Source organism: Tumebacillus lacus, assembly GCF_026410385.1.
Classification (GTDB): Bacteria; Bacillota; Bacilli; order Tumebacillales; family Tumebacillaceae; genus Tumebacillus; species Tumebacillus lacus.
In genome coordinates, this window is sequence record NZ_JAPMLT010000007.1 from 171,698 (window position 1) to 228,954 (window position 57,257).

Annotated in this window: 51 protein-coding genes (1 of these 51 cut by a window edge); 42 read left to right on the top strand and 9 right to left on the bottom strand. The window is 58.6% G+C overall.

What is annotated here, in order from left to right:
* A protein-coding gene (locus tag OS242_RS13295) for a hypothetical protein (RefSeq protein ID WP_267152164.1) crosses the window boundary here: on the bottom strand, nt 1-508 show its 5' portion. The gene continues 350 nt to the left of window position 1, outside the view; only the first 508 of its 858 coding nucleotides appear in the window; it begins with the start codon at nt 506-508; its stop codon lies beyond the left edge, outside the window.
* A gap of 170 nt (nt 509-678) precedes the next feature.
* Here OS242_RS13295 and OS242_RS13300 point away from each other — a divergent pair, with 170 nt between their 5' ends.
* The 3 genes from OS242_RS13300 (at nt 679) to OS242_RS13310 (ending at nt 6,956) form a co-directional block, all read left to right on the top strand.
* Nucleotides 679-3,489, top strand: coding sequence for a hypothetical protein (locus OS242_RS13300; protein WP_267152165.1), 2,811 nt, complete (start codon nt 679-681; stop codon nt 3,487-3,489).
* A gap of 135 nt (nt 3,490-3,624) precedes the next feature.
* On the top strand, nt 3,625-4,497 hold the full coding sequence (locus OS242_RS13305; protein ID WP_267152166.1) for an N-acetylmuramoyl-L-alanine amidase family protein: 873 nt from the start codon (nt 3,625-3,627) through the stop codon (nt 4,495-4,497).
* 119 nt (nt 4,498-4,616) lie between these two features.
* On the top strand, nt 4,617-6,956 hold the full coding sequence (locus OS242_RS13310; RefSeq protein WP_267152167.1) for a hypothetical protein: 2,340 nt from the start codon (nt 4,617-4,619) through the stop codon (nt 6,954-6,956).
* Between the two features lie 97 nt (nt 6,957-7,053).
* On the opposite strand, the gene OS242_RS13315 is transcribed toward OS242_RS13310, so the two are convergent.
* Nucleotides 7,054-7,425: a hypothetical protein gene (locus OS242_RS13315; protein ID WP_267152168.1), complete on the bottom strand. Its 372-nt coding sequence runs from the start codon at nt 7,423-7,425 to the stop codon at nt 7,054-7,056.
* 129 nt (nt 7,426-7,554) lie between these two features.
* Between OS242_RS13315 and OS242_RS13320 the strand changes: the two genes are divergently transcribed.
* Entirely contained in the window at nt 7,555-8,763 is a 1,209-nt protein-coding gene (locus tag OS242_RS13320) for a multidrug effflux MFS transporter (RefSeq protein ID WP_267152169.1), read from the top strand.
* Between the two features lie 125 nt (nt 8,764-8,888).
* Entirely contained in the window at nt 8,889-9,566 is a 678-nt protein-coding gene (locus tag OS242_RS13325; protein WP_267152170.1) for an MgtC/SapB family protein, read from the top strand.
* Nucleotides 9,567-9,615: 49 nt separating this feature from the next.
* Here OS242_RS13325 and OS242_RS13330 read toward each other — a convergent pair whose 3' ends face one another.
* The gene (locus OS242_RS13330) at nt 9,616-11,529 is read right to left on the bottom strand and encodes a lamin tail domain-containing protein (protein WP_267152171.1); all 1,914 of its coding nucleotides are present in this window, start codon (nt 11,527-11,529) and stop codon (nt 9,616-9,618) included.
* A gap of 250 nt (nt 11,530-11,779) precedes the next feature.
* Here OS242_RS13330 and OS242_RS13335 point away from each other — a divergent pair, with 250 nt between their 5' ends.
* From OS242_RS13335 to OS242_RS13385, 11 genes are all read left to right on the top strand, one after another.
* Entirely contained in the window at nt 11,780-13,459 is a 1,680-nt protein-coding gene (locus OS242_RS13335; protein ID WP_267152172.1) for an ABC transporter substrate-binding protein, read from the top strand.
* A gap of 40 nt (nt 13,460-13,499) precedes the next feature.
* Nucleotides 13,500-14,456, top strand: a complete 957-nt coding sequence (locus tag OS242_RS13340; protein ID WP_267152173.1) for an ABC transporter permease — start codon at nt 13,500-13,502, stop codon at nt 14,454-14,456.
* A gap of 15 nt (nt 14,457-14,471) precedes the next feature.
* Nucleotides 14,472-15,404, top strand: a complete 933-nt coding sequence (opp4C, locus tag OS242_RS13345) for an oligopeptide ABC transporter permease (RefSeq protein ID WP_267152174.1) — start codon at nt 14,472-14,474, stop codon at nt 15,402-15,404.
* Between the two features lie 21 nt (nt 15,405-15,425).
* Nucleotides 15,426-16,412, top strand: coding sequence for an ABC transporter ATP-binding protein (locus OS242_RS13350; RefSeq protein ID WP_267152219.1), 987 nt, complete (start codon nt 15,426-15,428; stop codon nt 16,410-16,412).
* A complete protein-coding gene (locus tag OS242_RS13355; RefSeq protein ID WP_267152175.1) occupies nt 16,405-17,370 on the top strand; it encodes an ABC transporter ATP-binding protein in 966 nt (321 codons plus the stop codon). The genes OS242_RS13350 and OS242_RS13355 overlap by 8 nt, the downstream gene beginning before the upstream one ends.
* A gap of 94 nt (nt 17,371-17,464) precedes the next feature.
* A complete protein-coding gene (locus tag OS242_RS13360; protein WP_323372946.1) occupies nt 17,465-18,142 on the top strand; it encodes a LytTR family DNA-binding domain-containing protein in 678 nt (225 codons plus the stop codon).
* Nucleotides 18,143-18,297: 155 nt separating this feature from the next.
* Nucleotides 18,298-19,821: an acetyl-CoA hydrolase/transferase family protein gene (locus tag OS242_RS13365; RefSeq protein WP_267152176.1), complete on the top strand. Its 1,524-nt coding sequence runs from the start codon at nt 18,298-18,300 to the stop codon at nt 19,819-19,821.
* Between the two features lie 140 nt (nt 19,822-19,961).
* Nucleotides 19,962-20,993 (top strand): LLM class flavin-dependent oxidoreductase, encoded by a 1,032-nt coding sequence (locus tag OS242_RS13370; RefSeq protein WP_267152177.1) that lies wholly within the window; start codon nt 19,962-19,964, stop codon nt 20,991-20,993.
* A 165-nt stretch (nt 20,994-21,158) separates the two neighbouring features.
* On the top strand, nt 21,159-22,064 hold the full coding sequence (locus OS242_RS13375) for a DMT family transporter (protein WP_267152178.1): 906 nt from the start codon (nt 21,159-21,161) through the stop codon (nt 22,062-22,064).
* A 165-nt stretch (nt 22,065-22,229) separates the two neighbouring features.
* Nucleotides 22,230-23,192: an AAA family ATPase gene (locus OS242_RS13380; protein WP_267152179.1), complete on the top strand. Its 963-nt coding sequence runs from the start codon at nt 22,230-22,232 to the stop codon at nt 23,190-23,192.
* A 77-nt stretch (nt 23,193-23,269) separates the two neighbouring features.
* Nucleotides 23,270-24,562, top strand: a complete 1,293-nt coding sequence (locus OS242_RS13385; protein WP_267152180.1) for an NCS2 family permease — start codon at nt 23,270-23,272, stop codon at nt 24,560-24,562.
* Between the two features lie 44 nt (nt 24,563-24,606).
* Here OS242_RS13385 and OS242_RS13390 read toward each other — a convergent pair whose 3' ends face one another.
* A complete protein-coding gene (locus tag OS242_RS13390) occupies nt 24,607-25,248 on the bottom strand; it encodes a DUF2306 domain-containing protein (RefSeq protein ID WP_267152181.1) in 642 nt (213 codons plus the stop codon).
* Nucleotides 25,249-25,384: 136 nt separating this feature from the next.
* On the opposite strand from OS242_RS13390, the gene OS242_RS13395 reads away from it, so the two are divergent.
* The 6 genes from OS242_RS13395 to OS242_RS13420 all read left to right on the top strand — a co-directional run bounded on the left by OS242_RS13395 (nt 25,385) and on the right by OS242_RS13420 (nt 28,497).
* The gene (locus OS242_RS13395) at nt 25,385-25,570 is read left to right on the top strand and encodes a hypothetical protein (protein WP_267152182.1); all 186 of its coding nucleotides are present in this window, start codon (nt 25,385-25,387) and stop codon (nt 25,568-25,570) included.
* 42 nt (nt 25,571-25,612) lie between these two features.
* Complete coding sequence (locus OS242_RS13400) at nt 25,613-26,548, top strand: carbohydrate kinase family protein (protein ID WP_267152183.1); 936 nt, start codon at nt 25,613-25,615, stop codon at nt 26,546-26,548.
* A 6-nt stretch (nt 26,549-26,554) separates the two neighbouring features.
* A complete protein-coding gene (locus OS242_RS13405; RefSeq protein WP_267152184.1) occupies nt 26,555-27,469 on the top strand; it encodes a pseudouridine-5'-phosphate glycosidase in 915 nt (304 codons plus the stop codon).
* 86 nt (nt 27,470-27,555) lie between these two features.
* On the top strand, nt 27,556-27,882 hold the full coding sequence (locus tag OS242_RS13410) for a DUF6054 family protein (protein ID WP_267152185.1): 327 nt from the start codon (nt 27,556-27,558) through the stop codon (nt 27,880-27,882).
* Between the two features lie 131 nt (nt 27,883-28,013).
* Nucleotides 28,014-28,301: a DUF3055 domain-containing protein gene (locus OS242_RS13415; RefSeq protein ID WP_267152186.1), complete on the top strand. Its 288-nt coding sequence runs from the start codon at nt 28,014-28,016 to the stop codon at nt 28,299-28,301.
* Nucleotides 28,302-28,350: 49 nt separating this feature from the next.
* On the top strand, nt 28,351-28,497 hold the full coding sequence (locus tag OS242_RS13420) for a hypothetical protein (protein WP_267152187.1): 147 nt from the start codon (nt 28,351-28,353) through the stop codon (nt 28,495-28,497).
* Between the two features lie 56 nt (nt 28,498-28,553).
* On the opposite strand, the gene OS242_RS13425 is transcribed toward OS242_RS13420, so the two are convergent.
* The gene (locus OS242_RS13425) at nt 28,554-29,120 is read right to left on the bottom strand and encodes a DUF2062 domain-containing protein (RefSeq protein ID WP_267152188.1); all 567 of its coding nucleotides are present in this window, start codon (nt 29,118-29,120) and stop codon (nt 28,554-28,556) included.
* Nucleotides 29,121-29,331: 211 nt separating this feature from the next.
* Between OS242_RS13425 and OS242_RS13430 the strand changes: the two genes are divergently transcribed.
* The 7 genes from OS242_RS13430 (at nt 29,332) to OS242_RS13460 (ending at nt 39,298) form a co-directional block, all read left to right on the top strand.
* Complete coding sequence (locus OS242_RS13430; protein WP_267152189.1) at nt 29,332-30,189, top strand: carbon-nitrogen hydrolase family protein; 858 nt, start codon at nt 29,332-29,334, stop codon at nt 30,187-30,189.
* Between the two features lie 16 nt (nt 30,190-30,205).
* Nucleotides 30,206-30,886 (top strand): GNAT family N-acetyltransferase, encoded by a 681-nt coding sequence (locus OS242_RS13435; RefSeq protein WP_267152190.1) that lies wholly within the window; start codon nt 30,206-30,208, stop codon nt 30,884-30,886.
* Between the two features lie 90 nt (nt 30,887-30,976).
* Nucleotides 30,977-32,284: a globin-coupled sensor protein gene (locus tag OS242_RS13440; protein ID WP_267152191.1), complete on the top strand. Its 1,308-nt coding sequence runs from the start codon at nt 30,977-30,979 to the stop codon at nt 32,282-32,284.
* A 97-nt stretch (nt 32,285-32,381) separates the two neighbouring features.
* Nucleotides 32,382-34,415 carry a site-specific DNA-methyltransferase gene (locus tag OS242_RS13445; protein WP_267152192.1) on the top strand — a complete coding sequence of 678 codons (2,034 nt, stop codon included), beginning with the start codon at nt 32,382-32,384 and terminating at the stop codon, nt 34,413-34,415.
* 15 nt (nt 34,416-34,430) lie between these two features.
* Nucleotides 34,431-36,935 (top strand): DEAD/DEAH box helicase family protein, encoded by a 2,505-nt coding sequence (locus tag OS242_RS13450; RefSeq protein WP_267152193.1) that lies wholly within the window; start codon nt 34,431-34,433, stop codon nt 36,933-36,935.
* A gap of 145 nt (nt 36,936-37,080) precedes the next feature.
* On the top strand, nt 37,081-38,613 hold the full coding sequence (locus OS242_RS13455; RefSeq protein WP_267152194.1) for an alpha/beta hydrolase: 1,533 nt from the start codon (nt 37,081-37,083) through the stop codon (nt 38,611-38,613).
* The gene (locus OS242_RS13460; RefSeq protein WP_267152195.1) at nt 38,594-39,298 is read left to right on the top strand and encodes a hypothetical protein; all 705 of its coding nucleotides are present in this window, start codon (nt 38,594-38,596) and stop codon (nt 39,296-39,298) included. The genes OS242_RS13455 and OS242_RS13460 overlap by 20 nt, the downstream gene beginning before the upstream one ends.
* 32 nt (nt 39,299-39,330) lie before the next feature.
* Here OS242_RS13460 and OS242_RS13465 read toward each other — a convergent pair whose 3' ends face one another.
* The gene (locus OS242_RS13465; RefSeq protein WP_267152196.1) at nt 39,331-39,624 is read right to left on the bottom strand and encodes a WXG100 family type VII secretion target; all 294 of its coding nucleotides are present in this window, start codon (nt 39,622-39,624) and stop codon (nt 39,331-39,333) included.
* Nucleotides 39,625-39,709: 85 nt separating this feature from the next.
* Nucleotides 39,710-40,255, bottom strand: a complete 546-nt coding sequence (locus OS242_RS13470) for a spore coat protein (protein ID WP_267152197.1) — start codon at nt 40,253-40,255, stop codon at nt 39,710-39,712.
* A gap of 127 nt (nt 40,256-40,382) precedes the next feature.
* Between OS242_RS13470 and OS242_RS13475 the strand changes: the two genes are divergently transcribed.
* The 6 genes from OS242_RS13475 to OS242_RS13500 all read left to right on the top strand — a co-directional run bounded on the left by OS242_RS13475 (nt 40,383) and on the right by OS242_RS13500 (nt 45,614).
* A complete protein-coding gene (locus OS242_RS13475; RefSeq protein WP_267152198.1) occupies nt 40,383-40,949 on the top strand; it encodes a GNAT family N-acetyltransferase in 567 nt (188 codons plus the stop codon).
* 113 nt (nt 40,950-41,062) lie between these two features.
* Complete coding sequence (locus tag OS242_RS13480; protein WP_267152199.1) at nt 41,063-41,863, top strand: class I SAM-dependent methyltransferase; 801 nt, start codon at nt 41,063-41,065, stop codon at nt 41,861-41,863.
* 48 nt (nt 41,864-41,911) lie between these two features.
* A complete protein-coding gene (locus tag OS242_RS13485; RefSeq protein WP_267152200.1) occupies nt 41,912-42,517 on the top strand; it encodes a hypothetical protein in 606 nt (201 codons plus the stop codon).
* A gap of 133 nt (nt 42,518-42,650) precedes the next feature.
* On the top strand, nt 42,651-43,553 hold the full coding sequence (locus tag OS242_RS13490) for a hypothetical protein (protein ID WP_267152201.1): 903 nt from the start codon (nt 42,651-42,653) through the stop codon (nt 43,551-43,553).
* A 112-nt stretch (nt 43,554-43,665) separates the two neighbouring features.
* Nucleotides 43,666-44,343 carry a response regulator gene (locus OS242_RS13495; protein WP_267152202.1) on the top strand — a complete coding sequence of 226 codons (678 nt, stop codon included), beginning with the start codon at nt 43,666-43,668 and terminating at the stop codon, nt 44,341-44,343.
* Nucleotides 44,343-45,614 carry a sensor histidine kinase gene (locus tag OS242_RS13500; protein ID WP_267152203.1) on the top strand — a complete coding sequence of 424 codons (1,272 nt, stop codon included), beginning with the start codon at nt 44,343-44,345 and terminating at the stop codon, nt 45,612-45,614. The genes OS242_RS13495 and OS242_RS13500 overlap by 1 nt, the downstream gene beginning before the upstream one ends.
* A 33-nt stretch (nt 45,615-45,647) precedes the next feature.
* Here the strand turns inward: OS242_RS13500 and OS242_RS13505 are convergent, their stop codons facing one another.
* Nucleotides 45,648-46,361, bottom strand: a complete 714-nt coding sequence (locus OS242_RS13505) for a C40 family peptidase (RefSeq protein WP_267152204.1) — start codon at nt 46,359-46,361, stop codon at nt 45,648-45,650.
* A 145-nt stretch (nt 46,362-46,506) separates the two neighbouring features.
* Entirely contained in the window at nt 46,507-48,840 is a 2,334-nt protein-coding gene (locus tag OS242_RS13510; RefSeq protein ID WP_267152205.1) for an S-layer homology domain-containing protein, read from the bottom strand.
* Between the two features lie 181 nt (nt 48,841-49,021).
* Here OS242_RS13510 and OS242_RS13515 point away from each other — a divergent pair, with 181 nt between their 5' ends.
* The 7 genes from OS242_RS13515 to OS242_RS13545 all read left to right on the top strand — a co-directional run.
* Complete coding sequence (locus OS242_RS13515) at nt 49,022-51,565, top strand: putative bifunctional diguanylate cyclase/phosphodiesterase (RefSeq protein ID WP_267152206.1); 2,544 nt, start codon at nt 49,022-49,024, stop codon at nt 51,563-51,565.
* An 89-nt stretch (nt 51,566-51,654) separates the two neighbouring features.
* Complete coding sequence (locus OS242_RS13520) at nt 51,655-52,416, top strand: alpha/beta hydrolase (RefSeq protein ID WP_267152207.1); 762 nt, start codon at nt 51,655-51,657, stop codon at nt 52,414-52,416.
* Nucleotides 52,417-52,746: 330 nt separating this feature from the next.
* On the top strand, nt 52,747-53,328 hold the full coding sequence (locus OS242_RS13525) for an anthranilate synthase component II (RefSeq protein ID WP_267152208.1): 582 nt from the start codon (nt 52,747-52,749) through the stop codon (nt 53,326-53,328).
* Complete coding sequence (locus OS242_RS13530; RefSeq protein ID WP_267152209.1) at nt 53,325-54,794, top strand: anthranilate synthase component I family protein; 1,470 nt, start codon at nt 53,325-53,327, stop codon at nt 54,792-54,794. The genes OS242_RS13525 and OS242_RS13530 overlap by 4 nt, the downstream gene beginning before the upstream one ends.
* Before the next feature lie 53 nt (nt 54,795-54,847).
* Nucleotides 54,848-55,324, top strand: coding sequence for a L,D-transpeptidase (locus tag OS242_RS13535; protein WP_267152210.1), 477 nt, complete (start codon nt 54,848-54,850; stop codon nt 55,322-55,324).
* Between the two features lie 194 nt (nt 55,325-55,518).
* On the top strand, nt 55,519-56,904 hold the full coding sequence (locus OS242_RS13540) for an LCP family protein (RefSeq protein WP_267152211.1): 1,386 nt from the start codon (nt 55,519-55,521) through the stop codon (nt 56,902-56,904).
* Nucleotides 56,816-57,257 (top strand): hypothetical protein (locus OS242_RS13545; RefSeq protein WP_267152212.1); only part of this gene is annotated, 442 nt, incomplete at its 3' end. The genes OS242_RS13540 and OS242_RS13545, both read left to right, overlap by 89 nt.

Sequence of the window (57,257 nt, forward strand, 5' to 3'; positions counted from 1 at the left end):
GGTCTGTTGCCGTCGGGGTGTAGGTGACGTATTGGTATTTCATCGTGGAAAGCGCGATCTGTTGGAACGCCTCCCAGGCGAGCGGATACCGGGACGGCAGCGAGCCGAAGAGATCCTGTGCGGGCTGATCCGCCTGACGGGCCAGTTCCGCGAGGTCGACTGTCGCAAAATACTCGATCGCTTGCGAGGTGAGGGTGCGGATCTCGCTGTCGTCGAGGAGCTTCAGCTCGCTGTGGAGGTGTTGGATCTGGTCGCTGTTGCGGACGGCGAGGACGACCAGCGCGTTGACTTCCTTGTGATAGGGCATGTAGAACGTGCCTTCTTCCAGCACGGTCAAGAGCAAGGTCGAGCGAAACTTTGCGTCGTTCCAATGCGAGAGGAGCGAGGTCAGCCGGTTTTCCACGTCGTTTGTGACAGCGGTGACCGTCTCTTCGTTCAGGTCTTTGGATTGCAAAAATACGCCGAGTTGTTCGTTCAAGTAGGTCGAGATGGGATGTGTAATGATCATTCACTCCTTGGATGGTCTGTGTGACTTGTTCTAGTATAACTGATTATCGCCCCTGTCTTTCTGTTTCTTTCCATGATGACGTTTTTTTATGAATGGCGGTCGAGGCGGCAGGAAACGGGTGATCTTTCTTGAAGGGATTTTTAACAGAGCAGGTGAGAGGGGGATGTCAGGTGGAAACGGAACGCAAAGCCCGTCCCGTGGAAAAGTCGACACCGGTATCGAAAGCAACGTCGAACGTTCCGGCTCAGGCTGCCGGTCCGTTGCTGTCGGTCGCCGGGTTGCATCGGCTGCAGCATACGGTCGGCAACCGGGCGGTGCTGCAGATGATGAGAGACCGGCGGAGAGCGCAGATGCAACCGGTGCAGACGGAACAGCGGGGACAGGTGCTGCAGGGCCAATTCAAGTATACCAACAACATCGATCTCTCCCGCAAAAACGGCAAAGAGGAGGCGCAGGTGTCGCCGGGATCACTGACGGTCGGGGCGCTGTCGCTGCCGGCCTCCTATCGGCCGCCGACCCAGTTCGGCATCGAGCAAAAAGCGCATTCGATCTCGTGGACACTGCTCAAACAGGCGTATGAAAATGTCGGCAATCTGGACGAGAAACTCACGGTCGAGAAGTTTATCAACGAGTATCTGAAAAAGGATTGGGCCGCTTTGAGCGAGCAAAAACCGCTGCTCGAAGAGGATGAAGACAACGAGACGTTGACGAACGCGTATGCCGCGTTTAACCGTTTTTTGGGTGAATATCCCGACAGTTTCTTTACTGAATTGGTGACACAGTCCAAATCGGCGGCCGACTGGTCGGCGTTGGTTCAAAAGTGTGTGTCCGATCTGTTTGTGGCGACCCAGTTGGCTCCGCTGACGACGCACACCGGATTTACAGCTGTGAAAGGCGCGAGTTCCAAAGGCGTGCAAGAACACCGTCCGTCCAACCACGGAGAAGGCTATGCCAACCGCAAACTGCGCGAGTTGGAAGCAGAGTTGAAGCAAGGCAAGTCGGTGTCCGGCCAAACGGTGGAAGAGTGTGCTGCGATGTATTGGGACCCTGGCAGCGACCGGGAAGGCGGCATTTCGGATCTGAAAGAGTTGCAATATTTGAAAGCGGAATTTCTCAAGGCGTTTGAACGCGCCTATCCGAACATCTGGAAGGCGCATGCGGCAGATGTGAAGAAGGTGTTCACGTCGGTCGCCGACAAAAAGCCGAATGCGGAGGCAGACGCCGAAGCGGAAGTCGAAGCGGCGGTCAAGGAAGAGGACGAGGAGAAGGAAGAGCCGGGCAAGCAACAGTTTCAAGCGTTGCTGCAGGTGGAGGAGAAGGACACGGGCGGCAATTTGCAACGGTTCCCGGCATCAGAGTTTGATGTCGACGATCTGAAGTTGTCCAACGACCGCCCGCCGACCAAGTACGGCCCGATCGGCCAAAAATCGCATACCGTGTCGTGGTCGCTGGTGCTGCAAGGATTGCAGAAGGCAGCGTCCGGGAAGGATCTGTCCCAATTTTTGAGCTCGCTGCTCTCCAGATGGACGTTCTTGAACGACCAAGACTGGGAAGGCATGATCGACAGCGAACTGCTGAACGCAAGCGATTTTAAAGCCAGTACGAAACCGAGCACGGTCCAGAGCGCACAAAAAGTCAACAAGACGCGTTTGGAACAGGTGCAGGCCCTGATCGAGCCCAATCTGACGCGCCTGAACGCGGCGCTCAGCGGACTTTGTCTGACCGGACTGGAGTGGAAAAATCTGTTGCAGACCACGATCTCCGACTATGTGGTCGTCTACCAGTCTTCGCCGCTCGCCAGCTACAAGGACGGCATGCCCAAAGGCAACGGTGAGTCGGACGCGAACAAGTGGCTGACCCATCGGGAGTACTACCTGACCCACGCGGATGATGAAAAGTTTGACGACGAAGCGAAGGAACTGATGGAAACGCAATGGGAGAAAAAATTCAAATACGAATTTGACAAGAAATCCAGGGGCGGCAACCCGGTCAGGTATCAAGACAAAGACTCGGAGGAGATCTCCAAGTCAAAAGCGGTAAAGAATTTGATCGGCAAAAAAGGATTTACGGACGATACGCAGAAGGACATGGACCGTTTGCTCGTCAAACAGGAAGCGTTGAAACATCTCGATGTTTCGTGGAACACGTTCAAGTCGGGCCGGATGACGACGGCCGACAAGATGAAGTACATGTCGATGGTCCTCTACGAGTGGGAATCGGCCGTCGCCGAGGCGTACCCGAAGGTCGGGGAGTCGCATGGGCAGGAGTTGCGCGATTACAGCGATCTGTATGCTGTGTCCGACACGATGAATGAGGACCTGATCGAGCAGAAGGTGGAAGAGAAGCGCGAGTCGCTGAAGGACAAGATGTTGGAAGACGGCGAGTTGGAGAAAGAGCTGGAGCAAGTCAGAGCGGAACATGAAGGCAAAGTCTTCATCCTCAGTCCGATCATGGACAGGACGAGAAACGCCTATCAGAATGTCGCGCCCGATTCGGCGAGCGTCCAAGCCAGCCCCGAGTATGACAAAGGGTTGGCCTCGGCACGGGGAGGGGCTCGCGAGCAAAACGGTTCGGAGGCGTACAAGCTCGCCATGCAACATTACCAGTCCGGGATGGAAAAGGCGCAAGGCGAGCAGGCAAAACCCGCGGAGAAAGCGGCGGCCGCCGGGTATGACGACTATAGGAGGGGTGTTTCGATCGCCCAATCGGACGGAGCACTCCCGGCAGAGGCGGCTGCAAAGACCGGATTTGCCGACTATCACAGTGGCATTTTTGACGCGCAGATTCAGGCGGCCAAAGGGACGGGCGGACGCGGTGTCGGCTATGAAGATTTCATGAGAGGGACACAAGATCGGGATCAGGACCCGAGCGGCATGGTGCAGGAGCCGGACTGCTATGGCTACATGGCGGGCTTCCGCAGACCGCAGGACGGAGGGGCGCGCAGCACCAGCCCTTCGCCGAAGAAAAAAATAAAACAGTAAAAAAGTAAAACGTTTACTATCTAGCTCCTGCATGAAAATAGTCACAAACACGTCGATGTTTGTGGCTTTTTTGTATATTTTGGCAGATGCGTTCATGTACTGTCATGTAAGCATTTATTCAAGGGGGGTGTAAGCATGCCGAAAGTGATTTGCATCGATCCCGGTCATGGCGGCTATGATCCGGGAGCATGCGCGCAGGGTGCGAGAGAGAAAGAGATCACCCTGCAAATCGGGCTCCACCTGCGCGATCTGCTGCGTCAGGCCGGATTTACGGTGGTGATGACGCGGGAGACCGATCAATCGCCGGGCGGATGGACGCGGGTGGACGCCGACCTGCGGGAGAGGTGCCGGATCTCCAATCTGGAGAGGGCGGACGTGTTTCTGTCGATCCACGTCAATGCGGGCGGCGGCCGCGGGGCGGAGTTGTACGTGTACGGGGACGGCGGACCGATCAAAGGGCTGGCGCAGAGCGTGATCACAAACGTCGCGACGATCTGCGGCACGCACGGGCGGCCGGTGCGCGACGGCGGGCCGAACGGGACCGGGTTTGCGGTGCTGTGCAACACGGAGGCGGACGCGATGCTGCTGGAGATCGGCTTTATCGACTCGGATGATCTGCCGAAGATCAAGGCGCGCATCGGGGAGTTTGCACCGTTGATCACCAAGGCGTTTTGTCAGTTTTACGGGGTGCAGGTTCCGGTGAGCCCAGCCAAAGAGCAACAGGAGACGGCCGATGGTCTTGAACGCAGCGCTGTCGAACTGGTGATCGGGCAGCTCGGTGCGATGACCAAGACGGGATCGAGCGATGTGCTGGTCGCTTGCAACTACGCGGCCAATGCGCTGCGTCGCGAAATGTCACTGCCGATCACGCAGGCGCTCGGGGTGCCGAACGACCGGGCTGCGGCCGGGGTGATCAACGTGCTGAGCGCGCTGTGGATGTGCGCGGATAAGCGGGCGATTCAAGAGGCGTACCATTTCGCTGCCGATGCCTTGCGTTCGATTCGTTAATGTTTTATGCTCCATAAATATTTATTGCATATATTTGGAACTCCGGAAATAACATCTTATCAAGTTGATGTTAAATATTGAACTCTAGCAGGGATGTTGGGGGAAAGGGGCTTTTGTCAATGGCACAAACGAATGACAAAGACAGAAACAAGGCGGTGGCGACGACCGATTCGACGTTTGTCGATACGCCGATCGAAGACAGAATTCCGACGAACTTTACGGAAGCGATCTACTACGGGATCTTGAAGGCGTTCGCATCGGGCAATCCGAAGCAGATGTTTTCGCTGAGCTGGCCGGGTACGGTGCTCGATCACGAGCGTCTGGCTTGGGAAGCAGACGATGAGGTCGCAGGCATCATGCCGGAAACGCAGATGGTGCGCACGTCGCAGATCCTCGACATGTATGTTCCGCCGTCCCCGATCACGCAGCCGGACGGCACCCGCGTGTCGGACCGTTATGCGACGGCGCTGTCGGCACTGGGTCCGAAGCCGAACCCGGAGTTGATGAAACTGCAAGCGACGATCCGCGAGCGTCTGCGCATGGAGATCACGAGAACGGTGGACGGCAAGGAACAGACGTTTACGCTCGTCTCGTGGTTCAATTATCTCTACACCCAGTGGACGCAAGAGAAGGAACAATGGTCGCGTAAACAGACGGAGATCAAGGCGGAACTGCTCGCCAAGTATCCGGATGATGAGGATAAATATTGGAATGCCTACCTTGCGTGGTATGAGGAGAATGCCGACGCGTATATCCAAGACATCAATTCCAAATGGGATCAACTGCTGATCGAGTTCCCGTTGGTCGAGTGGCAGGATGCGCTGGCGATCCTTGACACCCGCGATGACGGCGGTCTGAACGCGGCGAAGGATCTGATTCAAAACATGCGCCTGCCGCTGCCCCGTCAAGAGGGTATCGACTATGTACCGACGACCGGCATTCCGTATGATTGGCCGCAACAGTTGACCCCGACCACGAAGCACATCGACCTGCTGGCCGACCCGATCGCGCAAAAGATGGCGCTGGACACGGCGATCACCAAGCTGGAAGACGAAGTGCTCAACTGGATGGCGATCCTGCCGAAGGTGAACGACGAGGTGGTTGCTGCCAATACGAAGGCGTTCAACGACTCGATCCGCAATTTCAGCAACGCGCAATCGGCGCTGATCAATCAGTACACGGCCAACGTGGTGACGGCCGTCGAGGTGTTCTGTGACATTCAGAAGTCCCGTGGCGTGCAACTGTTCGACGTGGCGGATGAAGACACCGACACCAAGACCAAACTGACGGCCGGCGTGCAAAAGCTGGTCAACGGTCTGGCCGCGTCCGCGACGGGCGGGGCGCCGGCTCCGACGGTGAACTGGGATCAGATCAAGGAAGTGGCGAGAAAGCTGGCGGACGGCCAAGACAGCCTTGTCGCGAAGCAGCAAGGGCTGATCGACGCAGGCAACGATCTGGCGGAAGCGGCCAACGCCTACCTGCAAGATCAAGCGCACAGCACGTTGCTGACCTGGCTCCCGACGTATGTCGAGCAGCTCAAGAGCAAGTTGGCCGATCTGATCGAGCAGCGCACCAATTTGGCGACGGCTGCCAACGTGTACTACAAGTACGACACGGCGAAACCGAAAAGCCCGGAAGAGACGCCGGAAGAGACGTTCGGCCAAAACGCGTTCGCCACAAAGCTGGAGTATCCGGCGAGCGACCGTTGGACGGAGATCAACATTGCGATTGAATCGAGCCATATGACGTCCGACTCGACGATGAACACCTATTTCTCCAACAGCCAGTGGGGCGTAGACTTCTTCATCGGCAGCGCAGGAGGTTCGTCGCGCCACAGCTACTCGCACTTTGCGAACACCTTTATGAAGAAGGGCACCAAGATCCAGATCGGCTTCCTGGCGACCAAAGTATTGATCCAGCGCCCGTGGATGAAGCCGGAGATCTTCAACAACAGCGCGAGCTACTTCCGTACGCTGGAGAAGCCGCTCTCGCCGACCACGCAAGTCACGCAAAACATGCTGCTCAACCCGGCGAATCAAGGCGTCGTGTCGGAACTGGCGCACAACTACACGCTGCCGGCGTATCCGGTCGCCGTCCTGCTGGTTAAAGACGTGACGATCAAGGTGCAGATCGACTCGACCAAGACGGAAGACGTGCGCACGTTGGCGAAGTCGATCCGCTCCAACGGCGGCGGGTTCCTCTGCTTCTCCGTATCCAGCGTGGAGACGTCGCAGTCGCAGAGCGAGCGGATGAACTCCTTCTGCATGGCCGGCCAAATGATCGCCAAAGCTCCGGCTCCGCAGATCATCGGCTACTGGAACGAGTTTGTCGCGCCGGACAAATCGACGAAGATCGATGAAAAGATCGCCTCGCAAATCGCCGAAGCGATCGGATTTGCGAACAAGATCCAGACGGTGTACCAAGGGGCACCGGTACACAAGGAAGTGCCGCTGCGCTAAAAGGAAACGAAAAGCCAGCCTCTGCGACGAGAGGCTGGCTTTTCGTATTTCTGAACCGTCTACAGCTACTCAGAGGCGACCAAGCGCTCCCAGCGAGTCAGCACAAACTGCATGAACATCGCGTTGACGATGAAGATGATGAAGTACGAGATCGCGGAGTAGGCGAGCGTCCAGCCTGCACCGTTTGATAGCTCCCGCGAAACTGCCATTTGTCATACGTGTAGGCAAAGAGGTAGCCCATCAGCGGGTAGATGATGGTGTAGATCAGGAGGTCGAAAAAGTCGTACTGAGGGGAGCCTCCCGTGTCATACAGGTCGAACGGCTCCAAAGCGATAACGTGATCGGCCGTGGTGCCGAAAAAGGCGTTGAAGAGGAACAGCAACACGGTGACAGATGTCGGAAAGCGCTTGGGCAACAGGAAGAACAGCAGGCCCAGGATGAGGAATAAGGTGGCAAACAATGAGAGCATATCTGCAGTCACCTTGTAGAAGTTTTCCTTTATCATGTGCAAGTTGGCAAAAAAACTTGCATCTTCAAGTTTTTGTGTGAAAAGTTATTGTATACTGATAGGAATTGAATGAGGATTGGAGACGTGCATATGGAGCAGTCCTTGCAGTCGGACCGCACGGCGCGGTCACGACGTTTTTGGATGGTCGTGACGTTGGGGTCGTTGACGGCGTTGGCTCCGCTGTCCATCGATATGTATCTGCCGGCGTTGCCGATGCTCGCGGCAGATCTGGATACGAGCGCGTCGCTGACTCAGTTGTCGCTGACGCTGTTTTTGGTCGGCCTCGGTGCCGGGCAGATCATCGCCGGGCCGCTCAGCGATGCGCGCGGGCGTCGCGGGCCGCTGATGATCGGATTGATCCTATATCTGATCTCTTCTGTTTTGTGCGCCGTGACGTCTTCGATCTGGGTGTTGCTCGCGTTGCGATTGGTTCAAGGGTTGTCCGGTGCGGCGGGGATCGTCATCGCGCGGGCGATTGTGCGCGATCTGTACGAGGGCACGGAGATGACGAAGTTTTTCGCGCTTTTGATGCTGGTCAACGGGGCGGCCCCGATCTTGGCCCCGATCTTTGGCGGGCAGTTGCTCCGGGTGACGACGTGGCACGGAGTGTTTGTTGTGCTGGGGTTGTTGGGGCTCATGATGCTGGTGGCGTCGCAGTTGAGTTTGTCGGAGACGCTTCCCGTGGAGAGACGCTCGACAGGGGGTATCCGCAAGACGCTGTCGACGCTGCGCCATCTGCTTCGCGACCGCGTGTTCATGGGCTATGCGTGGGCGCAGGGTCTGGTGATGGCGGGCATGTTTGCCTATATCGCCGGGTCGCCGTTTGTGTTGCAGGATCTGTTCGGGGTGTCGCCGCAGACGTTTTCCTTGCTGTTTGCGGTCAACGGGATCGGGATCATCATCGCCGGTCAGTTGGCAGCCCGGCTGTCGGTGCGCTACGGTGAGCTGAAGGTGTTCGTGGCCGGGATCGCGTTGGCGGCGGCTGGCAGTCTGTCGTTGCTGGTGATGATCCTCACCGGAGCGGGTCTGTTCGCCGTGATGGTCTCGCTGGTGGCGGTCGTGTCCAGCGTCGGCATCGTCGGTCCGACCGGCACGTCGCTGGCGATGCAAAACCAAGGCAAGGCGGCGGGCAGCGCAGCGGCGCTGATCGGGGTGCCGCCGCTGTTTCTCGGTGCGTTGATCGCCCCTTTGGTCGGCATCGGCGGCAGCGAGACGGCGGTGCCGATGGGGGCGGTGATCGCCGTCACCGACGTCGGGGCGTTGCTCTGCTACGTGCTGATGATACGCGGGCGGAACTGAGTTTTTGAAAAAGAATGCGTCACCGGCTGCGGTCGGTGACGTTTTTACGTGAACATTTTTGCACGTTCTGGAAACGCTATGCACAACACGTTAACACTCGGATACAAGCAAAGGAGCCTTGGCAGATGATACATGGTTTTTTGTTTAAATTGAGTCTCGCGCTGTTTCTCGGCCTGTTGATCGGGATCGACCGGCAACTGCGCAACAAGCCGCTCGGGGTGAAGACGAGCATGATCATCTCGGTCGCCTCCTGCCTGATCACCATCGTCTCCATCGAGGCGGTGAATCGCTACTCCGCACCGGGTCACACCAACATGGACCCGATGCGACTGGCGGCACAGATCGTCAGCGGGGTCGGCTTCCTTGGGGCCGGGGTGATCTTGCGCCGGGGAGATGATGTGATCTCGGGTCTGACCACCGCGTCGATGGTCTGGGCGGCGTCGGGGCTTGGCATCGCGGTCGGGGCGGGGTTTTATTGGGAGTCGCTGACGGCGATGCTGATGATCATTTTGGCGATCAATGTGTTTCCTTTCCTCGTCAAGCGGCTCGGTCCCAGTTCGCTCAGGGACCGGGATATGGCGATCCGGGTGATCGTGGATCAAGATCAGGATCTCAATCATATTTTCAAACAGATCAAGGGCCAAGATCTGCAGGTGCGGCGCGTGAAGATCAAGGACACGCCCGACGGGCATCAGCAGTTGGAGATGATCGTTGTGAGCGCAGATGAGCGGTACACGACCGATGTGTATATGGCGTTGAAGTCGATTCCTCATATCCTGTCGGCCGAGGTGCAGAGCAGATAAAAAAGAAGCGAGAGCAGGGGATGCTCTCGCTTCTTTTTTGTGTGGCAGCTTACAGGCCGTTGATGTCGGTGATCATCAGGGTGTCTTGGCCGTATGCGTTCGAGTCGGTGTCGGACAGGTATTTGTAGGCTCCCGATTCGAACAGGGTGTACAGGGAGTTGTTGTGGTAAAGGGTGTTTTGAGCCAAAGGAGTTGCCGTCAGCGTGTTTCTGTGGTTTTGTCCGTCCAAGAACCACGTTTTGGTGGACACGCCGTTAACGGTGTGCCACTCGTACGCGCTTTGGCTCAACTCGTCGTTGTAGAAGAGCAAGGAGGACGCGGAGTTGCGACCGTACGATTTGCTGAGGACGATGCGTCCGTCCGGTGTGAAGGCGATGCCTTGGATTCTGTCCGGAATCGACAGGATCTTGTCTGGCGTGCTCTTGGTGATGTTGCCGGAGGTCGCATCGACCGGATAGGCGGAGATGATCGCCGGATTGGTTCCGCCGGTGCGGGTGGTGATGTGATGCGACGGATCGGTGGGATAGTCGGTGCCGGTCGCCGAGTCATAGTAGAACTCACCGACCCACAGATAGCCGTTCGAGTAGGTGACAAAAGAGGCGTTCGTATTGACCGGAATCGCTTCGGTGATGAAGACTTTGTCGCGGTCGCGCACGTTGTAGATCGACGTCAGCGGGATGCGCAACAGTTGATCGTCGTTGGAGATCCACGCGTCGGTCGACGTGACGGTGATGCCGCCCGCATGCCCGTTATACAGGGCGCGGTCCAAGGAGCCGGCGTTGTTGTAGATCGTCATCGACTTGACCTTCTGGCCGGTGGCGGCATCGAGGACGGTGATCATGCTGGATTTCTTGTCATCGCGGTAGTGCGTGATCAGGAACCAGTTTTTCGCCGGGACGTAGGTCATGCCTTGCGGAACGAGCCCGTCAGTCGCAGTCAGGCCGGGAACGATCGGACCTTTAACCGAGCGGTTTAAGAAGGACGTATAGGAAGAGTTGGTGCTCTTCGGCATGTTGCTGATCGCCGCTTGGGAGATCGCTTTCGAAAGCGGTGCGGCGATGAGTTTGTTCTTGATCGACAGGTTGTTCGACGTGTCGACGGCGCCGACTTCGAACGTATAGTCTTGCTCTTCGGTCAACCCGGTCAGCGTTTGGGAGCGGATCTCTTTGCGGTAGGTGTGGTAGAAAGCGCCGTCCATGTAAATGCGGTAGAACGCGAGATCCGACTCGGTGTTGGCGTTCCACGACAGGGTCACTTTGCCGGTTCCCGGCACGGCGGTGAAGCCGGTCGGAGCGGCCGGATCGGTGTTATCCCATGCGGACGGCGGGACTTGACCGGTGAATACGGAGCCCGGTGTGGCGAGCTGTCTGTCGGTGGTCAGGTTGCGCATCTCGATGGAGCCGTCAGTCGGGTAGAGATAGGAGATGCCTTTGTTTTCTTGCACGTCCGTTTCGGCGTAGTGGACGGTGCTGATCTTGGTGCCGCTGGAGTTGGCGATCGAGATCGTGCGAGGATCGGCCGGGACGTTGGCGAGGCCGCCTGCGGAGACTTCGAAGACTTGGCTGGCAGTCAGTGCGGTGCCGTAGTTGCTGTTGAAACCGGACAGAGTGGCGGAGTCCACCGACTTGATCCAGACGACGAACGTGCTTTTGGGTGCGATGTATTTGTCGGTGGTGATCGTCCAGGTGTAGACGGTCGGCGTTTCGTAGACGATGCGGTAGTTTTTCAGGTTGATCGTGGAAGACGTGTTGTTATACAGTTCGATAAATTCATAAGCGTCCGGCGTGCCCGTGTCGCCGCTGACCGTCAAAGTGTCAGGCGTGACCTCGGTGATCATGAGATTCGGCACGGTGTAGGAGTTGGCGAAGGCCGTTTCCGTGGCAAACGGGATGCCCGCCAGAACCAGCGCAGACGTCATGACGGCTACACATGCTTTCGGCCATGCTTTTTTGAAGATGTCCATGAGTATCGCTCCTTTGTGTGAGTCGTTTTGTTTATATATTAGTATAATTTTCGGGGTTGCGGTAGTTTTTTACGGGTGCAGAGGTGTGGAAGAATGTGGGGCAAGAGCGTGCCTCTGTATAAGGAACCTGCTTTTATTTGTTTTCGCGGGCTAAAATTCAACAATTTCTGTTTACAGATCGAAATTGTAATGGTTATAATCTCTACAGGTCCATGGAAAAATAAATGACGTAAACGGGAGGGGTATTTATATGTATAAAGGTTGGAAAACGACGGCCAGCTTGCTCGTCGCGAGCACGCTGCTGCTGTCCGCTTGCTCGACAGAGACGGAGGAGACGGCGACGCCTGTCGATCTGAAAAACAGCTCCAGCGAGGTGACGCTCGCGTCCGACATGTCGAAAAACCCGGAGGCGGCCAAGAAGCGCAACGACACGTTCATCGCAGGCATGTCTTCGCCGCAGGGGGTCTTCAATCCGTACTTCTACCACAACGGCTGGGACGGCAATGTGACGTCCGTGCTGTTCGGCTCGTTGGTTGATGTTGATAAATCGGGCAAATACATCCCGTCGCTGGCGGAGAAGTGGGTCCTGTCCGACAACCAGCTGACCTACACGTTCACGTTGAAAAAAGGCCTGAAGTTCAGCGACGGCTCGCCGCTGACCGCAGACGACGTGGCGTTTACGCTGACGATGCTCCACGACAAGACGTATGACGGTGAGACCGATGTGTCGCAAGTGCAGATCAAAGGCGGTCAGGACTATAAAGAAGGCAAGGCGACGTCGATCTCCGGCATCGAAGTCATCGATCCGCTGAACATCAAGATCACGACGGAGAAGGTCAACGCGCTGTCGTTGCAGATCCTCGGCGGCCCGGTGCTGTCGAAGGCGTACTACGGCAAAAACTATTCCCCGGGCAATCTTGACCATCTGCGCACGCTGCACGGCGCGCCGGTGGGTGCAGGTCCGTACAAACTGGAGAAGTACATCCCCGGTCAAGAGGTGCGCACGAAGGCAAACGAGCACTATTTTGCAGGCAAACCGGCGATTGAGAACTTCATCTACAAAGTGACGACCTCCGACACCAACCTTCAATTGTTCCAGACCGGCGAGACCGACTATGACGGCTTCACGGCCAACCCGGACAATTTTGAGCAGTTGAAGAGCCTCGGGTTTGCGAACATCAACGTGATGACGTCGAGCGCGTATTCCTATCTGGATGTCAACCACAAGCGTCATCTCAAGGACAAAAACGTCCGTCAAGCGCTGATGTACGGCATCGACCGCAAGCAGATCGTCGACGCGACCTTCCGCGGCTACGGCGAAGTGGCAAACGAGCCGATCTCGCCGATCTCGTGGGCGTTCACGCCGGACATCAACCCGTATGACTTCAACCAGCAAAAAGCGAAGGAATTGCTCGACGCGGCCGGTTGGAAAGCGGGCGCGGACGGCATCCGGGAAAAAGACGGGCAAAAGCTCAAGCTGACCCTTTTGACCCGCAAAGGCAACGACGCGCTGATCACCATCGCCAAGCAAAACCTTCAAGACATCGGCATCGTGCTCGAAGTGGAAGTCATGGACTTCAATGCGATGCTCGACAAGATGGAAAAGGGCGACTACGACCTGTCCTCCGTCTCCACGCCGGGGATGGTCGACCCGGCCGAGAGCGCGCAAAACTTCCTGAGCACCATTGCGGACAACGGCTACAACAACCCGGCCATCGACCAGCTGATCCTGCAAGGGCAGAGCACGCTCGACATCGACAAGCGCAAACCGATCTACCAAAAGCTGTTCAAAGAACTGAATGAGGACGTGCCGTCGATCTTCCTCTGGTACAGAAAGTCGATGACTGCGCACAACGGCCGCATCCAAGGACTGGAGCCGAACGCGTACACGGGCATCATCGGCGATCTGCCGAAGTTGAAGATCCAATAACCCAGCCATCTGGCTGGGTTTCTTCTAAAGGAGGCTCCTCATGGCCATCTATGTGCTGCGCAGGGTATTGAACATGATCCCGATCTTGATCGGGGTGTCGGTGATCATCTTTTTCGTGTTTGCGATGACGCCCGGTGACTTTGTGGACAGCAACCAAAAGCTCACCCCGGAGAGACAGGCGGAGTTGCGGGCGCTGTACGGGCTGGACAAGCCGGTGCTGGAGCGGTATTTCATCTGGATGGGCAATGTGCTGCAAGGCGACTTTGGCTATTCGATGCAGCATCAGATCCCGGTGACGTCGCTGTTGAATCAGTATTTATGGAATTCGTTTATGATCGCGGTGGCGACGTTGTTTTTGACGTGGACGATCGCGCTGTTTATCGGGGTGTTTTCGGCGGTCAGGCAGCATTCGTGGTTTGACGCGTTGGTGACGCTCGGTGTGTTTGCGACGATGTCGTTTCCGTCCTTTTTCCTCGGCTTGCTCCTGATCAAGTTTTTCGCGGTCGATCTGCACTGGCTGCCGGTCGGCGGGATGATCTCGACCGGGTCGCAGACGACCGGCTGGGCGTATGTGTGGGAAGTGGCCAAGCATATGATCTTGCCGGTGATCGTGCTGACGGTGCTCGGGGTCGGGTCGCTGACCCGCTATTTCCGCACCAACATGCTCGATGTGATCCGGCAGGACTTTGTGCGGACCGCCCGGGCCAAAGGGCTGAAGGAAAAGGTGGTCGTGTACAAGCACGCGCTGCGCAACGCGCTCCTGCCTGCGATCACGTTGCTGGCGTTTGAACTGCCGGGCTTGTTTGCCGGGGCGATCATCACGGAGAAGATCTTCAACTGGCCGGGTGTGGGGCAGATCCACATGCAGGCTCTCGAGATCCGGGACTATCCGGTGTTGATGGGGCTGACGATGCTGTTGTCGATGCTGACCATCGTCGGCAATCTGCTCGCCGATATCATGTACGGCGTGGCAGACCCGCGCGTGCGGATCAAGTAGAGAGGAGGTTTTCGTATGTCTGCAAATGCAGGGACTGTGTCGGAGAAAAACCCGGGTGTACGGGCCAAGTCGGCGAAACCGGCCTCCCCTTGGGCGCACGCGTTCCGCCGCTTGCGGAAAAATCGTCTGGCGGTGACGGGGCTGGTCTTTCTGATCTTGATGGGGCTGTTTTGCACGGTCGGGCCGCTGTTTTCGCCGTATGTGGACGAGCGGGTGACCGGTGCGAATTTTAACCGGCCGCCGAGCGCGCAGAATTGGCTTGGCACAGACAATCTCGGGCGGGATATCCTGACCCGGCTGATGCTGGCAGGACGGATCTCGCTGACGGTCGGCATCGCGTCTATGCTGCTCTCCGTGTTGATCGGGTCGGTGCTCGGCGCGGTCGCCGGGTACTACCGGGGGATCGTGGATCAGGTGATCATGCGGTTTGCCGATGTGCTGATGACGATCCCGAGCCTGCCGCTCCTGATCATCATGGGGGCGGTGTTGTCCGATCTGAAGGTGCCGTCCGACTACCGGATCTACATCGTCATGCTGATGCTTTCGATCTTGGGCTGGCCAGGGCTGGCGCGGTTGGTGCGCTCGCAGATCCTGACGCTCTCTCAGCGCGAGTTTATGCAGGCGACGGAAGTGCTCGGGCTGCGGGATCGCCGCAAGATCTTTGTCCATCTGCTGCCGAACACGCTGCCGCTGTTGATCGTCGTGGCGACGCTGAGCGTGGCCGGGGCGATCCTCAGCGAGTCGGTGCTGAGTTACCTCGGGCTCGGGGTGACGCCGCCGACGCCGTCGTGGGGCAATATGATGGACTCGGCCAACTCGTTGATCGATTTCCAAAAGCGGCCGTGGTTGTGGATGCCGCCCGGTGTGGCGATCTTTGCGACGGTGATCGCGATCAATCTGCTCGGGGAAGGTCTGCGCGATGCGCTCGACCCGAAGATGAAAAAGTAGGTGACAGGGACGATGACGACGATGACGAACACACTGGCGGAAATCAAAGGTCTCAGCACCTATTTTCACACGGAGGAAGGGATCGTCAAGGCGGTCGACGACGTGTCGTTTTCCATCCCGGCCGGCCGCACGGTCGCGGTCGTCGGCGAGTCGGGCTGCGGCAAGAGCGTGACGGCGTTGTCGGTGATGCGGCTCGTGGCGGAACCGGGCCGCATTGAGAAGGGCGAGATCCGCTTTGGCGATCAAGACCTGCTCCGGCTGCGGGAAGGGGAGATGCGCGGGCTGCGCGGCAACGACATCGCGATGGTGTTTCAAGAGCCGATGTCGTCGCTCAACCCGGTGCTGACCATCGGCGAGCAGTTGATCGAGCCGCTGATGGAGCACCGCCTGCTGTCAAAAAAGGAGGCGCGTGCCGAGTCGGCCGGGCTGATCACCCGCGTCGGCATTCCGCGCGCGGAGGAGATGCTCAAAGCCTACCCGCATGAACTGAGCGGCGGCATGCTCCAGCGGATCATGATCGCCATCGCGCTCAGCTGTCAGCCGAAGTTGCTGATCGCCGACGAACCGACGACGGCGCTCGATGTGACGGTGCAGGCGCAGATCCTCGATCTGCTCAACGGGATCAAGGCGGAGTCGAACACGGCGATCCTGCTGATCACGCATGATCTGGGCGTGGTGGCGGAGATGGCCGATCATGTCGTGGTGATGTACGCGGGCAAGGTGATCGAGGAAGCGCCTGTGATCGAACTGTTCCAAAACCCCCGGCATCCGTACACGAAAGGCCTGCTGCGCTCCAAACCGGTGATCGGACGGCGGGAGGAGCGGCTGTACTCGATACCCGGACAGGTGCCGCAGTTGATCGGACTTGGCGAGGCGTGCGCGTTTGCCGACCGCTGCGAGTCATGTCTGCCGGTCTGCCGGGAGCGGCGGCCGGTGATCACACAAGGCGAGAACGGACATCTCGTGGCATGCTGGCTGTACGAGGAGGGAGTCTCGCGCGATGAGTGATGCGATGCTGGAAGTCAAAGATCTGAAAAAATACTACCCGATCACCGGCGGGCTCTTCGGCCGGACGGTCGCCCACGTGAAAGCGGTGGACGGCATCTCGCTGTCGATTGCCAAAGGAGAGACGTTCGGTCTGGTCGGCGAGTCGGGCAGCGGCAAGAGCACCGTCGGCCGCACGATCCTGCGCTTGACCGACAAGACGGCGGGCGAGGTGAGATTTAAAGGAAAAGACCTCTACTCGCTGTCCAAGCAGGACCTGCGCCAGATCCGACCGGAGATGCAACTGGTGTTTCAAGATCCGTACGGGTCGCTGAACCCGCGGATGCGGATCGGAGACGCGATCGGTGAGGCTCTGCTCGATCACGGGCGGGCTTCCCGGGCGGAAGTGCGGGACAAAGTGCTGGAGACGCTGGCGCTCTGCGGGCTGTCTTCGTCGCACATCGACCGCTATCCGCACGAGTTTTCCGGCGGGCAGCGACAGCGGGTGGGGATCGCGCGGGCGATCATCCTCAATCCGGAGTTTCTGGTCGCCGACGAGCCTGTGTCGGCGCTGGACGTGTCGATCCAGGCGCAGATCATCAATCTGTTCAGCGACCTGCGCGACCGGCAGGGGCTGACGTATCTGTTCATCTCCCACGATCTGAGCGTCGTCGAGCATCTGTGCTCGACCATCGGCGTGATGTACCTCGGCTCGATGGTGGAGATGGCACCGCGCGATGAGCTGTTTGCCCAGCCGCTGCACCCGTATACGCGGGCGTTGCTGTCGGCGGTGCCGATCCCCGATCCGACGCTGAAACGGGAGCGGATCGTGCTGCGCGGCGACATCCCAAGCCCGGTCGATCCGCCGAGCGGGTGCAAGTTTCACACGCGTTGCCCGGTGGCGACAGACGCCTGCCGGGAGTCGGCTCCGGAGTTTCGCGAGGTCGGCAGCGGACATTTTGTGGCGTGTCATCTGGTATAGGGCGGAAAAGCTGACAGGGAAGAGGCTGTCAGCTTTTTTGCATGGGATGGTACAATAACAAGCAAAGAGAGCAGGTACAAAGGGGAGAGAACCGATGAATTTGCGAATGATCAAACAGATGATCGGATCGATCAGCGAGGTCCTGCCGCAAGAGGCGTCGATTGCGCTGGCCGATCAGTCTCAATATTTGCTGTACCGTCCCAGCCAAAAGATCGACCTCGGCATTCATCCCGGCGAGCCGGTCAAGCACGGGTCGATTGCGGAGCAGACGCTGTTGGAAAAGAAAAAGGTGGCGCATTTTGTGCCGGCTCACTTGTTCGGGGTACCGTACTTTGGACTTGGGACGCCGCTGTATGATGAGCAAAATCAGTTGATCGGGGCGTTGACGATCATCGTGCCGCCAGAAAGGACGCAGGGACTGCCGGATCTGGGACCGCGCACGGAGTATGTCGTCGGGCAGGCGGACAATCGATTTGTCCCGGTGCATGAAAGTGAGATCGCGTTTTTCTCGTCTCGGGAAGGGGCGACGTACATGCACACGCAGACGGAGGTGCTCAAGGTGCGTCAGACGCTCCAGTCGCTGGAGATGACGCTGCCGAGCCATCAGTTTTTTCGGTGCCATCGGGCGTTTTTGGTCAATATCGGCTGGATTCGCGAGATCATGCGCGATTTTCATTCGACGTTTCTGCTCACGATGAAAGACGGTGCGCAGAGCAAGATCCCGGTCAGTCAGAAATATGCGAGTGCGTTTCGGACGATGTTGGACTTTTAAAGGGGCAGCGTGCCCCTTTTTTTCATGCCGATTTTTGCTGGCTCAGCGGCAAATCTGCTGTTTTAGGGGGAGACAAACGCAAGGCAGGGAGGGCTGTGATAGGATGATGAAAACGTTATCACGTTATCAATAGAATGATGGGGAGGATCAGAGCGATGATTGAACAGAGAATCCGCAACCGTGAGTTTATGGATAAATTGATGAGCGCTGAACAGGCGTCGACTTTGATAAAAGACGGGATGACCGTCGGCTTGAGCGGATTTACCCGTTCGGGCGATGCGAAAGTGGTGCCGCTGGCTTTGGCGGACCGCGTGAAAAAGAGCGGTGAGAAGTTGAAGATCAATCTGTTCACCGGCGCGTCGATTGGCGATGAGGTGGACGGGGTGTTGGCGGAGGCGGGATTGATCGCCAAGCGGCTGCCGTTCCAAAACGAGCGCAAGATGCGGGCCAAGATCAACACGGGCGAGATATTGTTTGTCGACCAGCATCTGTCGCATACGGCAGAGCAGGTGCGAAATGGATTTTTGTCGCCGATTGACGTGGCGATTTTGGAAGCGGTGGCGATCACGGAAGACGGCGGGATCGTGCCGTCGACGTCGGTGGGGAATTCTTCGATTTTTGCGTCGCTGGCCAAGACGATCATAATAGAACTCAATGTCTTACAACCGGTCGGTTTGGAGGGGCTGCACGATATTTATGATCCGCAGATGCGGGGGCAACGCGATCCGATCCCGCTGAAGGCTGTCGATCAGCGCATCGGCACGACGTATATTCCGGTGGACCCGGCGAAAGTGGCGGCGGTCGTCGTGACAGAAAAGTCCGATCAGACGGCGGGGATCGTGCCGCCGGACGAGGAGACGCAGCGAATGGCCGGGCATCTGATCGAATTTTTCCAGCACGAGATCAAGCTGGGCCGTCTGCCGAACCACCTCGCGCCTTTGCAGTCGGGCATCGGTTCAGTGGCCAACGCGGTGTTGCACGGGTTTTTGAAGAGTGACGTGACCGATCTGGTCGTGTATTCGGAAGTGTTGCAAGACGCGGTGTTCGATCTGATGGATGCGGGCAAGGTGAAGTTTGCATCGGCGTGCTCGATCACGCTGTCGCCGGAGCGGGCGGAGGATGTGGTGCGCAACATCGACAAGTACCGGGATCGGATCGTATTGCGACCGCAGGAGATCTCCAATCACCCGGAGATCATCAGACGTCTCGGGTTGATTGGGATCAATACGGCGATTGAGTGCGACATCTACGGCAACGTCAATTCGACGCATATCATGGGCACGAATATGATGAACGGGATTGGCGGCTCGGGTGACTTTGCCCGCAATGCGTTGCTCGGAGTGTTTGTGACCAAGTCGACGGCGAAGGATGGAAAGATCTCCAGCATCGTGCCGTTTGCGTCGCATGTCGACCACACGGAGCACGACGTCGATCTGATCGTTACCGAACAAGGTCTTGCCGACCTGCGCGGGCTGGCTCCCCGCGAGCGGGCGAAGGTGATCATCGAAAACTGCGCTCATCCGATGTACAAAGACGCGCTGCTCGACTATTACCGTGAAGCCTGCAAGCGCGGCGGTCACACCCCGCACCTGCTGCAAGAGGCGCTGGCCTGGCATGTCAGATACCAAGAGACGGGCACGATGCGTGAAGCGGTGTCTGTGAAGCAACGTGAGAAATAGGGAGCAAGGGAAGAAGTCCATCCAGACAGGGATGGGCTTCTTTGCTTTCCCGGAGTGTGTGCTCCGATACATTGACTGTTTGTGAAGTAAATGTTATTTTACTTATGTAGCGATTTGCTTTTTTAAAGGAGAGATCAGATATGCTAAAATTTAGTGTGCTCGATCAATCACCGGTCTGCACCGGCCGCACTCCGGCCGACGCCGTGCGGGAGACGGTGCAATTGGCGCAACACGCCGAAAAGATGGGCTATCAACGGTTCTGGCTGGCCGAACATCACAATATGACGATGCTGACCTCTTCCACCCCGGAAGTCCTGCTCGCTCACATCGCCGCGCAGACGTCGACGATTCGCGTGGGCTCGGGCGGGGTGTTGCTCTATCATTACAGTGCGCTGAAGGTCGCGGAGAATTTTAAAATGTTGCAAGCGCTGTATCCGGGTCGGATCGATCTTGGGATCGGCCGGGCACCGGGCGGCGACTATGCAACGTCGCTGGCCCTGCGCGAAGGCGAGCCGGCGGCGAACAACTTCCCGCAAAAGCTGCTCTCGTTGATCGGCTTCTTGCAGGACGAGATGCCGGCCGGACATCCGTATGCCAACATCGCGGCGATGCCGACCGATGTGCCGTTCCCGGAGCTGTGGTTGCTCGGCTCCAGCGATCAGAGCGCCTACTATGCGGCAGAGCTTGGCTCGGCCTATTCGTTCGCCCACTTCCTCGTCGGCGGTACGAACGGCATCGCGGCGATGCGCGCGTATCAGGATCGGTTTAAACCGGGTCTGATCGACAAGCCGGAGAGCTCGCTCGGCATCTTTGTCATCTGCGCCGACACGGATGCGGAGGCGGAGCGGCTGGTGCAAAGCCGGATGTACTCGATGATGCGCCTCGAGAGCGGCAAAGGCGGTCCGGTGCCGTCTGTGGAAGAAGTGGCGGCGCAACGCTTGTCCGACTACGAACGCGCTCACATGGCCCAAGTCCGCCAGCGTGCCATCGTCGGCGACAAGACCTCGGTGAAACAGCAGATCCTCGCGATGCAGAAAGACTACAACGTGGACGAGTTCCACGTGCTGACGGTCGTGCATGATTTTGAAGCGAAACTGCGCTCGTATGAGTTGCTGGCGGAGGCGTTTGATTTCAAACCGGAACCCCAATTGGAAGCGGCAGCCCGTTCGTAAACGACGAGGACCTGCACAAACCGCATGGAACAGCATCACCGGCAGTCGCATTCCGCTGGCCGGTGGTGTTTTTTCCTGTTCAGGGGCATACAGTTCGAGAGGAATTGCCGGGTTAAGGACCGAATCTATTGCAAGAAAGCCTGATTTGATGGGGGGCGCAAAAACGTGAATCGATTTTATTTGGGTGTGTGCTTGATCCTCCTCTCGTCTGTGGGCTTTGGGGTGATCCCGATCTTTGCCAAGTACGCCTATCAGGGCGGTGCCAACGTGGCGACGATCCTGTTTGTGCGCTTTGCGGTGGCCTCGTTAATCTTCTTCCTCTATCTGTGGTGGAGACGGCGATTGCGGGTCTCCTTGACGAAAAAGCAATGGGCGTCGCTGTTTGTGTTTGGCGGCGTGGTGTATGCGCTGATCTCGACGTGGTATTTTGAAGCGTTGCATTATATCTCCGGGTCGCTCGCGACTCTGCTGTTGTACACGTATCCGCTGTTTGTGGTGGTGCTGAGCATCTGGTGGGAAAAGAGCGGGTTTTCCAAATCGACGCTGTCGGCCATTCTGCTGTCGCTGCTCGGACTCGCAGTGGTGCTCGGGACCAACTACGGGGAGATTCATTATTACGGCGTCTTTTTGGCGATGATCGCGTCGGTGGGGTACGCGGTGCATATCGTGCTGATGAACCGGATGGTCAAGGCGATGCCGCCGTTGCTGACTTCGGCGTTTATGATGCTGTTTACGACGGTGACGCTGTTTGTGATTGCGCTTTGGACAGGGACGTTGGATTTTCAGTTTAACGGCGTCGCGTGGCTGTCGATCATCGGGCTGAGCTTTGCGTCGACGATCTTGTCGCTGCTGACTTTTTTTGTGGGGCTGGAGATGGTCGGGTCGACGAACGCTTCGATCCTGAGCATGATGGAGCCGCTGATCACCATCGTGCTGTCGGTGCTGATCCTCGGCGAGACGTTTACCGGCGTGCAGATGATCGGCGCGGTGGTGGTGATCGCCGGAGCGGTAATCGTGGTGCGCAGCCAAGGTCGCAGTCAGGGAAAGGTCGAGATCAATCATTCGGCATAGAAAAAATGGGATACGAGCAGTAACGCGCTGTCGACCGAGGTCGGCGGCGTCTTTTTATTTGGCAGGAGTTTACTTCTTGAAGTTTATCAGCGAGGGTGACAAAATAAAATTAACAAAGTTCGCTGTGCGACGCAGTGGTGAAATGGGTAAAGGAGAGTCTCGCGAATGCCTAAGTTTGTGATGTTGGTCGGGTTGCCGGGCAGCGGCAAGTCGACGATCGCCCCGCTGGTGGCGGTGAAGGAAAAAGCGCTGCTGCTTTCGTCCGACAAGATGCGGCAGGAGTTGTTCGGCGATGAAACTCATCAGGATGACAACGGGCTGTTGTTTGACCAATTGTATGCACGCGCCCGTCAGACCTTGAAGGAAGGCCGGTCGGTGGTGATCGACTCGACGAACATCTCGCAGAAGCGGCGGATGGGCGTGATCAAGCAGTTTGAACGGTATGTGCGCGAGGTATATTATCTTGCCACGCCCTACGAGGTCTGTCGGCAGCGAAACCAGGCTCGTGACCGCGTCGTGCCGGAAGCGGCGCTTTTGAAGATGTACAAATCGCTCCAGATCCCCGCTCTGTATGAGGGCTGGGATGAGATCCATCTGATGCACCACGAGACACCGAGCGAGACGCCGTATGCGCCGTTTGGCGACGAGCAGGCCGGGTCGCATGACCGGCTGTTCGGGGAACTGGCGGAGTGGTCCGGGTATTTTCGGGCGATCCATGACATGGCGCAGGACACGCCGCATCACAGCTTTTCGGTCAGCCGTCACTCGTACCATGTGCTGGATCATCTGCGGGCCACGTACGAGGGGGAGGACCGGGAGCAGATGCTGTGGGCGGCCTTGTTGCACGATCTGGGCAAGAGCGTGTGCAAGGCATTTAAGCCGGGCAGCCGCTATGCGCATTTTTACGGGCATGAAAATGTGTCGGCACAGATGACGGTGGAACTGCTGCGCAAGGCCGGGTATGATGACCTTTACATCTATGAAGTCGCGCAGGTCGTGCAATTGCATATGCGGCTGTTGCACAACCAAGGCAATGCCGATGCGAATGCGAAACTGAAAGCTCTCATCGGCAAAGAGATGTATCAAACATTGGAAATGTTCCGGAAAGCGGATGTCAGCGGGAAGTGACCTGTGGTAGAATGACAATCGTGCATCGAAAGATGAAACGGGCGGGTTGAGGGGCTACTGGTAAAAGAGGAAGTCATTTGCGCAAACATGTCCGGAAGCTCTTTGATTTGCAAGGGCACGGGTCTACGTTGAAGACGGAAGTGATGGCGGGTTTGGTCACGTTTTTTGCCACGGTCTATATCGTGGCGGTCAACGCGTCCATTCTCGCCGATGCGGGGATTCCGCTGGAGGCGGGCATCCTCGCGACGGTGCTGACCGCGTTTGTCGGCTGCCTGTTGATGGGGCTGTGGAGCAACGCGCCGCTGGTGCTCGTGCCTGGCATGGGGGTCAATGCGCTGTTCTCCTACACGCTCGTTCACGGGCTTGGCCTGTCGTGGCAGGAAGCGCTCGCGGCAGTCACCGTATCGGGGCTTTTGTTCACGGTGATCGCGTTCACGCGGCTGGCGAACGTGCTGTCGGAGGCGATCCCGTCGTCGTTGAAAGAAGCGATCACAGTCGGCATCGGCCTGTTGCTTACGTTTATCGGCCTGCAGAAGAGTGGGTTGATCCAGCCGAGCGACTCGACGCTGGTGGCGCTCGGAGACCTCAGTTCGACCGGGGTATGGCTGACGCTGCTCACGCTGTTGATCACGCTGGTGCTGTTTGTCCGCGGGGTGAAGGGCAACTTCCTGATCTCGATGGTGATCGGGACGGTGCTCGCCCTGCTGGCAGGCAGCGTGTCGCCGGCAGGCATGGCGGGGAGCGGGTTTTCGTTGTCCTCCTATGCCGATGTGATCGGTGCAGTGTCGTTTGGCAGCGTCGGCACGGTCGTGTTTTGGGTCGCCGTGTATTCGATGACGATGGTCTTGGTGTTTGAGAACATCGGGCTCCTGCACGGGTTCCTCGGCGAGCGGCCGGAAAAGTTCCCCCGCGCGCTGCAGGCCAATGCGGTCTCGGCGCTGACGGCAGGTCTCTTTGGCACGTCGCCGACGGTGACGACCGTCGAGAGCGCGGCAGGCGTGGCGGCAGGCGGCAAGACGGGGATCACGGCGCTGACGACCGGCGTGCTGTTTTTGCTCACGCTCGGTCTGACTCCGCTGATCAAGCTGATCCCGAGCAGCGCCATCGTGCCGATTCTGTTTGTGATCGGCGGGCTGATGATTCAGAATGTGAAGAAGATCGACTTCGGGGACTTTACGGAAAGCTTCCCAGCCTTTCTGATCCTCGCTCTGATCCCGCTGACGTACTCTATCGTTGACGGGATGGCGTTCGGCTTTATCGTGTATCCGCTGCTGAAGTTGGCGACGGGACGCGGGAAAGAAGTCTCGGGGCCGCTGTATGCGGTGTCGGGGTTGTTCTTGCTGTATTTTGTGTTGCATGCGTTGGGATAAAGGAAAAAGACCGGTCACGCCAGGAAAGCGGCGTACCGGTCTTTTTACGCGTGCAGAGGCACGGCTTTGCGGGAACGTCCGCGACGGATGATCCACTCGGCAAAGGTCAGATTGCCGACCCAGCAGATCCAGATGGCGAACTGGTAGGCGGTGATGTGGTCGAGACCGATCACGGTGTCGCCGATCATCAGCCAGATATGCAGTGTGGTGTTGGCGAGCGACAGGGCGTAGCTGCGGATCATCCACGCGTGGTGACCGCTGTAGTCGCGGAGCTTGATCATCGTGACCGAGCGCCAGGTGGCGGCAAACCAGATCGTGCTAAGTAGGAGGAAGCCGATGATCGAGACGACCCCGCCGTCCGCATAGAAGCTCAGATACAGGGCGGTGAGAGCGGCGATCAGGACGGCCAGCACGTAGATTGTGCCGTTGCGGCGATGCCAGCCGGGTGATTTGACCCGCAGCTTCTGAGAAAATCCAAACGGGCCGGTCAACACGGCGACGGAGGCGGCAACGATATGCGTGTAGAGGACGGGGAGCCAGATCTCGGTTTGGACCCCTGTCCAGTCTTTTTGGGCGATGATTTTGGTGTCATGAACATCGAGCACGAGGTTGGACGTCAAAGTGTGACCGATCCAGCCTGCTGCCAGCAGAAAAAGCAAGATGAGCGAGAGATTGCGAGTGCGCATAAACGGGTGACTCCCTTCTGTACGAGACTGATTATACACAACAACGCGCACGAGGTGAAAGAGGGAATGAATGTGGGGCAGATCGTGATCGATTTGGCGGGCTCTCACATAGGGTAGTATCACAAGGGGGGAGTCGATGGTCGAACGAGATAAGGGGCAAGAGCTGGAACAGCGGGTCAACCGGCTGGAGAAGGAACTGGATGAAATCAGGAGGAGTCTGAGCGGCGGCGGTTTTGTCACCGAGTTTTTGACCGGTTTTTTCGCGGTGTTGATCGTGATGCTGGGACTGCTTTTTGTCTATAAGTTGGCGTACGGGATCTAGGCGGGTACAATGGAAGGGGTTGAGGAAAAAGGAGGTTCCTGCATGCGGGATGGGGTATTGTGCGTCGGAGCGGCCCATGTGGACCGCAAGGCGTATGCGCAGACAGACGTGAGGCTGAAGACTTCGATCCCGGTTCGCTCGGAGACGGGACTGGGCGGAGTGGCGCGAAATGTGGCGGAGAATCTGGTGCGGCTCGGAACGCCTGTTGCGCTGATCTCCCGCATCGGCGGTGATGCGGAGGGCGACCGGGTGCGTCGGGAGATGGCGGCGCTCGGGATCGATCTCGCCGGACTGACGACGTCGGACGTGCGGTCGACCGCTTCCTATACGGCGGTGCTGGAGGCGGGCGGCGAACTGGTGGTCGGGCTCGCCGACATGGAGATCTATGAGGAACTGACGCCGGAGCGAGTCGATGCGCTGCCGGATGAACGGCTGGCGCGACCGATATGGTTTCTCGATACGAATCTGTCCGCCGCCACGCTGGAACGGCTGGCCGGACGGGCAGCGGTGGGACAACTGCTGACAGCCGATCCGGTGTCGGTGCCCAAAGCGAGCCGGTTGTTGCCGATCCTCGGGCGGATCGATGTGCTGTTTCCCAGCCGCGAGGAGGCGGAGTTGCTCAGCGGACTGGCGATCCGCACGCCGGCGGAGGCGCAGCGGGCGGCCGAGCAGATCGCCAAGCTCGGCGTGGGTCAGGTAATCATCACGCTGGGCTCGTGCGGGGTCTGTGCGGCCGGAAAATGGCTGAACGGCCAAGAGTCGGCGTTGACCGCCAACGTTCGCGATGTGACAGGAGCCGGAGACGCGTTGATCGCCGGGTATCTGCACGGGCTCGCCGGCGGGCAGAGTGCGCTGGACGCGATCCGTCTGGGCATCGCGGCGGCGACGCTGACGGTGGAGCATGCGGCGACGGTGCACCCGGAGATGGGGCCGGAATTGATCCGGCAAAAGATGGAACATTGGACAAAAGGAGTTTGACGCAGCATGAAATCGTACTTGGAACTGCACCCGGAAGTGGAACAAGCGTTGCAAGAGGGGAGGCCTGTCGTCGCGCTCGAATCGACGATCATCTCGCACGGGATGCCGTATCCGGAAAACGTGCAGACCGCTCGTGAGGTGGAAGCGATCATCCGCGAGCAAGGCGCGGTCCCGGCGACGATCGGGATCATGAACGGCAAGATCAAGATCGGGCTGAGCGACGAGGAGTTGGAGGCGTTCGGCAGCTCGAAGGACGTGATGAAAGTCAGCCGACGGGACCTGCCCTATGTGGTCTCGCAACAGAAAAACGGAGCGACGACGGTCGCGGCGACGATGATTGGCGCCCAGTTGGCCGGCATCTCTGTCTTTGTCACCGGCGGGCTGGGCGGTGTGCACCGCGAAGGGGAAGTGACGATGGATATCTCCGCCGACCTGACCGAACTGGCGCAGACCAGCGTCGCTGTCGTCTGTGCCGGAGCCAAGTCGATCCTCGACATCGGCCGCACGCTGGAATACTTGGAGACGCAAGGCGTGCCGGTGATCGGGTATCGCACCGATGATTTCCCGGCTTTCTATACCCGCAAAAGCGGCTACGGCGTCGATTGCCGCCTCGACTCGCCGGAAGAGACGGCCGCACTGCTCAAAGCCAAATGGGACCTCGGCCTCGCAGGCGGCCTCGTGATCGCCAACCCGGTGCCGGAAGCGGACGCCCTCGACGAGCAGGAGATGGAAGCGAACATCGAGCGCGCGCTGAGCGAAGCGAAACAGCTCGGGATCAAAGGGAAGGACGTCACCCCGTTCCTGCTCGGCAAGATGAAGGAGATCACGCAAGGCAGAAGCCTCGTCACCAACATCGCACTGGTCAAACACAACGCGCTCGTTGGCGCGCAGATCGCCAAGGAATATGCGCGATTGAAATAAGGAAGAGCCCCCTCCGCGAATCGGGTACGATGCGCGGAGGTTTTTTATGGTAAACTGGGGATAAAGACATCGACGGGGGTGCTGAGATGAGCAAGATCGACATGCGCGTGGCCTTGACACCGAAGGAAGCGCTGGAAAAGGTGTTGAATCGACAGACGGCCGATCTGGTGCACGAGGAGTTTCATGACTTGGGGGCGGGTCGCCAGATGGGGACGCTGGTGTTTGAAAAGTATTATTTTCGGGCGGGCAATCGGGCGGCTCTCGTTGTGATCGCCGACAATTTGCAGGGCGTTACGGAGGTGCGGATCGTGGCGACAGGCAGCGGACGAGGGGTCTTTTTTAAGATGGACAGCGGGGCGGCTACTGACTTCGCACGGAGTGTGGAAGAGATCTTGGCGGACGATCAGGTCTGAGCGGGGATGAGCACTAAAATATTTCAGAATAGTCTAAATAACTCAAAATCCCATGCGGGGAGGTGAGTTGGCAGGTCTGACAGGCTCCCTTATAATGGGGCGTACTACCTCACCAAGGGGGCGATGCAAGAATGAATCAGATCCTGTTCGATCACGAAGAGATGACGAGAACGCGTCACGTGGGATTTATCGCGGGGGACACCCGCTTTGATTACATGCTGACCTATTCGCAACACTTTTTCGGAAAGACGGTTGTGACTTGCTTGCAGTCGAAAAAGAGCGCGATCCTCGGCAGCGAAGACTTGGAGATGCTCGAGGAGTTTGCCGATCAGTTTGGATTGGCGTTGGAGGACGCGGAGCATCTGGCGCGATTTTTGGAGGGGCCGCTGAGCGATCAGTTGCTGCGCACAAAGTATTAACAGAAAGTCAGGCGTTTGGGCACCCTATCTGGCAAAGGGGGTCTGACCTATGAGACATAAGCAGCACTTTCCGACGCAAGCCAAGCGACAGCAAAAGCAGGCGGACGCGCCGGTGTCGGCTTGGCCGTCTGTCCAACAGTTGGACAGACGCATCCCGTTTATGCCGCATGAGCCGAGCGACACGGCTTGGGGCTGATGCAGAAAAAAAGAAACCGTGCGAGGAGATCCCGCACGGTTTTTCCATATCTCGTATTACTTGGTGGCTTCCTTGATCTCGATGTCGGCCAGTTCGGTGATCGGCTCGGCCAGAGAGCGGCGTGCTCTGCGCTTTTCGGTGCGTTTGTTTTGCGCGAGTTCCAGCAGGTATTTGATCGGGAAATAGACGATCACGCCCAGCACCGCGCCGACGATCATGCCGCCAACGATCAGGTCGAGCGTGCCGCGAATCAGGCTGAATACGGTTTCTAGCCAGGGAGCACTGAAGTGGGTGGTGGCCAGGAAATCGTCGGGCACAATAAAGTTACCGACCTTTTGGTTCAAAAACGCCATCGGCAAATAGATGATCTTGCCAAACAGGAAACCGATCAACGCGCCTGGCAAGGAGGCGCGGAACAGATAGACGAGCGGCAGAATCAAAAGCGCTGCCAATCCAAGCGTCGGCAAGGTGAACATCTCGATGAAGATGCCGATCGAGAATCCTTTGGCGACGATGGCCGCTCCGCCTTTGGCGCGGAACAGCTGCAAAATTTTGTATCGGGCCCATCGTTTCAGGGACTGTATCCGTGTGGTGGAGGAGTTCGGTGTTTTCTGTTGGTCCATGTCTCCCTATCCTTTGGCAAAAGTTTTGGTTGTAGCACGGCAGAACGCCTCGTATCTTTTTATTATGCCACTTTCGGGCGGTGGTTTAAAGCAATTTGTTGGTTCTTTTGTTTTTTTGTCGAAAGTGCTTCTCAGATCAGGGCCCGATGCTTTAGAATAGTAAGCTGTAAAAGCGTTGAAAATATACGGGTCTGAGAAGGAGAAGGAGCCGATGAAAATACGAGTATCCGCTGTGCAGTATCATCTGCACACGATCCATAGCTTTGATGAGTTTGCCGCACAGGTGGAGCATTACGTCCGCACGGCGATGGAGTTTGAGACGGAGTTTGTGCTGTTTCCGGAGTTTATGACCACGCAATTGCTGTCGATTGGCGACAGCAGCGGCAACGCACTGTCGATCAACGATCTGCCCGATTTTACCGACCGCTATGTGGAGCTGTTTTCCCGACTGGCGGCCGAGACCGGGATGCATCTGATCGGCGGCACGCACGTGGTGCGCAAAGAAGGCAAATTGTACAACGTCTGTCATATGTTCTACCCGGACGGTCGCATCGCGGAACAGGCGAAACTGCACATCACGCCGACCGAGGTGCATGAGTGGGAGTTGGAAAAAGGCGAAGACTTCAAGGTGTTCGACACCGACAAAGGCCGCGTGGCGCTGATCACCTGCTATGACATGGAGTTCCCGGAGATCGTGCGCATCGCCAAGGCACGGGGTGCCGACGTGGTGTTCTGCCCGTCCTGCACCGATGACCGTCATGGCTTTTACCGCGTGCGTTACTCCTGCCATGCCCGCACGATTGAAAATCAGATCTACGTCGTCAACGCCGGCACGGTCGGCTCGCTGCCGACGGTCGATTTTATGCGCGCCAACTTCGGTCAAGCTGCGATCCTGACGCCAAACGACATTCCGTTCCCTCCGGGCGGGGTGCTCGCGGAAGGGGAGATCGGTCAGGACATGATCATCACCGCCGACCTCGATCTCGACCTGCTGTACAAAGTGCGGGAAAAAGGCTCGGTGACGACGTGGCGTGACCGCCGCACTGATCTGTACACCGACTGGAGCTGATGAGGAGGGAACGCCGTTGTACCGCAAGACATGCTATGTGTTTGACGGGAACAACCGGCCGGTCCGGGCGGTGATCCGCAATTATCGACGGGAAGACTTTGCCGAGCTGATCGATGTGCAGCGGGAGAGCTTCCCGCCGCCGTTCCCTTCGGAGCTGTGGTGGAACGAGGAGCAACTGACCAACCATGTGACGCGGTTCCCCGAGGGGGCGGTGTGCGTGGAGATCGACGGGCGGATCGTCGGTTCGATCACGGGACTGGTCGTCGATCTGCCCGACCCGCAGCAGGCGCACACGTGGGCGGAGATCACCGATGAAGGCTACATCCGCAACCACGACCCGCAAGGCGACACGCTGTACATCGTCGACATCTGCATCCGGCCGTCGCACCGTCAGTACCGGCTGGGCAAATTGTTGATGCAGGCGATGTATGAGCTGGTCGTGCACAAAGGGCTGTCCCGGCTGCTCGGCGGCGGCCGGATGTCCGGCTACCACCGCGTCGCCGACGAGATGACGGCCGAGCAGTATGCCGATGCGGTGGTGCGCGGTGAGCTGTATGATCCGGTGATCACGTTTCTGCTGAAATGCGGCCGGACGCCGGTGCGCGTGGTGCCGGGCTATCTGGACGATGAGGAATCGCGGGATCACGCGCTGTTGATGGAATGGCAAAATCCGTTTTGGAAAAAGACGTTGGCGTAGCGGCCGACGTCTTTTTTTATTTTGCATGACTTGTACAAAGGCATCATAAGTTATACAATACTTATACAAACGACGGGTGGAGGTTCTGACATGAAGTGTCCCTTTGGGTTTCTCAGCAAGGTGAAAAAACAGACGGCAGCAGCGGAACATGGGCGTGAACGACGGGAACCGATCCGGGTGGAAGACCGCGAGATCATGGCTCGGTTGCACTATATGAATCTGGATCAGTCGCATCTCGACGCATTGCGGGAGATCCATCCGGTGGTGCTGGCGAAGGCGGATGCGATGTTTGAGGAGATCCTTGATCTCGTGCCGCAGACGATGACGATCCATGAGGTGGCCGACCGGTCGACGAGGGAGCGGTTGAAAAAGGTGTTCATGCATTACACCGACACCCTGTTCCAAGGACGGATCGACGACGAGTACATCCAGTATCGCAAGCGGATCGGGTTGACGCACAACGGGGTGCAACTGCCGGTGGAGTGGTTTTTGGCGACGTTTCAGACGATCTTTTCCTATCTGGTGCCGGAGTTTGTCAAGCTGTTCGCGCATGATCCCGACAAGCTCAGCCATGTGTTGCTGGCGGTGACAGGACTGGTGAATTTTGACAAGCAACTCGTGACCCAAGAGTATCTGGACTCGCGGACGCGGACGATTGAGCAGTTGTTGAAAGAGCAGACGACGGTGCAACAGGAACTGAGCGAGATGGGACAGCATCTGGCGGCATCGGTGCAGCAGACCAGTTCGTCGGCGCAGGAGACCGGCGAGAAGGCGACGCTGGTGATGCAGGAGACGGAGGCGACGATGAAGAGCTCGCGCAATCTGCACAACTTGACGACGCTGTCGGTGACCCGCGTCGATGAGGTGACGGCGAAGATGAACCGGCTGCGGCAGGAGGTGGAAGGATCGGTCGGCGGTATCGAGGCGCTGTCTCAGTTGTTGTCCCGGATCACGGAGATGTCGCGAAATATCGAGCAGATCGCCAACCAGACCAATCTGCTGTCTTTGAACGCGTCCATCGAGGCGGCGCGCGCGGGCGAGCATGGCCGTGGATTTTCGGTGGTCGCGCAGGAGGTGCGCGCGCTGGCGGTTGCGACGAAGGATACGAACACGCTGATCAACGAGATGGTGCGGGAGAGCGGGGCCAACATGGCGGCGATCCGTCAGAATCTCGACAACATGACGCAGGCGGCCGCAGCGACGGAGGAGGCGGTGTCCGATGTGCGCGGGTCTTTGCTCGCGGTGTCGATGGAGATGGAGCAGAGCACGGAGATGTTTGCGGCGAATAAGCAAAATCTGGACGGGATTCTCGTCGCGGTGCAGGAGATCTCCACGACCATCGATTCGCTGTCGGTGCTGGCGATGGCGTTGGCCAACAAGGCGGAACGCACGGTGTGAGTCTTTTTTTCAGAAGAGAGATCAGATTCGGACAAAGCCCTTGCCGGGATGGCGGGGCTTTTTTATGATGGAAAGAACAGGAGAGGAGTGAGCGGCGATGGCAGGAGTGGATGAGGAACGGATCAAGGCGTTGCGGCAACTGGTGCCCGAGGCGTTTGTTGACGGGGTGCTGGATGTGGATGCGCTGAGGGCGGAGTTGATGCCGGACGGGGAGGAGAGCGGATCGGTGGAGCCGTTTGGGCTGCAATGGCCGGGGAAGCGGCAGGCGCGGCTCTTGGCGGTGCAGGACCCGTCCTTGACGCTGGCAAGGGTCGGCGGGGAAGGCGCGGACGAGGAGACGACCGGGCATGTGCTGATCGAAGGGGAAAATCTGGAGGTGCTTCGGATCTTGCAGCGCGGCTACAGAGGGCGCGTCGGGGTGATCTATATCGATCCGCCGTACAACACGGGGATGGATCTGTTGTACCCGGATCGGTTTGGTCAGTCTGCAAGGGAGTATCTGGAGCACAGCGGGCAGGCGGATGCAGGCGGGTTGCTGACGAGCAATCCGAAAGCAGGCGGGCGCTATCACACGAACTGGCTGAACATGATCTACCCGCGCTTGAAACTGGCGCGCAATCTGCTGCGGGCGGACGGGTTGATCTGTATTTCCATCGGCGATCAGGAAGTGCATCATTTGAAAAGTGTGATGGATGAGCTGTTTGGCGAGGAGAATTTTATCAATCTGGTGTCGGTCAAGACCAAGGTGGCGGCCGGAGCGTCGGGCGGCGGTGAGGACAAGCGGTTGAAGAAAAATATCGAGTATTTGCTGATCTACGCGAAGGATCAGAGCGAACTGGGGAGCTTTGCGGGGAAGGTGCAGGGCGAGCCGCTGATGGACGTGATCGGGGAGATGCGCGAGGCGGGGCAGAGCTGGAAATATACGAGCATCCTGCGCGGCGCGGGTGAGCGGCGGTATGTGAAGACGATCCAGGACGGAGACGGGCAGCCGCTCCAGATCTATGTGCGCGAGGGGATCGAGCGGACGACGGTGCGGGAAGTGATGAAAAGGGAGGGGCTGACGGAGGAAGAGGTGTATCGAAAATACCTTGGATGCATTTTCTCCGACACGAATGCGCAGACGAGCATCCGGACGCGGTTGATCGAGGCGATGCCACCGCTTAAGGACGGGCAGATGTATGAGCTGGAATATGTACCCCGCTCGGGCAAAGACAAGGGGCGCCAGGTGGTGCACAGCTACATCGGCCGCACGGTGAGACGGGTGATCTGGCTCGGGGATGTGGCGTCGGAGCAGGACGGGGTGCTGGTCAAAACGGAGCGGTTGGGGACGCTGTGGGATGACTTGAAGTACAACAATGTGGGGAAGGAGGGCGAGTTGTCGTTTCCGAACGGGAAAAAGCCGGTGGAACTGGTGAAGCGGTGTCTGGAGTTGATCGAGGATGATCAGGCGCTGGTGCTCGACTTTTTTGCCGGGTCGGGGACGACGGGGCATGCGGTGTATGAGTTGAACCGGCAGGACGGCGGACGGCGGCGGTTTGTGCTGGTGCAGATGCCGGAGCCGATGGAGGGGGCGTTGGCAACGATCTCCGAGCTGACGAAGGAGCGACTGCGCCGCTCTGCCCGGCAGGTGCGGGAAGCAGGAGCGACGGCGGAGCAGGACCTCGGGTATCGCGTGTACCAAGCGGTGCCGCCTCGAGTGCGGACCTGGCAGGCGTATGAAGGGAGCGACATCGCGGAGCTGGAAGTGCTGCTGGCACGGCACGTGTCGCAGTTGGAAGAAGGGAGAGCAAAGAATATGCAGGCAGAGGTCGTGCAGGCAGAGGATACGTTGTGGAAGGGGTGGCGGGCGGAGGACTTGTTGGTTGAGATCTTGATCGGGCAGGGGTTTCCGCTCGACAGCCAGGTCGCGGTACGGGAGGAGTATGCGACCAATGCGGTGTGGGAAGTCTCGCACGAGACGGTGCCGGTGCGGCTGTGGGTGTGTCTGGATGCGCAGGTGCAGGTGGAGACCGTGCGAGGCCTGACCGAGCGGGATGCAGGAACGCCGGTGGTATGGATCTGTTTGGACGGTGCGTTGAGCGACCGGGACAAAATGATGCTGTCTGAACGAGTGACCGTACAGACGATGTAAAGGGGGGAACAGGCTGTGGTGACGTTTCAGTTTGATCCGCATCAGGCCCATCAGGTGCAGGCGGTGGAGAGCGTCGTAGAAGTGTTTGAAGGCTATCCCGCGCACGGGGAGGCACGGTTGCTCTCTCTCGTGCATAGGGTACAGGAACGAAACGGCCTGCCCGTGACGGCGGAGCTCGACGTGGACGAAGGGCCGGTGCTGGTCGGGGACGAGACGGTGCGCGCCCCGCATGTGACGGTGGAGATGGAGACGGGCACCGGGAAGACGTATGTGTATCTGCGCACCCTGCTGGAACTGCACAAGCGGTACGGGTGGAGCAAATATGTCCTCGTCGTGCCGAGCGTAGCGATCTATCAAGGGGTAATAAAGACGGTCGAGGTGACGAGGTCGCATTTTGCGGCGTTGTACGGCAATGAACCGATCACTCTTGTCGAGTATGACGGATCGCAGCCTGGACGAATCCGGGGGTTTGCTGCTGATCAGGGATTGCACCTGCTGTTGATGACGCGGGACTCGCTGAACAAAGCGAGCAACAATTTCTACAAAGTCACGGAGAAACTGCGCGGCGAAAAGCGGCCGTTTCAATACGTGCAGGAGACGCGTCCCGTCGTGATCCTTGATGAGCCGCAAAATATGAACACAGAACAAGCCCTCGCCGCCGTCCGCACCCTGCATCCGCTGGCTGTGCTGCGCTACTCGGCGACGCACAAGCGGACGCCGAATCTGGTGTATCGTCTGACCCCGGTCGACGCCTACACGCAGGGCCTTGTCAAAGGCATCGAAGTGGTCGGGCTGGCCGAACTGGGGCAGGGGAATGCGCCCTCTTTGCGGCTGTTGTCGGTGACGAGACACCCGTTCACGGCAAAGGTGCTTGCAGTCAGAATGAGAGCCGGTCTGACGGAGGAAGCGGAGATCACGCTGAGGCAAGGCTCGGACCTGCACGAACTGACGAAACGGGAGGAGTATTGCGGCTATGTGGTCGCCGACATCCGGCTCGGGCGCGAGGAAGGCAGGGACTGCGTGGAGTTTGAAAATGGCGCGGTCGTCTCGTCCGGCGACGAGGCGGCCGGGTCGCGGGAGGCTGTGTTTCGGGCACAGATCGAAAAGACAATCGAGGTGCATCTGCGGCGGCAGGCGGAACTGCGGCCGCTCGGGGTAAAGGTGTTGTCGCTGTTTTTCATCGACCGCGTGCGCCATTTTACGGCGGAGGACGGGATGATCAAGCGGCTGTTCGACGAGTGTTTTGACCGAATGAAGGGGAGCGACCCGCATTTTGCGTCAATGAACGCCGCCGAGGTGCGGGAAGGGTACTTTGCCCGCAAGCAGGACGAGGCGGTCGATACGCAGGGGCGAGCTCAGGAGCGGGAAGCGGAGCAGGCTGCGTTCGCGTTGATCATGAAAGACAAGGAGCGGCTGCTGTCGTTTGCGGAGCCGGTGGCGTTTTTATTCGCCCATTCGGCGCTCAAGGAAGGGTGGGACAATCCAAACGTGTTCCAGATCTGCACACTGAACGAGACGCGCTCGCTCCTGCGCAAACGGCAAGAGATCGGGCGCGGGCTGCGCTTGGCTGTGGATCAGCGCGGCGTGCGGGTGAGCGACCCGGGCGTGAATGTGCTGACCGTCGTGGCGAATGAAAGCTACGAGCGCTATGTGCAACAACTCCAGCAGGAGTACGCCGACGACGGATACCGCCCGCCTGCCAAGCCGCGCAAGCCCGGTGAGGCGGTGGCCGTGCGTGAGGAGCAGGTGTTTGCATCGGCTGAGTTTCGCGCGTTTTGGGAGCGGCTGAACCGACGGGTGGAATGCGCGTATGAGATCGACACGGACGCGTTGGTGGAGGAGAGTGTAGGGCGGCTGGATGCGGCTGTCTTTCCCGAGGCGGCGATGGTCTGGACGCAAGGGAGAGTGGGGGGAACGGGGGCGCCTGTGCAACGGAGCGCGGTGACGGGGATCGAGTTGCCGCAGTACCCGGTCTTTGATCTGATGGAGCGGGTGGCAGCAGAGACCGACCTGACGCGGCGGACGGTGCTGGCGATCTGGCAAGGGGTGCGGCCGGAGCAGAAGGAGAAGTTGTTTGCCGATCCGGAAGGGTGGTGTGCCGTTTTCTTGCGTGAGATACGAGCGGTGCTACAAAGGCAGATCGCAGACTCGATGCGCTTTGATGTGCGGCCGGAGCGGATGGCTGAGGAGATCGAGGTGTTCTTTCCCAAAGAGCGGCGTCTGCCGCAGAAAGACTGGGCGGTGACGGACGGCCGGGGGCTGTATGACAAAGTGACGGTCGACTCGGCGGCCGAGCGGGAGTGGGTCGAGAGCCGGAGCGGGTCGGGGCAGACCTTGTTCCAATTTCCGGCCGCCTATCGGATCAGACTGCCGAAGATCATCGGCGACTACACGCCGGAGTACGGGGTGATCGGCGGGGAAGATCCTTGCGTGCTGGCTCGCCGTGGCGGTCTGAAGGCGCGGTGTGCGGCGAAATATTTTGCTGCGCTGGGTATCGCGTTTCGAGTAGATGAGAGCTGACAGGTGATTGGAATCTGTCAGCTTTTCTGTAGGATGTAAATGTTTTGCCCTTGGCTTTGCAGTAGTTCTCTGCTATACTTTTTAATAAAAAATAATTTGTCGGAATCTTGAGATTTAAAATACAGGGGACCGGGGGCGGGTTTGGATGGCATGGAAGGCGAGCAGCAGCTCGTTGCGGCGGATGGCCGCGCAGTACACGCAGACGGCGGAGTTGATTCGCAGACAGGCGACGCAGGTGAAGGCGGTGCGCGAAGGGGTCGCCAGCGGCAAGGACGGTTGGGCAGGCGCGGGGGCGCAGGCCTTTTTCGCGCAGGCGGAGATCATGGTCCGCGACATGGCGAAGGCGCAGAATGCGTTTATGCGGACGGCGATGACGCTGCAGATGATGGCCGTTTGGAACGATGATCTGAAGAGCCTCAAGCGGCAGATCGAGCACATCGACGACCGGATCATGGACATCGCCCGCCGGGGACGGGCCAATATGGGCCTTGTCAACAACTACGGCGATTCGGAGCTGGCGCGGTTGCACTCGGAGCGGGAACAATTGCAGGCACGGCTCCATGACAGCGAACGCCGCTATGATGCGGAAGGCGAGCGCAAGTTTCAGGAGATCGCGGCGATGGCTTCGAAGATCGGAGAGCTGCAGCAACAGCTGCGTCTGGCGGCAGAGTCGGTCCACGGGCCGTTCCTTGGCGGCACGACGGCACCGGTCATGGTGCGCGTCCGTCCCGGCGACCGCAAGGGGCGGGAGAAGGTCGATTATCTGAACGATGTGATCCGGATGAATCAGATGGTCAAGGACTATTACAAAAAGAACCCGAACGCAAAAGGACCGAACGGCGAAAGCGCGGAGATGATGGTCAAGATGGCGCACGGTCTGATGGAGGAGTCCCGACGTCAGGGCGGCACGGTCGGGGTGCCGATCGTGTTTATGCACGGGCTGAACGGTGGCAAAGGCACGTTTAAAGACATGGTCACGGCTCTTGGCGGCGCATCGGGCATATATACGTACGAAGACGGCAAGGTGCGTTTCGATGCGGGCAGCAACACGTCGGGAGATCGTCCCGTCATCCAGTATGTGTTCGAGGACGGCGCGATGTCGTTTAAAAATCAGTCCAAGGCGTTCGGCAAGATGACCGACGAGGTGAAAGAGAAGTACGGAACGGAGTATATGATGGTCGTCACGCACAGCATGGGCGGGGTGATCACGACGAAGTATATCGAAGACACCGGAGGTCGCGACGTGACGAAGTTTGTAACGCTCGGCTCGCCGATCCTCGGGTCAAAGGCGGATGCGGCCGGACATGCGGTGATCTCGTCGATTCCGCTCTTGTTTGGGATCGAGCGGATCGTCGATCATTACCAGCCAGCGTATGAAGATCTCAACTACGGGTCGAAGGCGATCCGCGATCTTTATGACAACCGAGGCCATTTCAACGTGGGCACGGAGGTCTTTTCGGCGGCCGGCACCGGGGCGGGGTGGTTGGGAGACGGCGTGGTGACGGTCGACTCTGCGTTTGGACTGCGCGACTTTGCGTCACCTGGCAACTGGACGGGCAAGATCTACAAAGACTCGACGCACTCCGCGTTGCATGACAATCCGGAAGAGATCGTCGATTCGTTGAATTTCATTCTGTACGGGGAGGAACCGGAAAACCATGTCAAAGTCACGAAATAAGGCGGTCTTGCTGAACGTTGCCGTATTGCTGCCTGTGATGGTGTTGACGTATTGGGCTTCGATGCAAGGGCCGATGTTGCTGGCGGAGATGATCATCCTCGGGATGTTTGTGTTCCCGGCGGTATCGGTGATGTGCGGTCTTTTGTTGACCGGTCTGGTTTCGTTCGTGTTCCGGCTCGCTCCGTTTCGGCAGATGGTGCCTGCGCTGGCACTGTCTGCGGTCGTCGGTGTGGGACTGGTCGGGACGGCGATGGCGTTCGATGAGGTCAGCGATCATTATTTTCATGTGGCGATGCAAAAGGAAAAGCTGGAAGAGGCGGACGATAACGGGTGGGTCGGTCAGTATGGGATCGGGGATCACACTGTGGTGCTGGTCCACATCATGAAGCCTTCCTTCCTGCAGGGGGCAGTCGATCTGTACGGTCTGTATGACTCCTACTACACGAAAAAAAAGCTCTTGACGGAACTGCGCACGGAAGACGAATTGTGGGAGCAGTTACGGCGCGAGCAGAAACTGACGTCGGCTGTGTTGCTGGATGTGGAGATCGATGAGCGGTCGGGCGAGTTGCGGTTTTTCACGGAGGAGCCGACCGGCCAGTTTTGGGTGAAGGTGGGGGCAGAGCAGGGGCAGTTCAAATATCGCGACGTGCGCTTTGTGGAGTCGGAAGTGTTCAACGTGGAATAAGCAAAAAACCTCCTCGGGTGCGAGGAGGTTTTTTAGCGACCGCGCCGGTACATGTTGCGGTCGGTCATTTCGTAGCTGAGCGCGGCTTGCTCGACGCGGACGCCGATCTCTTCGAGGCCTTCGGAGAGGTCGTGGGCGGTCGGTTGCCAGCGGCGAAACCACATGCTGGCGAACGCATCCTGCGCTTTGCCTTCCCAGCCTGCTTGGTTGTGCAGGACGGTGCTGTGCAACTGCATCAGCTCTTGCGAAAAGTCTTGGCCGATCCGGTTGAGCTGGCCGTACGCTTCGTGCAGGCGGTCCGGGGACACGCGTATTTGAGCGGACATGACGAGAACTCCTTTTCTGCCGAGGTATGTACCTTAACGATAGCATAAAAGGAGTGGATCGTCAGCCATATTTTGACTGAAAATTCTAGCGTGTTTGGTAGGCGTGCAAGAACGTTTTCGCGGTGTGGTCACTCATCGTAGGCACTTGGTAGAGGCCGCGCGCGTTCATGTACTCAAACACTTCATACGCTTGGTAGTTGCAGGCGGTCGCGCCGTTGAGCAGCATCTGACGCACATACGGATCGGCGCATTCCAAGGAAGCCGCCATGTGGTTTTTCGCCGAGTTTTTGTGAGCGAGCAACACCGAGCGGGCGATCTGCGCGTCGTAGAATTGGCCGAGTTGGACATCCATCGGCGACTGGGGAGCCGGGTTGCGCAGACCGTACTGGATGCCGCCCGGCGAGGTGACTTGGGAAAATTGGACTTCAATCGGGGTGACAGCCGTCATATCGTGGGTGTAGGCGACCAGTTCGTTGTAGGCGCGGATGGCATGATTTCTGTGGCGCGAGATCAGGTCGATCAAGGTCGGGTCGGTCGCTTGATCCGAGTACGTTTGCAGATGATCGATCATGCAGATCTTTTCATTGAGGATTTCATGGACTTCCATCGCTTCGTGAGCACCAAACGGCACAGCAATCACTCTCCTTTGGGAATTTCCTCTATCAGCGTGTCTTGAGCCGCTGTTTTTTATGCAAAGTGGCGGTGCGGGAGAATGGGCATACTGACAGCATCTGAGAAACGAGAAGGAGATGATTCGGATGGGTAAGCGATTGTTGCAACCGCAGCCGGATTTTCAATATGAGCAGTCCTATGTCGCCCGCGACGGCCGGACGGTGACGTTGCGACCGGCGAGACCGGAGGATGCGAGAGCGATCTTGAAACGGATGGCGCGGGTGGTGCGCGAAGGGATCTATCTGCAGGAGGACGAGGACACGCTGGCGAGCGTGCGGGAAAAGGAAGAGGAGATCCGTAAAAGTGTCCGCGAAAACTCGATGTACACACTGGCGGTGGTCGACGGCGAGGTGGTGGGAGCGGCGATCTTAAAGCGCGGTCCGCTGGCGATGAACCGCCACACGGTCAACTACCGCATCTGGGTCGGCCCGAAACATCGCGGGCTCGGCATCGGCAAGCGATTTATGAAATACAGCATCGCGTGGTGCAAGGCGTACGGGGTGCGGAAGTTTTGCTTGGATGTGTTTTCGAATAATGACCGGGCGATTGAACTGTATCAACGATATGGATTTGTGTTGGAGGGGCGCAGGAAGGAGCAGTTTTATTTGGAGGGGAAGTATGTGGATGAGGTATTTATGAGTTTGTTTTTATGAAGTTTGTAGGTGGAACGAATCGCCCCTTATCGAAACTGTCGATAAGGGGCGATTCGTTTTCTATGACCGGGTGGTCTGATTTTGGAGTATCGTAGAGACAGGAGGTGTTGAACATGAACGACCAAAATCAAAACGAACGGCAACTCAAAGCCAAGGTGCAGGACGTGTTTGGCGCAAATGCGGAGAAATACGTGGCGAGCGAGATTCATTCGAAGCAGAGCGATCTGGATCAGATCGTGGAGTGGTTGCAGCCGCAAAAGGATTGGAGGGTACTGGATATCGCGACAGGCGGCGGGCATGTGGCGAAGGCGTTGGCAGGCAACGTCGGGACGGTGTATGCGGCCGATCTGACGCGCAAGATGCTGGAGGCGGCGAAAAAGCACCTGGACGAGTCCGGGTGTGAGAATGTGATGTATGTGGTTGCCGATGCGGAACGGCTGCCGTTTCTCGACGGGGTGTTCGATGCGGTGACCTGCCGGATCGCACCGCACCATTTTCCCCATCCGGAGCGGTTTGTGGCGGAGGCGGCCCGGGTGTTGAAACCGGGTGGGCGGATGATCCTGATCGACAACGTGGCGCCGGAGGATGACGATCTGGCCGCCTATATGAACAAGGTGGAGCAACTGCGCGACAGAAGTCATGTGCGCTGTGCGAAGGTGTCGGAGTGGAGCGCGTGGCTGACACAGGCGGGGATGATCGAGGAGCGGTCGCTGCAACGCCGCAAGGAGTTCAAGTTCCCGACGTGGGTGTTGCGCACGGCGGAAGATGCGGACCAACCGGCGGAGGTCGAGGCGTTTGTGCTGTCCGGAGGCGCGAAGGAGCATGCGTATTTTGATGTGAAGACGGAAGCGGGACGGGTGCAATCGTTTGAGATCGATGAATGGATGGGGATGTTTCGCAAGGCGTGCGTGTAACGGAGGAGCGATCCCTTTCGACTATTTTTTGGAAGGGGAGTGACTGACATGATTCATTTGTTGCACAGTCTGACTGTGTGGATCCTGATCGCGGCGTTGACGGTGTTCGCCGCCCCGGCGGATCGGGCGGCCGCTTGTTCGTGTGTCGGATTTACAACGCTGGAGGCGAAGGATGTTTCGGATGCGGTGTTTCGCGGGACGGTGACGGAGATCAAAAAGCCGTGGATGTCGAAAGGCACGGGAGACCTGGCGAAGATCACGCTGCAGGTGGAGGAGGTGTGGAAGGGAGCGGCGGTGCAAGAGATCGTCGTCTCTTCCGCCCTGTCTGAAGCGTCGTGCGGGGTGGAGTTTCGAGAGGGGGAGTCTTATCTCGTCTTTGCAAAAAACGATGGCGGGCGCTTGACCACATCCATCTGCAACGAAACGAAGAAACTGTCGCTTGCGAGTCAGGCATTGAAAGATCTCGGGTCAGGGCAGACGGATCTGATTCGAAATGAACTGGAGAAGACAGGGGAACAGACGGAGCGGAAGGAAACCGCCCCTGCCGATGATGTGGATCTCTTCACGCCGCTGTGGGCCGCGCTCGGGGGGACCGCGCTGCTCGGTGCGGCGTTGTGGGTGTTTGGCCGTCGCGGGCGGGATCGGAATCGGTAAATCGCCCTTGAAGAACAGGATGTCACAGATTGCCCACGCTTTTTTAAGAAAAATCTAATCCGTCTCTTCCATACTGAGGGTGTAAGGACGGTCGTCCGACACACAACCTCAAAACCGAAGGGATGGATGGAAGATGATGAATAAGAACACGAAGATGTGGATCGCAGCGGGGATCGTAGCTCTGATGGCGGGTACGGGTACGGCATTGGCTGCCACCGAGACTCCGGCGGCTCCGAGCAGCGATGCGGCACAAACGCAGGATCAAGTGGAAAAGTTTGACAATCGCGGCGAGATGAAAGGCGGCAAGTTCCTGATGAAAGGCGATCATCAAGCGTTGCTCGACTTCTTGAAGATCACCCACGAAGAGCTCCACACAGCGAGAGAAGCGCAGAAGTCGCTGCTCGACATCGCGACGGAGAAGGGTATCTCGAAGGATGCGCTGGTCGACTTCCTGCTGGAGAACCACACCAAGAGCATCGATCAAGCGGTGACCGACGGCAAGATCGACGCGGAAAAAGCGGCGGAGATCAAGAGCAAGCTGACCCGTGAGCAGATCGAAGAGCGGATCTCGCAAGCGGCTCCGGCGAAGCATGACGGCGAGAAGGGCTTCGGCGGTCCGGGCAAGATGATGATCGGCAAAAACAGCCAAGAGCTGCTCGATTTCCTGAAGCTCACCGAGGAGCAACTCCGCACGGCGATGCAAGCGGACAAGACGCTGCTCGACGTGGCGACCGATCAAGGCATCGAAAAAGATGCGCTGGTTACCTTCCTGCTGGACAGCCAGACCCAACACATCGACCAAGCGGTGACCGACGGCAAGATCGACGCTGAGAAAGCGGCGGAGATGAAGACCCACCTGACACGTGAGAAAATCGAAGCGATGATCTCCAGCAAAGGACCGGCATTTGGCAAAGGCGGCGCGCATGGCGGTCATCACGGCAAATTCCGCAAGGGTGCTCCGCAAGACGGCGCAGCGACCACCGAGCTACCGTCTGCACAAACGCAAGTCCAGCAACAATCGTACGAAGCGCTGTAAGCAACAAGTCAGACGCAACGTGTGCAAGAGATCGGAGGCGGGGTGGGCAACCGCCTCTCTTTTGTATACAATGATCGGTACAAGAGTGTGTGAAGAAGGCGAGGGACTGAGGGTGCGCATGTTGATCGTGGAGGACGACGCCGGGCTGCGCGATGCGGTGGTGACGGTGTTTGAGGAGGAGTCGTATCAGGTGGACACAGCCGGGGACGGTGAGGAGGGGCTGCTGTTGGCCGAGCAGGGGATCCATGATCTGCTCGTGCTCGACATCATGCTGCCAAGTCTGAGCGGCATCGAAATCGTCAAACGGCTGCGCAAAAAGGGGCAGACGGTGCCGATCCTGCTCCTGACTGCTCGTGACAGCGTCGCGGATCGGGTCAAAGGGCTCGATGCCGGCGCGGATGACTACGTGGTCAAGCCGTTTGCCGTGCAGGAACTGTTGGCCCGGGCGCGGGCGGTGCTCCGCCGCCACGGAACGCTCAATCCGGAAGGCGACATCAGCTATGACCGCCTGTCACTGCGCCCCAAATCGCACGATGGCTATGTGGACGACCAGCCGTTGAAACTGACCGCCAAAGAGTACAAGTTGCTGGAGTTTCTGTTGATGAACAAGGAGCAGATCCTGACGCGGGAGCAGATCTTTGACCGGGTGTGGGGCTTTGACGTGGACACAAGTTCCTCGGTCGTCGACGTCTACCTGCACTATCTGCGCAAAAAGCTCGCACCGGCGGGCTGCGATCACTTGTTGCGTACGGTGCGGGGCGTCGGCTACATGCTGTCGGGGAAAAGCTGATGTTCCAGAAGACGCGGGTGCGGCTCGCCCTTTTCAATGCGGCGGTCCTCTTTTTCCTCCTTGTGCTGGGCGGATCGGCCTTGTTTGTCTATACGAAACACCGGCTTTACCAAGGCATCGACGAAGACCTGGCCAGACGGGTCGCTCAGCAGCAGGTGCAGATCGGCCGCGGCGGTCTGAAACTGGTTGTGCGACCGCCACGCGGGGTCGATGAAGCGCCTGTGGCGACGTTGATCTGGGACGAGCGGGGCGCGTTGATCGCCTCGCTCCCGGAAGGAGCGGTGCCGGACGAATTTGTGGATGCGTTTGCAAAGCGGCTGGAGGCCGATGAGCCGCAGACGCTGGAGGTAGCCGGGCACAGCTTTCGTGCGCTGACGGTGAAACCGAACAGGCCGCCGTCCCTCTCTCAGGCCTCGTTTGCCTATCTGCAGATCATTCGCAACGTCGACGCGGAACAAGCGGTGCTCTCCAGGCTGTTGATCGGCATCATCGCCGGTTCGTTGCTCGGGGCCGGGCTGGCGGTGGCGGCCGGGTTTGTGCTGGCGGGACGGGCGCTGGTGCCGATCCGCGCCGCGTGGGAAAAGCAGCAGGAGTTCGTCGCCGACGCGTCACACGAACTGCGGACCCCGCTGGCGGTGGTGCGCACGCACACGGAGTTGTTGCTGCGCCATCCGGAACGCACGGTGCTGGAGTCGAGCCAGCAGATCTCGATGATCTTGAAAGAAACCCGCCGGATGAGCGGTCTCGTCGCCGACCTGCTGACGCTCGCCCGCTCCGACTCGGGCCAGATCGAACTGCGGATGGAACAGATGCAGATCGACCGGTTGCTGGCCGAGACGGCCGAGCAGTTTGAAGGGCTGGCCGAGTTGAAAGAGATCAGGCTGACGGCGGAGATCGAGCCGGATCTGACGCTTGTGGCGGATGAAGAGCGGCTGCGGCAGTTGTTCGTGATCTTGCTGGACAACGCGATCAAGTACACGCCGGAGGGCGGCCGAATCACGCTGTCATGCCGCCGTCACGCTCACGGGATCGAGGTGTCGGTCACCGACACGGGACACGGCATTGACCCGGACGATCTGCCGCAGATCTTCGACCGATTTTATCGCGGCGACAAGGCACGTCACCGGCAAGAGGGCGGCTACGGGCTCGGGCTCGCCATCGCCAAGTGGATCGTCGAAGCGCATCACGGCCGGATCAAAGTCGAAAGCCATCTCGGACAGGGGACGACGTTTTCGATCTCTTTCCCGCAGAAAAAGACGCCGAAAGGTTGATCCTTTCGGCGTCTTTTTTGGCAGGTGCGCGATCTAGTACACTCGTTTCGCACCCATATAGTGCGGGCCCCAGTAGGAATTGTCCATCGAGTAGATCCAGACCCCTTTGGATATCGTGGCGGAGATGAATTTATTATTGCCCATATAGAAGCCGACGTGCGAGATCACACCCCGCGACTCCATCGAGAAAAAGACGAGGTCGCCCGGGCGCAGGTTATTGCGCGAGACGGCAAATCCCCGGCGGTAGAGCTGCGAAGCGGTCGTGCGCGGTACGCTCCAGACGCCGTGCGAGGTGAACATGTAGTGGACATAGCCGGAGCAGTCGAAGCCTTGGCTTGGGCTCTCCGCACCCCAGACGTATTTGACCCCGATGTATTTGGTCGAATCGGCGATGATCTTTTTCTTGACCACCGCATGTTTGATCGCCGTGTTGGTGATCGGACCTGCGATGCCGTCCACTTTCAAAAGATACGCGGCTTGAAAGCGTTTAACGGCGGCGGCGGTGATCCAGCCGTAGTAGCCGGTGTTTCGAGAGTACGTAAAATAGCCCAGAGCGCGCAGATTTTGCTGGAGCTGCGTGACTTGCCAACCGCGCGAACCGATGCGAAGGGCGGGGGAGGTGGCGGTGGTGACCGCTTCCGGTTCGCCGCCGTTTGCTGCGAGGGCCGGTTTGATATCCGCAAAGACAGCGGTGAGCAACACCAGACTCAGCATCAGCCGACAGATGCGATGCATGAAGGTACGCATGAGACCTCTCTCCTTTGTGAGTTCGACTCTTCTCTCTTACCGTCACCATGCGAGAGGTCGCTCATGCGCGGAAATGTCAGGGAACCGATGGTCGGGCGTCCTGAAAAAAAGCCCTTTCCCGGAGCGGGAAAGGGCTTTTGGTGTGTTAGTTGGCAAATTCGAGCGCGCGCATCATGCGGTACAGCATGTCGGCCGCTTGGCCGCGATCCGCTTTGTGCGTCGGGTCGAACCGGTCCAGCGTCGGGCCAAAGAGGATCTGGTCTCGGACGCAGAGTGCTGCCGGGGACAGCGCATAGTCGCCGAGTTCGGCGCTGTGCGGGAGTCCGGCGAGCAGCGAGGATTGTTCGCTGTCGGTGATCGAGGTGTCATAGCCCGCATAGCGCAGGGCGCGGACGATCATCGTCGCCATCTCTTGCTCGGTGATCAGATCGTTCGGAGCAAAGACGCCGTCGCCGCGACCGTTGATCAACTGCGAGCGGAACGCGGCGACGACCGCCTCGGTGAACCAAGCGTCCTGCGGCACGTCGTCAAACATCGTCTCGATCTGCGGAGCGGGCGGTGCGGTCGGCGGCACAGCCGGGACGACCGGCGGAATGGCCGGCACGACATCGGAAGCGCCGTTGTCCGTCTCGGTGTCCGCATCCGGCGCGGTCGGATCAGGCGTCTCGGACGGCGGCGGTGTCGTCGGTTCGTTCGACGGGAGCTGCGGCTGCGGGAATCCGTTTGCTTGCACGGCCAGCGCTTTGACGATCATCTGAGCGAACTGGGCGCGGGTGACCGTCTCGTGCGGGCGGAACGTGCCGTCTTCAAATCCGTTGATCACCAGGCGTGTGGTCAAGGACTCGATGGACTGTTTCGCGTAATGGCTTTCCTCCACATCGGGGAAGGAAGACTCTTTTTTCAAGACGCCGAACGTGCCGTTGCCTTGATACTTGAACGTGGCGGTCGACGTTTCATTGCCGCTGTGGAACAGAGCCGGTACCGCAAGCATGCGGCCGGCCGCATCGAGGCGGAACCCGGTCAGCGACGCGAGGTTGCCGGAGCCGGACGGGAGCGGCACGGTCAGCGCGAGATAGCCGGATGTCCGGTCCAACTCGCCGAGCACACGGTCTTGCTCGTCGGTGAGCGAGACGCGCAGGGAGACGGGAGACATCTGCTGCCCGGTCGGAACCAGCGCGGTGGTCGGGCGCAGTTCGATCACCGCATAGGTGTCGGCGAGCGAAGAAGCAGAACGGCTGGAAGGCATCCCGGACAGTTCCGAGAGCGGCAGGGTAAACGAGCCGGCCTCGGAGAGCACCTGCACCTGCGCGTTGGCAGCAGAGCGGGCGAGCAGTTTATCGAGGATCTCGCCGCCGATCTTGATGCGCCAGCCGCCGGACTTCACGTCGAGCGGCAGCACGAGGCGGTACGCGTTGGTCGCGGTCACACCGGCGAGCACCGCCGTTTCGTCCAGTTGAACGTTGGTGATGGTGATGCCGTCCATCGACTCGGTCGTGGCCGAGATCTCGTCATCTGCCGCCGCGTACAGGTTGGCTTCCAGCCAGAACTGCTCCGTCGGGGAGGGCAGCGAGTCGAGCGAGTGGGCGTTGTTCAGCCCGAGGGTCTGCACCTTGATGAAATACCGGCCGCTGCGGGTGATCAGCTTGCTGAGGTCGGCGGTCGTCTGATCTTTTTCCGCCTGCACAAAACCGACGATGGCGCCCGACTCGGCGCGGTAGACACCGATGCGGTAGCCTTGATTGGCGGTCACCGCGCTCCACGTCGCGGTGCGACCGGAGTCGAGGGTGACGGTGGACGGAGCGGCAAGGGAGGCCAGTTTGAGCGAACGGATCGAAGAGGATGCCGACTCGGCCGAATCGCGGATCGTTTGACCGTCGCCGCGGGCGATCAGTCGCACATAGTAGCTGCCTGCTGCCGGGATCAACCGTTTGACGTCATAGGTCGTCGAGTCTTTGGCGAGGTCGTAGGAGGTGACCAGCGTCTGGCTCGGCGAGTGGTAGACGTGGAGCGTATAGCCTTCGTTCGGAACGTTTTTCCAGGTGACCGTGCCGTCGGTGGCGAGCACAGGCGCTGCCGGTGCGTTCAGGGTGACCGAATAGGAGATCGTCAGCACGTTTGACTTTGCCGACGCGAGCGAGTTGATGTGGATGGCGGTGTTGGCGCTGGTTGCCGTCACCTTGACATAGTAGGTGCCGTTTTTGTTGGCCAACACGCTGTCGATCGACGCGGAAGACGCATCGAATGAGGTGCGCACGTCACCGATCACTTTGTTGGTCACCGCATCGAAGACTTGGATCATATAGCCGGATGCGTTCGGGCTTTGGGTCCAGGTGACCATGCGGTCGCCTTTTATCATCACGTTCGTCGGCGTCGCCAGCCTCGTGGCGGCTGCCAGAGCCGTATCGGGGGTCGCGAGCGGCAGAACGGGGACGGCCAGCAGGGCCGCCGCCAACAACAGCGGGAACGTTTTACGTTTCATTTGATTCCTCCATCTTCTTCATTAGCCATTTCATGCCAAGACTGTCTGCCACTTTTTCGACATCAGAAGTCAAATTCCTTGTGTGAAAATCTTTTTGAACTTGTAGAGATATATTTATATCTGGTACAATACGCCTAATTGCAGTTTTCGTTCTGGATTTATAGCAGGGAGGAAACCATCTATGAAGCGGAATCTGGTCACGACGCAGATTCTCGTTCGCGTGGGCTTTGTCATGGCTGTGATCGGCATCGTGACAGCACTGGTGACCATTTGGTTCACCAAGGCGGAGGTGGAAAACTATCTCGCCAGCGAAGTGCATGCGAGCAAAGAGGTGATCGCCAGCGCGATGGATTCCAACCAGCGCGCAGCTCAGACGGTGGAGCGGCTGGTCGAGCGCAGGCTCTCCACCGTGTCGGCGGCGATCGCGAAGGCGTTGGCCGATAAAAAGACGGCGGACGAGGTCAGCCGGGAAGAACTGGAGCAGTTGAAGGAAGAGTTTCACCTGTTTGACATCTCCCTGTTCGAGCGCAAGGGTGACGATATCGTGATCACCCAATCGACCGACTCGATGGAATTGGGGCTGAGCACCAAGGGCTGGGGGTATTGGCACACGGCGTTTCAGCAGTTGATGAGCGGTCTGACGGTCGATGTCGGCAAAGGCTACAGCGAACGGCATTTCTGGGTCGGACCGATCTCCAAGTCGGAGTGGGACGACAAATATTTAAAATACGCTTACTATTACGACGGCACGACTTCCTACATGATCAATCCGTACGTGCTCGATCAGGAACTCTATCAGCTCACCCGTGAGTTTGGGCCTTCGCAGATGATCGAGAAACTGGTCAGCGAGAATCCGACCATTGAAGAGATCGCCGTGATCAACGTGCCCGCCTGGATGAAAGGCGAGGCCAACGTGATCGTCGAGCCGGATGTCGATACGCCGGTGCTGTTCGGCCGTCATGAACATCTCGTGCCGGAAGACCGCGAGATGCTGGAGAAGACGATGCTAGACGGTGACGAGCGCCATGTCACGTTTGTGGAGGACGGCCTGCAGAAGGCAAAATACTACCTGCCGATGGATGACCAGCGGGTGATGGCTCTGACGGCCAACTACACGCGGCACGCGACGATGGAGCGGCGCTTGGTGGCGTTGCTCGCTGTAGCGTTTTTCTGCTGTTTTGTAATCATCATCTTGACGGTGCGGGTGATCGCGATCCGCCGACTGCAACCTTTGCAACAGATCGAAGCGTACCTGGCCCGGATCGCGGAAGGGGACTTCTCGACCGATCTCGATGTGCGGGAAAATAACGAGCTGGGCTGGCTGGCCCGGCAGATCAGCGCGATGGCGGCCAAGTTGAACCTGCTGATCGAAGAGGTCAACTCCAAGGCGCAAGATGCGATCACGCAGATGGCCTTTTACGACGACCTGACCAACCTGCCGAACCGCCGTCTGTTCAAGCGGCGGCTGCAGGCGGCGATGGCGGAGGCGGAACTGCGCGGCGAGATGATGGCCGTGATGTTCCTCGACCTCGATCGATTTAAGTTTGTCAACGACTCGCTCGGTCACACGACGGGCGATCTGCTCTTGCAAAATGTGGCCAAGCGGCTGTCCGGGGTGTTGCCGGAACACGCGATCCTCGCCCGGATGGGCGGCGATGAGTTTACGATCTTGCTGCCGAAGGTGGAAGGGGACAGCGACTGCGTGGTCGTGGCCCGCTCGATCCTCGACGGATTTGAGATCCCGTTGCGCTTTGACAACCATGAGTTCCGGCTGTCGACGAGCATCGGCATCGCCGTCTATCCGCGAGACGGCGAGGACGACACGACCTTGCTGAAAAACGCCGATGCGGCGATGTATCACGCCAAAGAGAGCGGACGCAACAACTTCCAGCTCTACTCGCGGACGATGAACGCGACGATTCTCGAACAGCTCCAGTTGGAGCAAAGCCTGCACCAAGCTTTGGAGTTGGAGGAGTTTGTGTTGTACTACCAGCCGCAAGTCAACGTCTACACCGGCAAGATGATCGGCATGGAAGCGTTGATCCGCTGGAACCACCCGGAGCACGGCATGATCTCGCCGGCACTGTTCATCCCGATTGCGGAAAACACCGGGCTGATCGAGCCGATCGGTGACTGGGTGCTGCGCAGAGCCTGCCGTCAATTGATCGAATGGCAGGAGGCGGGACTGCCGCCGGTCTGCGTCGCGGTCAATCTGTCGGCGCGTCAGTTCCAAAAGCAAAACTTCGTCGAACAGATCGCCGAGGTGCTGCAAGAGACGGGCCTTGATCCGCAATATCTGGAGTTGGAGGTCACCGAGTCGCTGGCGATGACGCACGCCGACCGGGCTGTCTCCAAACTCTATGAGTTGAAACATCTCGGGGTCAAACTGTCGATTGACGACTTTGGCACCGGCTACTCCTCGCTGAACTATCTCAAGCGCTTCCCCATCGACACGCTGAAGATCGATCGCTCCTTCGTCGGTGACATCACGTCCAACGAAGGCGATGCCACCATCGTCACGACGATCATCGCGATGGCGCACACGCTGGAGATGAAGGTGATCGCCGAGGGCGTGGAAAACGAGGAGCAGCTCGAATTCCTTTATGGACAAGGCTGCGACCAGATGCAAGGGTATCTGTTCTCGCCGCCGCGTCCGGCGGAGGAGATCGAAAAGATGCTGCGCGGCGGTCTGGACAATTTCTACACGCGTCGGATCGAAACATAAATTTGAACGGATCGGTCAGTGGGCGGTGCTGAGAACTGGCGTTTCGCGGAAAATTTTTGTATCATGACAGAAAGCAGGGAGGGTGTCAGATGCAAAAAGCGATTGAATTGCAACATGACGGCATGACGCTGCGCGGCATGGAGCACGTGCCCACGCACCGCGAAGGCGAGCGGCTGCCGGCTGTGATCTTGTTCCACGGCTTCACCGGCAACATCTCGTCGATGCATGGGATGTTTGTCAAGCTGAGCCGGGAGCTGGCGAAACAAGGCGTCGCGGCGTTCCGCTATGATTTTCTCGGCAACGGGGAGAGCGACGGCGACCACCGGGACATGACCGTCTCCCGCGAGATCGAGGAAGCGCAAGCGATCCTCGACTCGGTGCGCCAAGATCCGCGCATCGACCCGGAGCGCATCTCGCTGCTCGGCATCTCGCTCGGCGGCTTGGTGGCGAGCGTCGTCGGCGGCCTGCGCCACGATCAAGTCTACAAACTGGCTTTGCTCTGCGCGGCGGGCAACATGTACGAACTGGTCAAAGACATGGTCGAGGCGTCTCTGGCGATCCCGGATCTGGTCTACGTCGACCACGGCGGCTATCTGATCGGCCGGGCGTTCGGCGAGGATATCAAGCTGCTCAACGTGTTTGAGGACGCCAAAGCATTCAAAGGCGATGTGTTGCTCGTCCACGGCACGAAAGATCTGATGGTGCCGTTTGACATGTCGAAGATGTATCAGAGCATGGTCTACGGCGGCCGCGCGACCCTGCATGCGGTGGAAGGCGCCGATCACACGTTTAACAAGCACGAATGGGAACAAGAAGTGATCCGTACGGTCGTCGAGTTCCTGGCGCCCTAGTGAATGAGGAGGCAAAACCCGGTTGCGGCCGGGTTTTTTCTTTGGCTGCGTGCCGACCTTGACAGGGCGGGGGAATCCTTTGTATGATATTTGGTAAGATGGAACATAAGTTGAGTTGAAGTGTTGAGTGAAGAAACGACAGACCCCTGAGAGCAGAGTTGAGAGCAAGACCCTGAGAGCAAGATCTGAGATGAGCCGAGAGGAGCCGAGGAGAAAAGGGTGTCGTCTGTCCACATAGAGGGACACACCCCTGACCAGGTACGCCTTTTGCGGACGCTGGTTTTTTCGCGTGTCTTCGGCTCAAATAAGCGGAGAAGAGGTGTGGGTCCCATGATCGTCGTGATTGATAATTATGATTCGTTTACTTACAACATCGTGCAATACTTGCGCGAACTGGATGCTTCTGTGCATGTGACGCGCAATGACAAGATCACCATAGAAGAGCTGGAAGAGCTGCGCCCGACGCATCTGCTGATCTCACCCGGCCCGTGCACCCCGAACGAAGCGGGGATCTCGATGGAGGCGATCCGCCATTTTGCCGGACGCATCCCCGTGCTGGGCGTGTGTCTGGGACATCAGGCGATCGGCCAAGTGTTTGGCGGCCAGGTCGTCAAGGCGGAGAAGATGATGCACGGCAAAACGTCAAAGTTGCAGCATGACGGCAACGGCCTGTTTGAAGGGGTGCCGAGCCCGTTCACGGCCACGCGCTATCACTCGCTGATCGTCGAGCCAAAGTCGCTGCCCGATTGTTTTGAGGTGACGGCCAAGAGCGAGGACGGCGAGATCATGGCGATGCGCCACAAAGAGCTGGATGTGGTCGGCGTGCAGTTTCATCCGGAGTCGATCCTCACCGAGGGCGGCCTGACGATACTGGCCAACTTTGTCAATGGCAAGACGGGGGTGCCGGCATGAGCGCGTATCCGTCCCCGGGCAAGATCCCGGTTCGCACGCATCACCGCACCTACCGCCGCATCTGCGAATCGTTCGAAGTGTTTCAAGCGCTGACGAAGGAGTATGGCATGGAAAGCGCGTTTTTGCTCGACTCGGTCAAGGATATTCACAGCCGCTACTGCGCGTCGAGCATCGCGTTGTTCCCGCAGTTGACGGTGAAGGTCAAAGGGCGTTCGCTGGCGTTGACCGGGCCGCTCGCCTCGCGGGTGCAACCGCGTCTGGAAGAGATCGAACCGGATCTTTGCCTGTTTACCGGCAGCGTGTCGGCCTTGCTCGACGGTGTGATCGACAGCTTTGACCTGCTCGACCGGCAGACGATGGCCAAATATTCGTTCGGATTTGTCGGCCATTTCTCGTACGACTCGATCCGGTATTTTGAGCAGATCCCGAAAACGACAGCCGACGATCTGGCGACAGACGACATCCGTCTGCAGGTGCATCAGGTAGTGCTGCACTTTGAACAGGAGATGATCCATGTGATCATCAACGAGATCGAAGGAGTGCCGACTCCGAGTTTTGAGGAGATCGAGGCGTTTATTCGCCTATATGAGGAGCCGGAGTTTGAAGGATATGACGCCGGCCTTCTGCATGTGGAAGAAGACGTGCAGGAAGCCGAGTTTCTCCGGCGGGTCGACCGGGCAAAAGAGTACATTCGTGAAGGCGATGTGTTCCAAGTCGTTATCTCCAAGCGCAACCGGATCGTCGGGAAGGTCGACTCGATGCAGATGTACTGCAACCTCAAAAAACTGAACCCGTCGCCTTACATGTACTACGTGGACTACGGGGATTACAAGATCTTCGGCACGTCGCCGGAGATGCAGATCCGCCTCGAACAGGGTGTGGTGCAGATGCGACCCATCGCCGGAACGTCGAAAGGGAAAGGCACGCGCCCGGAGGAGAACATCCAACTGATCGAGCGGTTGCGCAACGACGAGAAAGAGCGGGCGGAGCATCTGATGCTGATCGACCTGTGCCGCAACGATCTGGGCCGCGTGTCGGTGCCCGGCTCGATCTATGTGAAAGACTTCATGATCATCGAGGAGTACTCACATGTCTATCACATGGTCTCGACGGTGGAAGGGCGCGTGGAGACCAACCGCTCGCTGTTCGACATCTTCCTCTCCACCTTCCCGGCCGGCACGCTGACCGGTACGCCGAAAGTGCGGGCGATGGAGATCATCGATGAGTTGGAGGACTTTGACCGCGGTCCGTACGGCGGCGTGCTCGGGTTTATTGATTTCCTGGGCAATATGAACACGGCGATCGTGATCCGCACCATCGTCCAAAAAGGCGACACGTGCTACCTGCAGGCCGGGGCAGGCATCGTCGCCGATTCCGATCCCTTGCAGGAATGGCAAGAGACCGACCATAAGCTCGGCGCGTTGCGCGTCACGGCGCTCAAGCAGGCGGCCGGCGTGAAAAAATAACGGATAAAACGTCAGACCGGCCGGGAAACTACAGCGTACAGGAGGTGTCTCTGATGCGACTGTACAGTGGTTTCTTGGCCGGTCTGTTTTTGTTGGCTGCGCTGTTTGCGCCGATGCATCACGCGCAGATTCACCAGCCTATGAGCGATTCCTATATCTTGATCGACAAATCGGAGAACAAGTTGACGTATTACTATTACAAACAGCCGATCCGCACGTTCAAAGTGGCGACCGGTGCCAACCCGGCCGATACGCCAAACGGCGTGTTTGAAGTGGTGATGATGGTGAAAAATCCGTGGTACCTCAAGAAAAACATCCCCGGCGGCGACCCGGACAATCCGCTGGGCGTGCGCTGGATCGGAATCGAGGTGCCGGGTACGGACGGATCAAAATATGGCATCCACGGGACGAACCGTCCGGACTCCATCGGCAACCATGTGTCGGCCGGATGTGTGCGGATGACCAACGGCGATGTGTCGTGGCTGTACGACCGGGTGAAAGTCGGCACGCTGGTGGAGATCGTCGATTGATCGGATGGACAAGGCGAGCGTTTTTCCGCTAGAGTAGTAGAGATACTTTCTACGGTGCTCCTGCGGAAAAACGCTTTTTTGTACGAGTTTTGTAACAGTTGAAATGTCAGGAATATGGTATAATCTTGTCGAACTTTCTGTACTTTTCGCAGATGATAGGGAGCAAAGACACGATATAGAAGGGCATGATCGAGATGCAGAGCAGAAGAGACCGGACGCGACCCGGTTCCGGCCAGAAGAAAAAGTTTTGGCAGTCGCGCAAATTTCGCTGGGGCCTCGGCATCTTTTTGGTGTTGCTGCTGGTGATCGGTTTGGTATATGCGTACTACATCAACAACTTCCTGAACCAGATCCAGGTGCCGAAAAATCCGGATCAACGCGAGGTGAAGGAAGTGGAGAAATGGTCGGGCACCGACCCGGTCAATATCGTGCTGTTCGGTGTGGACAACCGGGACAATGATAAAAACCCGCGCTCCGACAGTATTTTGATCGCCAGCATCGACCCGGTCACGAAGAAGGCCAAGGTGATGTCGGTGATGCGTGATACGTGGGTGCAGATCCCCGAAGGCTACGGCAAGGAAAAGATCAACGCTGCGTTTGCACTCGGCGGACCGGACCTTGCGATCAAGACATTGAAAGAATTTTTGCAGATCCCGATCCATTATTATGTGAAGACCGACTTCCAAGGCTTTATCGGCATCGTCGATGCGCTCGGCGGAGTGGAGATCGATGTGGAGAAGCCGCTGCACTACAACGATGACGGGGTGTACGACATCAACCTCAAACAGGGGTTGCAACGTCTGGACGGGCAGCATGCGCTGATGTATGTGCGCTTCCGTTATGATGCGATGGCAGACTTTGCCCGCACGGAACGCCAGCGAAAGTTCTTGGAGGCGGTGGCCAACGAGATCAGCTCGCCGGCGACGCTTTTGAAGGTGCCAAAGCTCCTTGAAGCGATTGGGCCGTATATCGAGACAAACATTTCCAAGTCGGACATGGTCAAGCTTGGGATGCTCGCTCGAGAGGTGGACAGTTCTGCGTTGGAGTCGATGCAGGTGCCGCCGATGGAGACGTTGCGCGAAGGCACTGCTGGCGGCGGGCAGTCGGTGTTGATTCCGAACATCTATGAGACGCAAGTGAAGGTCTATGAGTTTTTGGGGCTCGACCCGTCGAAGTTGGACAAAACTCCGAACAACCAGCCGTCTGAGTATTATCAGCCGGAGCCGGTAGTGCCGGACAACCCGAAGATCGAACCGGATACGCCGACCCCGACCGTTCCGGAGACGAAGGAGCCGACACCGGGCACGGGAACGGGCGGCACGAAGACGCCGGGCACCGGGACAGGCACGACGCCGGGTACGGGTGGCGGCACGACGACGCCGGGTACGGGCGGCGGCACGACGACGCCGGGTACGGGCGGTCGAGACAAACATTTCCAAGTCGGACATGGTCAAGCTTGGGATGCTCGCTCGAGAGGTGGACAGTTCTGCGTTGGAGTCGATGCAGGTGCCGCCGATGGAGACGTTGCGCGAAGGCACTGCTGGCGGCGGGCAGTCGGTGTTGATTCCGAACATCTATGAGACGCAAGTGAAGGTCTATGAGTTTTTGGGGCTCGACCCGTCGAAGTTGGACAAAACTCCGAACAACCAGCCGTCTGAGTATTATCAGCCGGAGCCGGTAGTGCCGGACAACCCGAAGATCGAACCGGATACGCCGACCCCGACCGTTCCGGAGACGAAGGAGCCGACACCGGGCACGGGAACGGGCGGCACGAAGACGCCGGGCACCGGGACAGGCACGACGCCGGGTACGGGTGGCGGCACGACGACGCCGGGTACGGGCGGCGGGACGACGACGCCGGGTACGGGCGGCGGGACGACGACGCCGGGTACGGGCGCCGGGACGACGACGCCGGGTACGGGCGGCGGGACGA

What these genes read in the sequence shown, in the direction of transcription:
- OS242_RS13305 (WP_267152166.1), top strand. Translation starts at nt 3,625, where the DNA reads ATGCCGAAAGTGATTTGCATCGATCCCGGTCATGGCGGCTATGATCCG.
- OS242_RS13310 (WP_267152167.1), top strand. Translation starts at nt 4,617, where the DNA reads ATGGCACAAACGAATGACAAAGACAGAAACAAGGCGGTGGCGACGACC.
- OS242_RS13315 (WP_267152168.1), bottom strand. Translation starts at nt 7,425, where the DNA reads ATGCTCTCATTGTTTGCCACCTTATTCCTCATCCTGGGCCTGCTGTTC.
- OS242_RS13320 (WP_267152169.1), top strand. Translation starts at nt 7,555, where the DNA reads ATGGAGCAGTCCTTGCAGTCGGACCGCACGGCGCGGTCACGACGTTTT.
- OS242_RS13325 (WP_267152170.1), top strand. Translation starts at nt 8,889, where the DNA reads ATGATACATGGTTTTTTGTTTAAATTGAGTCTCGCGCTGTTTCTCGGC.
- OS242_RS13330 (WP_267152171.1), bottom strand. Translation starts at nt 11,529, where the DNA reads ATGGACATCTTCAAAAAAGCATGGCCGAAAGCATGTGTAGCCGTCATG.
- OS242_RS13335 (WP_267152172.1), top strand. Translation starts at nt 11,780, where the DNA reads ATGTATAAAGGTTGGAAAACGACGGCCAGCTTGCTCGTCGCGAGCACG.
- OS242_RS13340 (WP_267152173.1), top strand. Translation starts at nt 13,500, where the DNA reads ATGGCCATCTATGTGCTGCGCAGGGTATTGAACATGATCCCGATCTTG.
- opp4C (WP_267152174.1), top strand. Translation starts at nt 14,472, where the DNA reads ATGTCTGCAAATGCAGGGACTGTGTCGGAGAAAAACCCGGGTGTACGG.
- OS242_RS13350 (WP_267152219.1), top strand. Translation starts at nt 15,426, where the DNA reads ATGACGAACACACTGGCGGAAATCAAAGGTCTCAGCACCTATTTTCAC.
- OS242_RS13355 (WP_267152175.1), top strand. Translation starts at nt 16,405, where the DNA reads ATGAGTGATGCGATGCTGGAAGTCAAAGATCTGAAAAAATACTACCCG.
- OS242_RS13360 (WP_323372946.1), top strand. Translation starts at nt 17,465, where the DNA reads ATGAATTTGCGAATGATCAAACAGATGATCGGATCGATCAGCGAGGTC.
- OS242_RS13365 (WP_267152176.1), top strand. Translation starts at nt 18,298, where the DNA reads ATGATTGAACAGAGAATCCGCAACCGTGAGTTTATGGATAAATTGATG.
- OS242_RS13370 (WP_267152177.1), top strand. Translation starts at nt 19,962, where the DNA reads ATGCTAAAATTTAGTGTGCTCGATCAATCACCGGTCTGCACCGGCCGC.
- OS242_RS13380 (WP_267152179.1), top strand. Translation starts at nt 22,230, where the DNA reads ATGCCTAAGTTTGTGATGTTGGTCGGGTTGCCGGGCAGCGGCAAGTCG.
- OS242_RS13390 (WP_267152181.1), bottom strand. Translation starts at nt 25,248, where the DNA reads ATGCGCACTCGCAATCTCTCGCTCATCTTGCTTTTTCTGCTGGCAGCA.
- OS242_RS13395 (WP_267152182.1), top strand. Translation starts at nt 25,385, where the DNA reads ATGGTCGAACGAGATAAGGGGCAAGAGCTGGAACAGCGGGTCAACCGG.
- OS242_RS13400 (WP_267152183.1), top strand. Translation starts at nt 25,613, where the DNA reads ATGCGGGATGGGGTATTGTGCGTCGGAGCGGCCCATGTGGACCGCAAG.
- OS242_RS13405 (WP_267152184.1), top strand. Translation starts at nt 26,555, where the DNA reads ATGAAATCGTACTTGGAACTGCACCCGGAAGTGGAACAAGCGTTGCAA.
- OS242_RS13410 (WP_267152185.1), top strand. Translation starts at nt 27,556, where the DNA reads ATGAGCAAGATCGACATGCGCGTGGCCTTGACACCGAAGGAAGCGCTG.
- OS242_RS13415 (WP_267152186.1), top strand. Translation starts at nt 28,014, where the DNA reads ATGAATCAGATCCTGTTCGATCACGAAGAGATGACGAGAACGCGTCAC.
- OS242_RS13420 (WP_267152187.1), top strand. Translation starts at nt 28,351, where the DNA reads ATGAGACATAAGCAGCACTTTCCGACGCAAGCCAAGCGACAGCAAAAG.
- OS242_RS13425 (WP_267152188.1), bottom strand. Translation starts at nt 29,120, where the DNA reads ATGGACCAACAGAAAACACCGAACTCCTCCACCACACGGATACAGTCC.
- OS242_RS13430 (WP_267152189.1), top strand. Translation starts at nt 29,332, where the DNA reads ATGAAAATACGAGTATCCGCTGTGCAGTATCATCTGCACACGATCCAT.
- OS242_RS13440 (WP_267152191.1), top strand. Translation starts at nt 30,977, where the DNA reads ATGAAGTGTCCCTTTGGGTTTCTCAGCAAGGTGAAAAAACAGACGGCA.
- OS242_RS13445 (WP_267152192.1), top strand. Translation starts at nt 32,382, where the DNA reads ATGGCAGGAGTGGATGAGGAACGGATCAAGGCGTTGCGGCAACTGGTG.
- OS242_RS13455 (WP_267152194.1), top strand. Translation starts at nt 37,081, where the DNA reads ATGGCATGGAAGGCGAGCAGCAGCTCGTTGCGGCGGATGGCCGCGCAG.
- OS242_RS13460 (WP_267152195.1), top strand. Translation starts at nt 38,594, where the DNA reads ATGTCAAAGTCACGAAATAAGGCGGTCTTGCTGAACGTTGCCGTATTG.
- OS242_RS13465 (WP_267152196.1), bottom strand. Translation starts at nt 39,624, where the DNA reads ATGTCCGCTCAAATACGCGTGTCCCCGGACCGCCTGCACGAAGCGTAC.
- OS242_RS13475 (WP_267152198.1), top strand. Translation starts at nt 40,383, where the DNA reads ATGGGTAAGCGATTGTTGCAACCGCAGCCGGATTTTCAATATGAGCAG.
- OS242_RS13480 (WP_267152199.1), top strand. Translation starts at nt 41,063, where the DNA reads ATGAACGACCAAAATCAAAACGAACGGCAACTCAAAGCCAAGGTGCAG.
- OS242_RS13485 (WP_267152200.1), top strand. Translation starts at nt 41,912, where the DNA reads ATGATTCATTTGTTGCACAGTCTGACTGTGTGGATCCTGATCGCGGCG.
- OS242_RS13490 (WP_267152201.1), top strand. Translation starts at nt 42,651, where the DNA reads ATGATGAATAAGAACACGAAGATGTGGATCGCAGCGGGGATCGTAGCT.
- OS242_RS13500 (WP_267152203.1), top strand. Translation starts at nt 44,343, where the DNA reads ATGTTCCAGAAGACGCGGGTGCGGCTCGCCCTTTTCAATGCGGCGGTC.
- OS242_RS13505 (WP_267152204.1), bottom strand. Translation starts at nt 46,361, where the DNA reads ATGCGTACCTTCATGCATCGCATCTGTCGGCTGATGCTGAGTCTGGTG.
- OS242_RS13510 (WP_267152205.1), bottom strand. Translation starts at nt 48,840, where the DNA reads ATGAAACGTAAAACGTTCCCGCTGTTGTTGGCGGCGGCCCTGCTGGCC.
- OS242_RS13515 (WP_267152206.1), top strand. Translation starts at nt 49,022, where the DNA reads ATGAAGCGGAATCTGGTCACGACGCAGATTCTCGTTCGCGTGGGCTTT.
- OS242_RS13520 (WP_267152207.1), top strand. Translation starts at nt 51,655, where the DNA reads ATGCAAAAAGCGATTGAATTGCAACATGACGGCATGACGCTGCGCGGC.
- OS242_RS13525 (WP_267152208.1), top strand. Translation starts at nt 52,747, where the DNA reads ATGATCGTCGTGATTGATAATTATGATTCGTTTACTTACAACATCGTG.
- OS242_RS13530 (WP_267152209.1), top strand. Translation starts at nt 53,325, where the DNA reads ATGAGCGCGTATCCGTCCCCGGGCAAGATCCCGGTTCGCACGCATCAC.
- OS242_RS13535 (WP_267152210.1), top strand. Translation starts at nt 54,848, where the DNA reads ATGCGACTGTACAGTGGTTTCTTGGCCGGTCTGTTTTTGTTGGCTGCG.
- OS242_RS13540 (WP_267152211.1), top strand. Translation starts at nt 55,519, where the DNA reads ATGCAGAGCAGAAGAGACCGGACGCGACCCGGTTCCGGCCAGAAGAAA.